Origin of the sequence: Gulosibacter sp. 10 (assembly GCF_900163695.1) — a bacterium.
Lineage (GTDB): Bacteria > Actinomycetota > Actinomycetes > Actinomycetales > Microbacteriaceae > Gulosibacter.
The window spans coordinates 56,072-109,553 of sequence record NZ_FUIC01000035.1; the positions used below are offsets into that span (position 1 = coordinate 56,072).

The 53,482-nt window shown below is 71.2% G+C and carries 57 protein-coding genes; 23 read left to right on the forward strand and 34 right to left on the reverse strand.

Going from position 1 to position 53,482, the window contains the following annotated elements:
* Window positions 1-153 precede the first annotated feature (153 nt).
* Window positions 154-1,647: a UDP-N-acetylmuramoyl-L-alanyl-D-glutamate--2,6-diaminopimelate ligase gene (locus FM112_RS12800; RefSeq protein ID WP_176386823.1), complete on the reverse strand. Its 1,494-nt coding sequence runs from the start codon at window positions 1,645-1,647 to the stop codon at window positions 154-156.
* A 105-nt stretch (window positions 1,648-1,752) separates the two neighbouring features.
* Window positions 1,753-3,900 (reverse strand): ATP-dependent Clp protease ATP-binding subunit, encoded by a 2,148-nt coding sequence (locus FM112_RS12805; protein ID WP_087008199.1) that lies wholly within the window; start codon window positions 3,898-3,900, stop codon window positions 1,753-1,755.
* A gap of 255 nt (window positions 3,901-4,155) precedes the next feature.
* On the opposite strand from FM112_RS12805, the gene FM112_RS12810 reads away from it, so the two are divergent.
* Window positions 4,156-4,779, forward strand: coding sequence for an SRPBCC domain-containing protein (locus tag FM112_RS12810; protein WP_087008203.1), 624 nt, complete (start codon window positions 4,156-4,158; stop codon window positions 4,777-4,779).
* Between the two features lie 91 nt (window positions 4,780-4,870).
* Here FM112_RS12810 and FM112_RS12815 read toward each other — a convergent pair whose 3' ends face one another.
* A complete protein-coding gene (locus FM112_RS12815) occupies window positions 4,871-6,298 on the reverse strand; it encodes a phosphotransferase (protein WP_140400684.1) in 1,428 nt (475 codons plus the stop codon).
* A gap of 124 nt (window positions 6,299-6,422) precedes the next feature.
* Between FM112_RS12815 and FM112_RS12820 the strand changes: the two genes are divergently transcribed.
* The 3 genes from FM112_RS12820 (at window position 6,423) to FM112_RS17595 (ending at window position 9,305) form a co-directional block, all read left to right on the forward strand.
* On the forward strand, window positions 6,423-6,941 hold the full coding sequence (locus FM112_RS12820; protein ID WP_176386824.1) for an 8-oxo-dGTP diphosphatase: 519 nt from the start codon (window positions 6,423-6,425) through the stop codon (window positions 6,939-6,941).
* Window positions 6,942-7,139: 198 nt separating this feature from the next.
* Complete coding sequence (locus FM112_RS12825) at window positions 7,140-8,735, forward strand: BCCT family transporter (protein WP_254910489.1); 1,596 nt, start codon at window positions 7,140-7,142, stop codon at window positions 8,733-8,735.
* Window positions 8,736-8,804: 69 nt separating this feature from the next.
* Complete coding sequence (locus FM112_RS17595) at window positions 8,805-9,305, forward strand: hypothetical protein (RefSeq protein ID WP_254910490.1); 501 nt, start codon at window positions 8,805-8,807, stop codon at window positions 9,303-9,305.
* Between the two features lie 125 nt (window positions 9,306-9,430).
* Here the strand turns inward: FM112_RS17595 and FM112_RS12830 are convergent, their stop codons facing one another.
* On the reverse strand, window positions 9,431-10,546 hold the full coding sequence (locus FM112_RS12830; RefSeq protein WP_087008210.1) for a class I SAM-dependent methyltransferase: 1,116 nt from the start codon (window positions 10,544-10,546) through the stop codon (window positions 9,431-9,433).
* Window positions 10,543-10,977 carry a pyridoxamine 5'-phosphate oxidase family protein gene (locus FM112_RS12835; protein WP_087008212.1) on the reverse strand — a complete coding sequence of 145 codons (435 nt, stop codon included), beginning with the start codon at window positions 10,975-10,977 and terminating at the stop codon, window positions 10,543-10,545. Before FM112_RS12835 ends, FM112_RS12830 begins: the two co-directional genes overlap by 4 nt.
* Before the next feature lie 90 nt (window positions 10,978-11,067).
* Here FM112_RS12835 and FM112_RS12840 point away from each other — a divergent pair, with 90 nt between their 5' ends.
* The 3 genes from FM112_RS12840 to FM112_RS12850 all read left to right on the forward strand — a co-directional run bounded on the left by FM112_RS12840 (window position 11,068) and on the right by FM112_RS12850 (window position 14,185).
* A complete protein-coding gene (locus FM112_RS12840; RefSeq protein WP_087008214.1) occupies window positions 11,068-11,565 on the forward strand; it encodes a DUF3224 domain-containing protein in 498 nt (165 codons plus the stop codon).
* 139 nt (window positions 11,566-11,704) lie between these two features.
* Window positions 11,705-12,934, forward strand: a complete 1,230-nt coding sequence (locus FM112_RS12845; protein ID WP_087008216.1) for an NAD-dependent epimerase/dehydratase family protein — start codon at window positions 11,705-11,707, stop codon at window positions 12,932-12,934.
* 9 nt (window positions 12,935-12,943) lie between these two features.
* Window positions 12,944-14,185 carry a glycosyltransferase family 1 protein gene (locus FM112_RS12850; protein ID WP_087008219.1) on the forward strand — a complete coding sequence of 414 codons (1,242 nt, stop codon included), beginning with the start codon at window positions 12,944-12,946 and terminating at the stop codon, window positions 14,183-14,185.
* A 127-nt stretch (window positions 14,186-14,312) separates the two neighbouring features.
* Here the strand turns inward: FM112_RS12850 and FM112_RS12855 are convergent, their stop codons facing one another.
* Window positions 14,313-14,696: a hypothetical protein gene (locus tag FM112_RS12855; RefSeq protein WP_140400685.1), complete on the reverse strand. Its 384-nt coding sequence runs from the start codon at window positions 14,694-14,696 to the stop codon at window positions 14,313-14,315.
* 276 nt (window positions 14,697-14,972) lie between these two features.
* Complete coding sequence (locus tag FM112_RS16930) at window positions 14,973-15,764, reverse strand: hypothetical protein (protein ID WP_140400686.1); 792 nt, start codon at window positions 15,762-15,764, stop codon at window positions 14,973-14,975.
* A 461-nt stretch (window positions 15,765-16,225) separates the two neighbouring features.
* Here FM112_RS16930 and FM112_RS12865 point away from each other — a divergent pair, with 461 nt between their 5' ends.
* Window positions 16,226-16,567 carry a hypothetical protein gene (locus FM112_RS12865; protein WP_087008226.1) on the forward strand — a complete coding sequence of 114 codons (342 nt, stop codon included), beginning with the start codon at window positions 16,226-16,228 and terminating at the stop codon, window positions 16,565-16,567.
* Between the two features lie 274 nt (window positions 16,568-16,841).
* Here FM112_RS12865 and FM112_RS12870 read toward each other — a convergent pair whose 3' ends face one another.
* From FM112_RS12870 to ykgO, 4 genes are all read right to left on the reverse strand, one after another.
* Window positions 16,842-17,129 (reverse strand): hypothetical protein, encoded by a 288-nt coding sequence (locus FM112_RS12870; protein ID WP_087008228.1) that lies wholly within the window; start codon window positions 17,127-17,129, stop codon window positions 16,842-16,844.
* Between the two features lie 37 nt (window positions 17,130-17,166).
* A complete protein-coding gene (locus FM112_RS12875; protein ID WP_254910491.1) occupies window positions 17,167-17,955 on the reverse strand; it encodes a lytic transglycosylase domain-containing protein in 789 nt (262 codons plus the stop codon).
* Between the two features lie 7 nt (window positions 17,956-17,962).
* Window positions 17,963-19,168 (reverse strand): phosphoglycerate dehydrogenase, encoded by a 1,206-nt coding sequence (gene serA / locus FM112_RS12880; protein WP_087008295.1) that lies wholly within the window; start codon window positions 19,166-19,168, stop codon window positions 17,963-17,965.
* Between the two features lie 139 nt (window positions 19,169-19,307).
* On the reverse strand, window positions 19,308-19,430 hold the full coding sequence (gene ykgO / locus FM112_RS12885; protein WP_087008231.1) for a type B 50S ribosomal protein L36: 123 nt from the start codon (window positions 19,428-19,430) through the stop codon (window positions 19,308-19,310).
* A gap of 69 nt (window positions 19,431-19,499) precedes the next feature.
* On the opposite strand from ykgO, the gene FM112_RS12890 reads away from it, so the two are divergent.
* Window positions 19,500-20,543: a GTP-binding protein gene (locus FM112_RS12890; protein WP_254910492.1), complete on the forward strand. Its 1,044-nt coding sequence runs from the start codon at window positions 19,500-19,502 to the stop codon at window positions 20,541-20,543.
* A 96-nt stretch (window positions 20,544-20,639) separates the two neighbouring features.
* Here FM112_RS12890 and FM112_RS12895 read toward each other — a convergent pair whose 3' ends face one another.
* The 11 genes from FM112_RS12895 to FM112_RS12945 all read right to left on the reverse strand — a co-directional run bounded on the left by FM112_RS12895 (window position 20,640) and on the right by FM112_RS12945 (window position 33,470).
* Window positions 20,640-21,905, reverse strand: coding sequence for a ferrochelatase (locus tag FM112_RS12895; RefSeq protein WP_087008233.1), 1,266 nt, complete (start codon window positions 21,903-21,905; stop codon window positions 20,640-20,642).
* On the reverse strand, window positions 21,905-22,630 hold the full coding sequence (gene hemQ, locus FM112_RS12900; RefSeq protein WP_254910493.1) for a hydrogen peroxide-dependent heme synthase: 726 nt from the start codon (window positions 22,628-22,630) through the stop codon (window positions 21,905-21,907). Before hemQ ends, FM112_RS12895 begins: the two co-directional genes overlap by 1 nt.
* 64 nt (window positions 22,631-22,694) lie before the next feature.
* Window positions 22,695-23,639 carry a lytic transglycosylase domain-containing protein gene (locus FM112_RS12905; protein WP_087008237.1) on the reverse strand — a complete coding sequence of 315 codons (945 nt, stop codon included), beginning with the start codon at window positions 23,637-23,639 and terminating at the stop codon, window positions 22,695-22,697.
* The gene (locus tag FM112_RS12910; protein WP_087008239.1) at window positions 23,636-26,185 is read right to left on the reverse strand and encodes a choice-of-anchor M domain-containing protein; all 2,550 of its coding nucleotides are present in this window, start codon (window positions 26,183-26,185) and stop codon (window positions 23,636-23,638) included. The genes FM112_RS12905 and FM112_RS12910 overlap by 4 nt, the downstream gene beginning before the upstream one ends.
* Window positions 26,182-27,102: an anchored repeat-type ABC transporter permease subunit gene (locus FM112_RS12915; RefSeq protein WP_217874559.1), complete on the reverse strand. Its 921-nt coding sequence runs from the start codon at window positions 27,100-27,102 to the stop codon at window positions 26,182-26,184. The genes FM112_RS12910 and FM112_RS12915 overlap by 4 nt, the downstream gene beginning before the upstream one ends.
* Complete coding sequence (locus FM112_RS12920; RefSeq protein ID WP_087008301.1) at window positions 27,099-27,833, reverse strand: anchored repeat-type ABC transporter ATP-binding subunit; 735 nt, start codon at window positions 27,831-27,833, stop codon at window positions 27,099-27,101. The genes FM112_RS12915 and FM112_RS12920 overlap by 4 nt, the downstream gene beginning before the upstream one ends.
* A gap of 68 nt (window positions 27,834-27,901) precedes the next feature.
* Entirely contained in the window at window positions 27,902-28,921 is a 1,020-nt protein-coding gene (locus tag FM112_RS12925) for a choice-of-anchor M domain-containing protein (protein WP_176386815.1), read from the reverse strand.
* Window positions 28,922-28,994: 73 nt separating this feature from the next.
* A complete protein-coding gene (locus tag FM112_RS12930) occupies window positions 28,995-30,566 on the reverse strand; it encodes an anchored repeat ABC transporter, substrate-binding protein (protein ID WP_254910495.1) in 1,572 nt (523 codons plus the stop codon).
* Between the two features lie 89 nt (window positions 30,567-30,655).
* Window positions 30,656-32,284: a choice-of-anchor M domain-containing protein gene (locus FM112_RS12935; protein WP_087008244.1), complete on the reverse strand. Its 1,629-nt coding sequence runs from the start codon at window positions 32,282-32,284 to the stop codon at window positions 30,656-30,658.
* A gap of 167 nt (window positions 32,285-32,451) precedes the next feature.
* Window positions 32,452-32,769, reverse strand: a complete 318-nt coding sequence (locus tag FM112_RS12940; RefSeq protein WP_176386825.1) for a branched-chain amino acid transporter permease — start codon at window positions 32,767-32,769, stop codon at window positions 32,452-32,454.
* Complete coding sequence (locus tag FM112_RS12945; protein ID WP_087008247.1) at window positions 32,766-33,470, reverse strand: AzlC family ABC transporter permease; 705 nt, start codon at window positions 33,468-33,470, stop codon at window positions 32,766-32,768. The genes FM112_RS12940 and FM112_RS12945 overlap by 4 nt, the downstream gene beginning before the upstream one ends.
* Window positions 33,471-33,705: 235 nt before the next feature.
* On the opposite strand from FM112_RS12945, the gene FM112_RS12950 reads away from it, so the two are divergent.
* Genes FM112_RS12950 through FM112_RS12965 form a run of 4 tightly spaced genes read left to right on the forward strand, consistent with a single transcriptional unit; the run spans window position 33,706 to window position 36,831 of the window.
* Window positions 33,706-34,629 carry a hypothetical protein gene (locus FM112_RS12950; protein ID WP_087008249.1) on the forward strand — a complete coding sequence of 308 codons (924 nt, stop codon included), beginning with the start codon at window positions 33,706-33,708 and terminating at the stop codon, window positions 34,627-34,629.
* The gene (locus FM112_RS12955) at window positions 34,626-34,997 is read left to right on the forward strand and encodes a GntR family transcriptional regulator (protein WP_087008303.1); all 372 of its coding nucleotides are present in this window, start codon (window positions 34,626-34,628) and stop codon (window positions 34,995-34,997) included. The genes FM112_RS12950 and FM112_RS12955 overlap by 4 nt, the downstream gene beginning before the upstream one ends.
* A 58-nt stretch (window positions 34,998-35,055) precedes the next feature.
* Complete coding sequence (locus FM112_RS12960; protein ID WP_254910496.1) at window positions 35,056-35,988, forward strand: MerR family transcriptional regulator; 933 nt, start codon at window positions 35,056-35,058, stop codon at window positions 35,986-35,988.
* Window positions 35,989-36,021: 33 nt separating this feature from the next.
* The gene (locus FM112_RS12965; protein ID WP_176386826.1) at window positions 36,022-36,831 is read left to right on the forward strand and encodes a TrmH family RNA methyltransferase; all 810 of its coding nucleotides are present in this window, start codon (window positions 36,022-36,024) and stop codon (window positions 36,829-36,831) included.
* Window positions 36,832-36,880: 49 nt separating this feature from the next.
* On the opposite strand, the gene FM112_RS12970 is transcribed toward FM112_RS12965, so the two are convergent.
* From FM112_RS12970 to FM112_RS12995, 6 genes are all read right to left on the reverse strand, one after another.
* Complete coding sequence (locus FM112_RS12970; protein ID WP_140400687.1) at window positions 36,881-37,474, reverse strand: hypothetical protein; 594 nt, start codon at window positions 37,472-37,474, stop codon at window positions 36,881-36,883.
* A 227-nt stretch (window positions 37,475-37,701) separates the two neighbouring features.
* A complete protein-coding gene (locus FM112_RS12975) occupies window positions 37,702-38,304 on the reverse strand; it encodes a hypothetical protein (RefSeq protein ID WP_087008254.1) in 603 nt (200 codons plus the stop codon).
* A 103-nt stretch (window positions 38,305-38,407) separates the two neighbouring features.
* Window positions 38,408-38,800: a VOC family protein gene (locus tag FM112_RS12980; protein WP_087008257.1), complete on the reverse strand. Its 393-nt coding sequence runs from the start codon at window positions 38,798-38,800 to the stop codon at window positions 38,408-38,410.
* A 9-nt stretch (window positions 38,801-38,809) separates the two neighbouring features.
* Window positions 38,810-40,141 carry a Na+/H+ antiporter NhaA gene (nhaA, locus tag FM112_RS12985; protein ID WP_176386827.1) on the reverse strand — a complete coding sequence of 444 codons (1,332 nt, stop codon included), beginning with the start codon at window positions 40,139-40,141 and terminating at the stop codon, window positions 38,810-38,812.
* A gap of 115 nt (window positions 40,142-40,256) precedes the next feature.
* Window positions 40,257-41,459: an MFS transporter gene (locus FM112_RS12990; RefSeq protein ID WP_254910497.1), complete on the reverse strand. Its 1,203-nt coding sequence runs from the start codon at window positions 41,457-41,459 to the stop codon at window positions 40,257-40,259.
* The gene (locus FM112_RS12995) at window positions 41,456-42,130 is read right to left on the reverse strand and encodes a GntR family transcriptional regulator (protein ID WP_087008261.1); all 675 of its coding nucleotides are present in this window, start codon (window positions 42,128-42,130) and stop codon (window positions 41,456-41,458) included. Before FM112_RS12995 ends, FM112_RS12990 begins: the two co-directional genes overlap by 4 nt.
* A 92-nt stretch (window positions 42,131-42,222) precedes the next feature.
* Between FM112_RS12995 and FM112_RS13000 the strand changes: the two genes are divergently transcribed.
* Entirely contained in the window at window positions 42,223-43,131 is a 909-nt protein-coding gene (locus FM112_RS13000) for a TIGR01777 family oxidoreductase (protein WP_087008263.1), read from the forward strand.
* Window positions 43,132-43,301: 170 nt separating this feature from the next.
* Here FM112_RS13000 and FM112_RS13005 read toward each other — a convergent pair whose 3' ends face one another.
* Window positions 43,302-44,099, reverse strand: coding sequence for a class I SAM-dependent methyltransferase (locus FM112_RS13005; RefSeq protein WP_087008265.1), 798 nt, complete (start codon window positions 44,097-44,099; stop codon window positions 43,302-43,304).
* A gap of 262 nt (window positions 44,100-44,361) precedes the next feature.
* Here FM112_RS13005 and FM112_RS13010 point away from each other — a divergent pair, with 262 nt between their 5' ends.
* The 3 genes from FM112_RS13010 to FM112_RS13020 all read left to right on the forward strand — a co-directional run bounded on the left by FM112_RS13010 (window position 44,362) and on the right by FM112_RS13020 (window position 45,654).
* The gene (locus FM112_RS13010; protein WP_087008266.1) at window positions 44,362-44,826 is read left to right on the forward strand and encodes a GNAT family N-acetyltransferase; all 465 of its coding nucleotides are present in this window, start codon (window positions 44,362-44,364) and stop codon (window positions 44,824-44,826) included.
* A gap of 142 nt (window positions 44,827-44,968) precedes the next feature.
* Window positions 44,969-45,301, forward strand: a complete 333-nt coding sequence (locus tag FM112_RS13015) for a PadR family transcriptional regulator (protein WP_087008268.1) — start codon at window positions 44,969-44,971, stop codon at window positions 45,299-45,301.
* Window positions 45,298-45,654: a DUF1048 domain-containing protein gene (locus FM112_RS13020; protein ID WP_087008270.1), complete on the forward strand. Its 357-nt coding sequence runs from the start codon at window positions 45,298-45,300 to the stop codon at window positions 45,652-45,654. The genes FM112_RS13015 and FM112_RS13020 overlap by 4 nt, the downstream gene beginning before the upstream one ends.
* 52 nt (window positions 45,655-45,706) lie before the next feature.
* On the opposite strand, the gene FM112_RS13025 is transcribed toward FM112_RS13020, so the two are convergent.
* A complete protein-coding gene (locus FM112_RS13025; RefSeq protein ID WP_087008272.1) occupies window positions 45,707-46,984 on the reverse strand; it encodes a GTP-binding protein in 1,278 nt (425 codons plus the stop codon).
* Window positions 46,981-47,874 carry a fructose bisphosphate aldolase gene (locus FM112_RS13030; RefSeq protein WP_087008275.1) on the reverse strand — a complete coding sequence of 298 codons (894 nt, stop codon included), beginning with the start codon at window positions 47,872-47,874 and terminating at the stop codon, window positions 46,981-46,983. Before FM112_RS13030 ends, FM112_RS13025 begins: the two co-directional genes overlap by 4 nt.
* Window positions 47,875-47,992: 118 nt before the next feature.
* Between FM112_RS13030 and FM112_RS13035 the strand changes: the two genes are divergently transcribed.
* The gene (locus tag FM112_RS13035) at window positions 47,993-48,505 is read left to right on the forward strand and encodes a DUF664 domain-containing protein (RefSeq protein WP_087008277.1); all 513 of its coding nucleotides are present in this window, start codon (window positions 47,993-47,995) and stop codon (window positions 48,503-48,505) included.
* 66 nt (window positions 48,506-48,571) lie between these two features.
* On the opposite strand, the gene FM112_RS13040 is transcribed toward FM112_RS13035, so the two are convergent.
* Window positions 48,572-48,826, reverse strand: coding sequence for a hypothetical protein (locus FM112_RS13040; protein ID WP_254910498.1), 255 nt, complete (start codon window positions 48,824-48,826; stop codon window positions 48,572-48,574).
* Window positions 48,808-49,077, reverse strand: a complete 270-nt coding sequence (locus FM112_RS13045; RefSeq protein ID WP_087008279.1) for a ribbon-helix-helix protein, CopG family — start codon at window positions 49,075-49,077, stop codon at window positions 48,808-48,810. Before FM112_RS13045 ends, FM112_RS13040 begins: the two co-directional genes overlap by 19 nt.
* Window positions 49,078-49,172: 95 nt before the next feature.
* On the opposite strand from FM112_RS13045, the gene FM112_RS13050 reads away from it, so the two are divergent.
* From FM112_RS13050 to FM112_RS13060, 3 genes are all read left to right on the forward strand, one after another.
* Window positions 49,173-49,763: a hypothetical protein gene (locus FM112_RS13050; RefSeq protein ID WP_087008281.1), complete on the forward strand. Its 591-nt coding sequence runs from the start codon at window positions 49,173-49,175 to the stop codon at window positions 49,761-49,763.
* A gap of 110 nt (window positions 49,764-49,873) precedes the next feature.
* A complete protein-coding gene (locus tag FM112_RS13055) occupies window positions 49,874-50,128 on the forward strand; it encodes a toxin (RefSeq protein ID WP_140400688.1) in 255 nt (84 codons plus the stop codon).
* Window positions 50,125-50,418 carry a ribbon-helix-helix domain-containing protein gene (locus FM112_RS13060; RefSeq protein ID WP_087008285.1) on the forward strand — a complete coding sequence of 98 codons (294 nt, stop codon included), beginning with the start codon at window positions 50,125-50,127 and terminating at the stop codon, window positions 50,416-50,418. The genes FM112_RS13055 and FM112_RS13060 overlap by 4 nt, the downstream gene beginning before the upstream one ends.
* A gap of 60 nt (window positions 50,419-50,478) precedes the next feature.
* Here the strand turns inward: FM112_RS13060 and FM112_RS13065 are convergent, their stop codons facing one another.
* The gene (locus tag FM112_RS13065) at window positions 50,479-51,507 is read right to left on the reverse strand and encodes an ornithine cyclodeaminase (RefSeq protein WP_087008287.1); all 1,029 of its coding nucleotides are present in this window, start codon (window positions 51,505-51,507) and stop codon (window positions 50,479-50,481) included.
* A gap of 203 nt (window positions 51,508-51,710) precedes the next feature.
* Between FM112_RS13065 and FM112_RS13070 the strand changes: the two genes are divergently transcribed.
* On the forward strand, window positions 51,711-52,142 hold the full coding sequence (locus tag FM112_RS13070; protein ID WP_087008289.1) for an Lrp/AsnC family transcriptional regulator: 432 nt from the start codon (window positions 51,711-51,713) through the stop codon (window positions 52,140-52,142).
* A 64-nt stretch (window positions 52,143-52,206) separates the two neighbouring features.
* Window positions 52,207-53,337, forward strand: a complete 1,131-nt coding sequence (locus tag FM112_RS13075) for an MFS transporter (RefSeq protein ID WP_087008291.1) — start codon at window positions 52,207-52,209, stop codon at window positions 53,335-53,337.
* The last annotated feature ends 145 nt before the right edge of the window (window positions 53,338-53,482 follow it).

Sequence of the window (53,482 nt, forward strand, 5' to 3'; positions counted from 1 at the left end):
CAGAGCCGCCCGCGCGCCCTCCAGCCGAATCTTGGCGGCGGGATGCGCTCCGGGCCGCCCGAAGGCAGCCGTCTCCCGCCAAGATTCGGTGGGAGACGGGGCGGGACGGGGCAGCAGGAGACAGGGGCGGGAGGGACGCAGTCCCGTCCGGCGTCAGCGGGGGTCGAGCTCGCGGGGGTCGCGGCCCTCGAAGGCGGCGCGCACCGCGGCGGCCTCGTCGAGCACGATCACGCCCCGGCCGTGCGGGAGGATGAGCTGCCGCTCGTGCCCCTTGCCCGCGATCACCACGACGTCCCCGAGCCGGGCGCGCTCGACCCCGGCGGCGATCGCCTCCCACCGGTTCTCGATCAGCCGCCAGTCGGCGCCGGCCTCGTCGAGCGCGGCGCCCGCATCCGCCACGACCTCGTCGAGCGTGCCCCGCTTGAGGTCGTCCTCGGTGAGGATCACGTGATCGGCCCTCGCGGCGATCTCGCCCATCTCCCGCCGCTGCTGCGGCACGCGGTCGCCGAGCACGCCGAACACGAGCGTGATCGGCGCATCCGAGAGGCCCCGCAGCGCGGCCAGGCAGCAGGCGAGCGCATCCGTCGTGTGCGCGTAGTCGATGAAGACGTCGAGGTCGTCGTGCGGCACGCGCTCGAGCCGTCCCGGCACCGGCTCCACGGCCGCGAGCCCGGCGACCACCGTCTCGGGCGCATACCCCTGGCAGAGTGCGGCGCCCGCGGCCACCAGGGCGTTGTTCACGTTGTAGTCGCCGAGCGCCCGCAGCGATACGGGCACGCGCTCGCCGAACGCGACCAGGTCGAAGCGCGTGCCGGCGAGCGATGTGACGACCCGCTCGGCGCGGATGTCCGCCCCCTCGCGCGTCCTCGCCACCGTGATCACCCTGCGCCCGGAGGCCTCCAGCTCGCGGGCGGCGCGGGCTCCCCACTCGTCGTCCACGTCGATGACCGACACGCACGCGCAGGCGCTCTCGAACAGCCGCCGCTTCGCGCGGTAGTACTGCTCCATGGTGCCGTGGAGCTCGAGGTGGTCCTTCGTGAGGTTCGTGAACATCGCCACGTCGAAGTGCATGCCGGCCACCCGCTCGAGCTCGAGCGAGTGCGAGGACACCTCCATCACCACATCTTGGACGCCGGACTCGACCGCCTCGCGCAGGATGCCGTGCAGGACGGGCCCCTCGGGCGTCGTGTTCGGCGTCTCGCGGATCTCGCCGTCGACGTCGAAGCCGATCGTCCCCATCACCCCGACCCGGCGCTCCGCCTCGCGCAGGATCGCCGCGAGGAAGTAGGCGGTGGAGGTCTTGCCGTTGGTGCCGGTCACGCCGTAGAGGCGCAGCCGCTCGTCCGGCGCGCCGTTGATCCGCCGCGAAAGCCGGGCGAGCGCGACCCGCACGTCCTCGACGGCGATATAGGCGACGCCCGGCTCCCGGGCCTCGGGGATGGATGCCGCGACGACCGCCCTCGCCCCGCGGGCCACCGCGGCGGGCGCGAACCGCATCCCGTCATGGTTGAAGCCCGGGACCGCCACGAAGACGGCCCCGGGCCCCGCGAGCCTCGAGTCGTGGGTGACCGAGTCCACCTCGACGGCGGGGTCGAACCGGTCGGTCCCCACCGGCGAGATCTCGGCAAGCAGCTCGCCAAGCAGCACTGATTCCTCCAGGACGCGCGATCGGCTCCGGCACACGCTCCTCGGGTGCTCTCGCCGCTAATCGGAAAAATGGTACCAATTGCCGAAAAGCGTCCGAATCCGCCCCTAGGCGGACTTGAGGGTCAGCGCATCGCCGTCCGAGGCGACGCTCACCTCGACGGTGTCGCCGTCGTGCACCTTGCCCGCGAGCAGGGCGCGCGCCAGGCGGTCGTCGATCTCGCGCTGCATGAGGCGGCGCAGCGGCCGCGCGCCATAGATGGGGTCGTACCCCTTCTCGGCGAGCCACGTGCGGGCGTCCTCGTCGACCTCGATGCGGATGCGCCGTTCGGCGAGCCGCCGCTCGAGCGTCGCGATGTTCAGGCCGACGATGCGCGCGAGCTGCTCGGGCGAGAGCGCGTCGAAGATGACGATCTCGTCGAGCCGGTTCACGAACTCGGGCTTGAACGTGCGCCGCACGACCCCCATGACCTCATCGTGCTGCTGCTCGGTGGTGAGCAGCGGGTCGACGAGGAACTGCGAGCCGAGGTTCGAGGTGAGGATGAGGATGGTGTTGCGGAAGTCCACCGTGCGCCCTTGGCCGTCGGTCAGGCGGCCGTCGTCGAGCACCTGCAGCAGCACGTCGAAGACCTCCGGATGCGCCTTCTCGACCTCGTCGAACAGCACGACCGAGTAGGGGCGCCGCCGCACGGCCTCCGTGAGCTGGCCGCCCTGCTCGTAGCCGACGTATCCCGGAGGGGCGCCGACGAGCCGCGAGACCGAGTGCTTCTCGCCGTACTCCGACATGTCGATGCGCACGATCGCGCGCTCGTCGTCGAAGAGCAGCTCCGCGAGCGCCTTCGCGAGCTCGGTCTTGCCCACCCCGGTGGGGCCGAGGAACATGAACGAGCCGGTGGGGCGCGCCGGGTCGGCGACTCCCGCGCGCGAGCGCCGGATGGCGTCCGACACCGCGCCCACGGCGCGATCCTGGCCGATCACCCGCTGATGGAGCTCCCCCTCGAGCTGCAGGAGCTTCTCGCGCTCCGACTGCATGAGGCGGCCCACGGGGATGCCGGTCCACGCGGACACCACGCCCGCGATGTCGTCCTCGGTCACGTGGTCGTTGACGAGGCGGTCCTCGTCACCCTCTGCCTGCTCGGCCTCCGCGAGCTGCTTCTGCAGCTCGGGGATCTCGCCGTAGAGCACGCGCGAGGCGAGCTCGAGGTTGCCGTCGCGCTGCGCCCGGTCGGCCCGGATGCGCGCCTCGTCGAGCTTGGACTTGAGGTCGCCGACGCGGTTGAGGCCGCTGCGCTCGGCGTCCCAGCGCTCCTGCAGCGCGTCGAGCTCGACCTGCTGCGCCGCCATGGTCTCGCGCAGCTGCGCGAGCCGCTCCTTGGCGGCGTCGTCGTGCTCCTTCTTCAGCGCGAGCTCCTCGAGCTTCATGCGGTCGATCTGCCGCTTGAGGTTGTCGAGCTCGACCGGCGAGGAGTCGATCTCCATGCGCAGGCGCGAGGCCGCCTCGTCGACGAGGTCGATCGCCTTGTCGGGCAGCTTGCGCGCCGCGATGTAGCGGTTGGAGAGGGATGCGGCGGCCACGAGCGCGGTGTCGCTGATCGACACCTTGTGGTGCGCCTCGTACCGCTCCTTGAGCCCGCGCAGGATCGCGATGGAGTCCTCCACGGAGGGCTCGTCCACGTAGACCTGCTGGAACCGGCGCTCGAGGGCGGAGTCGGATTCGATGAACTCGCGGTACTCGTCGAGCGTGGTGGCGCCGATGAGCCGCAGCTCGCCGCGCGCGAGCATGGGCTTGAGCATGTTGGACGCGGACACGCTCGACTCGCCGCCGCCCGCGCCCATCAGGGTGTGGAGCTCGTCGATGAACGTGATGATCCCGCCCTCGGAGTCCTTGATCTCCTCGAGCACCGCCTTCATGCGCTCCTCGAAGTCGCCGCGGTACTTCGCGCCGGCGAGGATCGCCGAGAGGTCGAGCGAGACGAGCTCCTTCTCCTTGAGGGAGTCGGGCACGTCGCCCGCGACGATGCGCTGGGCGAGCCCCTCGACGACGGCGGTCTTGCCGACGCCGGGCTCGCCGATGAGGACGGGGTTGTTCTTGGTGCGCCGCGTGAGCACCTGGCTGACGCGGCGGATCTCGGCGTCGCGCCCGATCACCGGGTCGAGCTTGCCCGTGCGGGCGATATCGGTGAGGTTGACGCCGAAGCGTTCGAGGGCCGACTGGGACTCCTCGTTCGGAGCCTGCGCTCCTTGCATATTGGCCATGCGAGTCTCCTTCCACTGACCGGCTGGGGTGTTGTCGATTCAGGTCTGATCCTCGGCTCGCAGAAACCTTGAGCCGAACTGACTCAAGGTTACACCTTTTCCCAGATCAAGGAAGGATTAGCCGTTCGATCCCAGCGAACGCCAAGCATGGCCGACTCGCCGCCGCCTCGTTGTCAAGCCGTTTACCTGTTGTTCACCTATAATTCACCTGACGGGCACTGACGCCCCACTCCCCGCGACCCAGGAGGGAACGACATGGGTGAAATCATCGGCACCGTCTCGCGCAAGGGCGAGACGTACTCGGTCATGCTGACGGCGGAATCCGCCTTCGACCGCAAGACCATCTGGCGCGCCATCACCGAGCAGCACTCGCTCGAGCGGTGGCTCGGCACGGTGTCCGGACCGATCATGACCGGCAAGGCGTTCGAGGTGACCTACCCGAACGATTCGAACTACAGCATCCGCGCGCGGCTGCGCGAGCGCCGCGTGCCCAGCTCGCTCGTCCTGAGCTGGAAGTTCAACGACCTGCCCACGAACTTCGTGCGCATCTCGCTCAACAAGCTGCCCGAGGGCGGCACCCAGGTGCAGCTCGAGGTCACGGGCCTGCTGCGGCACGACGCGGCCACCGCCGCCGCGACCTGGCACACGCAGATGGAGTTCCTGCGCAACCACCTCCACGGCCAGGAGGTGCTCGGCCACGCCCTGCGCTTCCGCCGCGACGAGCTCATCCCCGCCTATGAGCGCCAGCTCACCGGCATCGGCGCGCCCGCGCTCTCGCGCCAGGAGCTGCTCGAGCAGCTGCAGCGCGAGCAGGGCCGCGCGCCGCAGCGCGCCGACGAGGTGCGCCGCGTGCTGCACACGCACGCCTACCTCGCCTAGCGCTCCCGCATCGCCCGGAAAGGGGCGGATGGCCGGACGGCGCCGCATACGCGGCCGCCCCGGCCATCCGCCCCTTTCCCGTCCTCGGCGGCTACTCGCCGAGCAGCCGCCGCACCGCGGCCACCGGGATCGGCAGCCACTGCGGGCGGTGCCTGGATTCGTAGATCGTCTCGTAGAGGGCCTTGTCGAGCTCGTAGGCGGCGAGCACCGCGCGCCGATCGGCCTCCGGGATCGGCGTCTCGGCCTCGTCCAGCGCCTCGGCGTAGCCCTCCACGAAGGCCTCGCGGGCCGCATCCGCCCAGTCGCGGGCGACCTCGCGATCGGCCTGCAGCGAGAGCGCTCCGGCCACGTAGTCGAAGGAGCGGAGGATGCCCGCGATGTCCCGCGCCGGCACGTCCGGCGCGTTCCGGGCGTCGAGGGGCCGCAGCGGCTCGCCCTCGAAGTCGAGCAGCACCCAGCCGCGATCCGGCACTGCGAGCACCTGGCCGAGGTGGAAGTCGCCGTGGATGCGCTGCAGCGTGGGCCACCTCGCCTCGCCCGCCTTCGCGTAGACGGCCTCGACCCGGGCCGCGTACTCGCGCAGCTCGGGCACCTCCTCGGCCGCGAGCTCGTAGCGGCGCCACATCTGGCGGGTCGCGAACTCGATGTCCTCGCGGCCGGGCTCGACCGTGGGCATCACGCGGCGGAGCGTGCCGTGCACCTGCGCGGTCGCGGCGCCGATCGCCCTGGCCGGGGCGCGGAAGTCCTCCCCGCCCTCGGCGGCGCGGAGGGCCACCCGCCAGGCGTCCTCGACGCCCACGAAGAACTCCTGCGCGAACGCCAGGTGGCCGGCCGCGCCCTCCGCCGGCGGGGCATCCGCCGCGTCCCCGGCCGGCCAGACCCCCGAGACCTGCCCGAAGGTGGGCGGCACGTTGAGCGACCCCGCGGCCGCGAGCGCGGTCTGCAGCGTCACGTCCGGGTTGTCCCCGGGCTGCAGCGTGCGGAAGAGCTTGATGATGAGCGGCACGGCCGCGTCGCCGTCCTCCTCCTGCAGCTCGCAGATGATCGAGGTGTTGGACTGCTCGCCCGAGAGCACGCGCGAGGTGACGAAGCGCCCGGCGCGGGCGCCCGGCATGGGCTGGCCGTAGACGCGGACCGAGGGGGCGCCGTCCGGGCCGGGGGCGCCCGAGGCCTCGCCCTCGTTCGCGATGAGCTCGACCAGCGCGCGGGCGAACGCGGGATCGTGCGCGCCGTCGACGAGCGCCGCGCGGTCGCCGTGCTCGCGCACCGCGCCGATGAACCCGAGCGCGTCCACCGTCCCGTCGACGTCGCGGATCACGAGGGGCACCTGGTAGACCGGGGCCGGGTCGCGCGAGCCGTCGCGCATCAGCGCCACGGTGATGAGGCGCAGCCCCGGGTCCTCCGCCGCCGGTTCGAGTTCGTAGCTGCCGACGAACTCGAGGTCCGGGGTCTCCCCCGCTCCGACGTACCACCGCTGATGCGGCAGCCAGTTGCTCAGCAGCGAGAGCACTTCAGACATTGCGCGGGGCCTTTCCGTCTCGGACGTCGTCGCCGGAACCAGGGCGACGGCACCGTACAAGGCTAGAGGTGCAGCCGGGGTTTTCGCAGCGACTCGCGTGCCGGCGAGCGAGTACCCTATGGCCATGGCGCTTCCACAGGTGTGCGTGACCTATCTCCTGCGCGAATCCGCGCGCGGAGGCGAGGTGCTGCTCGGCCGCAAGAAGTACGGCCTCGGCGAGGGCAAGCTCGTCGGCCTCGGCGGCAAGCTCCAGCCGGGCGAGCATCCGCGCGTCGCCGCGATCCGCGAGATCGAGGAGGAGTCCGGCGTCTTCGTCGACCCGCAGGCGCTGCGGCATGCGGGCCTGCTCACCTACCACTTCCCCACGCGCGCCTCCTGGTCGCAGGAGTCGTGGGTGTACCTGTGCCGCGAGTGGATCGGCGAGCCCTCCGAGTCCGAGGAGCTCGCCCCCGAGTGGTTCCCGCTCGAGGAGGTGCCGCTCGAGCGGATGTGGTCGGATGCGCGCTTCTGGCTGCCCAGGGCGCTGAGCGGCACCTTCGTGCGCGCCAGCTACACCTTCGGCAGCGACCTCGATACGGCCGTCGCCTCCGACGATCCGGAGACCGACCTCCCGCGGACCCCGCCCTCGGGCTCCTTCGGCTGATCCGCGCATCCGACGCAGTTCCCGCCCCGAAAGATCACGGTTCGATAACAACGCAAATCCCTGATCAGCCTCCTCCTTCCTGCGAATCCCCGCACAAAGAGCCACCATCCCGGCTTGTATCTCGTCCCCGGCTTGCTAGCGTCCTAGCTTTGTTCGCGATTGAGAGCGGCATCCCGCTGTTCGGACAGGACGAGAACCATGGCCGACACCCGACGCAACGACGCTGAGCCTCCCACCAAGCGCCCTCAGCCCGAGCCGATGCCGAACCCCATCCCCGATCCACACCCCGGGCTCATCCCCGGCATCGGCGTCGAGCAGACGGCCACGAGGTTCCCCACCAACACCGCCGTGTTCGTCGGCGCGATCGCCGTGACGCTCGGCGTCATCGTCTGGGCGTTCATCACGCCGGACAGCCTGCAGACCGCCGGCACCGTGTCGCTCGCCTGGGTCACCGAGAACTTCGGCTGGCTGTTCGGCGGCCTCGCGATCGCCATCGCCGTCTTCATGCTCTACGTGGGCTACGGCCGCATGGGCGGCATCCGCCTCGGCGCCGACGACGAGAAGCCCGAGTTCTCCACCGCCTCGTGGATCTCGATGCTCTTCGCCGCGGGCCTCGGCATCGGGCTCCTGTTCTACGGGCCGCTCGAACCGCTCACGTACTTCAACACGCCCTCGCCGAGCCAGTCGGTCGAAGGCGGCACGCAGGCGGCGGTGCTGCCCGCGATGGCGCAGTCCACCCTGCACTGGGGCCCGCTCGCGTGGGTGTTCTACGCCCTCGTCGGCGGCGCGATCGCCTACAACTCCTACCGCCGCGGCCGCGCCCCGCTCATCTCGGCGCTCTTCGAGCCCGTCTTCCCCGGCTCCACCAACCGCGTGCTCGGGCGCATCATCGACTTCAGCGCGATCCTCGTGACCCTCTTCGGCACCGCCGTGTCGCTCGGCATCGGCGCGCTGCAGATCCAGAGCGGGTTCACGCTCGTCTCGGGCATCGACATCGAGGGCAACATGTTCCTCATCGGCGCGATCGCCCTGCTCACCTCGCTGTTCATCGCCTCGGCGGTCTCAGGCGTCAAGCGCGGCATCCGCATGCTCTCGAACACGAACATGATCCTCACCGGCGCCCTCGCGCTGTTCGTGCTCGTCGTCGGCCCGACGGTCTTCATCCTCAACCTCATGCCCACGACCCTGGTCGAGTTCGTGCAGCAGCTCGGCGCGATGCTCACGCTCAACGCCAACGACGGCGAGGACGCGGTCGAGTTCCTCGGCGCCTGGACCACCTACTACTGGGCCTGGTGGGTGTCGTGGACGCCCTTCGTCGGCATGTTCATCGCGAAGATCTCCCGCGGCCGCACCCTGCGCGAGTTCGTGACCACCGTGGTCGTCGTGCCCTCCGCGATCGTCATCGCCTGGTTCGTGGTCTACGGCGGCACCGCGATCTTCATGTCCCTCGACGGCATCGACCTCCAGCTCGGCGGCACGAGCGAGGAGGTGATGTTCCGGCTGCTCGAGAACCTGCCCCTGGGCGCCATCACCTCGGTGATCGCGATGATCGCCGTGGTCGTGTTCTTCATCACCGCCGCCGACTCCGCCTCGATCGTCATGGCCTCGATGTCGCAGTCGGGCCGCCCCGAGCCGTCCAAGTGGGTGACGATCACCTGGGGTCTGATGCTCGGCACCATCGCCGTGGCGCTGCTGCTCGCGGGCGGGCAGGATGCGCTCAGCGGCCTGCAGTCGCTCATGGTCGTCTCGGCGCTGCCGTTCGCCTTCGTAGTGATGGGCATCATGGTCTCGTGACTGAAGGACCTCCGGACGGATCCGTACATCATCCGCCACAAGTACGCCCGGGCGGCCATCGCCCAGGGCGTGCGCCGAGGCATCGACGAGTACGGCGACGACTTCGTGTTCGGCGCGAACGCGGTGCCCGCCGACGAGGGCGCCGGCGCCGACTTCGACAGCGAGGACCCGGCGCTCACCGAGTGGTACGTGGACGCGACCACGCAGCCGATCGCGAAGGTCACCGCCGAGGACGTGCACCGCACGCTCGAGCCCGGACGCATCCAGCCGCGGGGCGAGAACCTGCCCGAGCGCGCCGCGTCGGGCGAGGCCTCGCTCACGGTCGGCGAGAAGCTCGCGAAGGAGTCGCTCGAGATGGCCGATGAGCACCCCGCCGACAGCCCGAACATCACCGATGCGCTCGCGGCCGATGCCTCGGAGGCGGACACGAGGACCGACGCCGCGACCGGCGGCGCGGTCAGGGCCGATTCCGGTGCGGACGAGACGGGCGCGGAGGGGTCAGGCACGGATGTGTCGGGCACGGACGACTCCGGTTCCGACGACGGCTCCGGGGAAGGGCGCGGCCGCTGAGGGCGGCCCGGGGCCGCGTTCGCACGCTGCCGAGCGTGGCCCCGGGCCGGCCGGAGTGCCCTGGGGGCCTGGACGCGGCCCGGGAAGGCTACCGGTCGGAACGCCTGGACGCGGCGCCGGAAAGCCTACCGGGCGCGTCGGGTCGACGCGGTGACGGTGAACTTCGCGGTGCGGTCGAGCTGCCGGGTGGGGCCGACGATGCGCTCGAGGTGCTCGCGGTGCCGCAGGTGCGAGTTGAAGACGGTGTAGAGCGTGCCGCCGTCCCGCAGCATCCCCGCGGCGCCGCGGAAGAGCTCGTTGGCGAGCCCGGGGTCGACGTCCCGGCCGTCGTGGAACGGCGGATTGCACAGCACGACATCCGCGCTCTCGTCCGCGACGCCCTCGCCGGCGTTCCCGCGGACCACCTCGATCTCCAGGCCGTTCGCGCGCGCAGTCGCGGCGGCGGACGCGCACGCCCACCACGACCGGTCGGCGGCGATGACCGTCGCGTTCGGCAGGGCCCGCTTGGCCGCCGACGCGAGCAGGCCGGTGCCGCAGCCGAGATCGACGAAGGTGCGATCATCCGCGAGCGCGGCGGGAGACGCGCCGGCATCCGAGCCGCCGAGGGCCGCATCCGGGAACTCCGCGCCGAGCGCCCCGAGCAGGGCCCTCGTCCCGATGTCGATGCCGGCGCCGCCGAAGACGCCGCCGCGGGCGGCCACCGCGAGCCCGAAGTCCTCGACCCTGGCGATCTGCGGGAAGTTCGGCTCGCCCGCCGGCGATCGGCGCGAGAGATCCGGCGCCGGATCCGTCGCGACGAGCGCCCGGGACTTGCGCAGGCCTCGCGTGCCGCGCACCGAGGCGAAGGAGGCGCCGAGCGCGTCGTTCATCGAGCGCACGAGATGCCGCTCCCGGGCCCCGAGGATCACTCGCACCTCGGCATCCGCCGCGAGCGCCGCGGATTCGGCGAGGTCCTCGATCTCGAGCAGGGCCTTGGGCAGGCGGCCGAGCACCAGTCGCACGCCGTCGAACAGACCGTTGCCGGGATCCGCCTCGACGGCGCCCTCGGGCAGCGGCCCGCGGAGCCCGGCGTCGGCGAAGACGCGCACCTCCTCGGCGCCGAGCGCGAGCAGCGCCGGGGCGAGCCCCGCCTCGGGGTCGTCGATCACCGCGACGGTCTCGGGGATGCCGCCCGTCGCGAGCGCCTCCGCGAGGACGACGTCGATGACCGGGTCCTCGTGCAGGCGGACCCGCTCGGTCACGCGATCGTCTCGGGCTCTGCCTCGGGTTCGTCGTCCAGGTTGAAGAAGCGTCCGCTCAGGCTGTCGACCGAGAGTTCCACGAACACCTGCTTGACGGTGGGCACGAGCGGCTTCAGATCGAGCTGCTCCGCGTACTCCTGCTCCTCGCCCTTGTCGAGCACGCGGGCGCTGCACCGGGCAACGACGCTCCAGGCGGTGTCCTCGGTGACCTCGTCGATCTCGAAGATGATCTCCTTGGCCGCCACCGTTCCGACGAGCTTCGTGCCGGGAGCGGTGCGGAACACGATCCTGTGCCCGTCGCTCCAGTAGTTCACGGGGAAGACCTCCGTGATCTCGCCGATGCGCTCGACCAGTCGGCCGAGGCTCTGCCCGCTCAGCAGACCGCGTGCGCGGGCCTCATCCAATTCCACAACCGGGCCGTTCTCTGTCATGGTCCAATCGTCTCACGCGAGGCTGAGCACGGGAGGCGAGAACGGCCGCGCGAACACCGCCTTTTCAGGGCCGCGTGCCACCATACGGCCATGCGCGCAAGCAGTTCATTCCGGATCGACGTGTGGGATGCGAACGGCCGCACCCCCGATTTCGAGACCGGCACGCCGTTGGCCGGGTATTTCATCCGCCGCGTGTTCGAGGAGCTCGCGGATGCGCCCGAGGCCGAGGGCGTCATCCTCGGCACGAGCCAGGTGCTCATGGTGAGCGCCTTCGACGCCGAGAGCGGCTCCGGCACGTACGTCGCCATCGACTCCTTCGAGGGCGAGATCGGCGGGCGGCAGGGCTCCATCAGCTTCTGGCACACCTCCACCGCCGACCACGGCGCGTTCCTCGCCGCGGAGGCGCAGCTCAAAGTCGTCCCCGGCTCGGGCACGGGGCAGCTCGCCGGCGCACGGGGATGGGGCCGCATCCTCAACCGCGGCGAGGCGGAGGTGCTCGAGCTCACCCTCGAGTTCGCGGACGAGCAGGATGCGGAGGACGCCGAGGTCGACATCGCGATCGGCAAGCTCGAGCCGCCGCACGGCTGAGCGCTCGCGCCGGATCGAGTCTGAACTCCGGTTAACGCGAGCCAGTAGCATGGGACGAGTGCCCGGCGCGCCCTCGACGCGCCCGGCCGGCAAGCGACATCGGCCCCACGGCCAAGCCCAGGCAAGTTATGGAGTATTCGTGAAGATTGCAATTCTCGGCGGCGATGGTTTCTGCGGTTGGCCCACCGCGCTGCACCTGTCGAACGTCGGCCACGACGTGGTCATCGTCGACAACCTCTCGCGCCGCCGCATCGACGTGGAGCTGGGCGCCAAGTCGCTCACGCCGATCGCACCCATCGAGGAGCGCATCGCCGCGTGGGAAGAGGTGTCGGGCAAGCGCATCGGCTTCGCGAACATCGACGTGGCCCAGGAGTACGACCGGCTGCTGCGGTTCATCGCGGACGAGCAGCTCGACGCGATCGTGCACTTCGCCGAGCAGCGCGCCGCGCCGTACTCGATGAAGAACTCGGCCACCAAGCGCTACACGATCGACAACAACGTGAACGCGACCGGCAACGTGCTCACCGCCATCGTCGAGTCGGGCCGCGACGTGCACCTCGTGCACCTCGGCACCATGGGCGTCTACGGCTACGGCACCGCCGGCATGAAGATCCCCGAGGGCTACCTCGACATCGAGGTCGTGGCGGATGAGGACGGGGACGGCAACCCGACCGAGCCGCACCGCGTGCAGCAGCAGATCCTCTACCCCACCAACCCCGGCTCGGTGTACCACCTCACCAAGGTGCTCGACCAGAACCTCTTCGCCTACTACGCGAAGAACGACCGCCTGCGCATCACCGACCTGCACCAGGGCATCGTGTGGGGCACCAACACGCGCGAGACCTCGCTCGACGAGCGCCTCATCAACCGCTTCGACTACGACGGCGACTACGGCACCGTCCTCAACCGCTTCCTCATGCAGGCCGCGGTGGGCTACCCCCTCACCGTGCACGGCACGGGCGGCCAGACGCGCGCGTTCATCCACATCCAGGACACCGTGCGATGCATCCAGATCGCGCTCGAGAACCCGCCCGCGGCCGGCGAGCGCGTGAAGATCTTCAACCAGATGACCGAGACGCACCGCGTGCGCGACCTCGCGGAGCTGCTCGCGAAGATCGCGGACGCCGAGGTCGAGAACGTGCCGAACCCGCGCAACGAGGCGGCCGAGAACGAGCTGCACGTGCGCAACGACACCTTCCTCGACCTCGGCCTCAACCCGACCAGGCTCGAGGAGGGGCTGCTGCTCGAGGTCACGGAGATCGCGCGCAAGTACGCCGACCGCGCCGACCTGGGCAAGATCCCCGCGACGTCGCTGTGGACCGACAAGCAGCAGGCGGGCGTGCCCAGCTCGGCGGCACCGGTCGCCTAGTCCGACGCCATGCGGATCGCGCTGTTCACCGAGGTATTCCTTCCGAAGATCGACGGGGTCGTGACCCGCATCCTGCGCACCCTCGAGCAGCTCGACGCGCTCGGGCACGAGGTGCTCGTGTTCGCGCCCGGCGACCCGCCCACCAACTTCGCCGGTGCGCGGGTCGTCCGGGTCAACTCGGTGGCGATGCGGCCCTGGTACCCCGAGCTCAAGCTCGGGCTGCCGACGCCGAACATCGCGCGCGAGGTCGAGGAGTTCGCGCCGCACGTCGTGCACCTCGTCAACCCGGTGGTGCTCGCCGCCTACGGGGCGCTGTCGGCCGCGCGGCGGGACCTGCCGATGCTCGCCTCCTTCCACACGGACACGCCGCAGTACGCGGATGCGCTCGGGCTCGCGCCCATCCGCCGCGCCGGCACGAAGTACCTGCGCGACGTCCACAACCTCGCGGAGGTGAACCTCTGCACCTCCCCGCAGATGGTGGCACGCGCGGAGCAGATCGGCATCGAGCGCGTGGACCTGTGGCCGAAGGCCATCGACACCCAGACCTATCGGCCCGACCGCGCCTCCGAGGAGATGCGCGCGCGGCTCACCGACGGGCATCCGGAGGACAGGCTCATGATCTACGTGGGCCGCATCTCCAAGGAGAAGAACCTGCGGGCGCTGCTGCCGCAGATCCGCGCGCTGCAGTCGCGGGGGGTGCGGCTCGCGATGGTCGGCTCGGGGCCGGACCGCGAGCAGCTCGAGCAGGAGTTCGCGGGTACGAACACGGTGTTCACTGGCTACATGTCGGGGGATGCGCTGGCCTCGGCCTTCGCGTCCGCGGACGTGTTCGCGTTCCCCTCCACCACCGAGACGCTCGGCCTCGTGGCGCTCGAGTCGATGGCCTCGCAGGTGCCCGTGGTGGGCGCTCGCGCGGGCGGCATCCCCTTCGCCGTCACCGAGGGCCGCTCCGGATTCCTGTTCGACCCGGATTCCGAGTCGGAGTTCACGGAGGCGCTCTCGCGGCTGCTCTTCGACGACGAGCTGCGCGTGCGGATGGGCGAGGAGGCGCGCGCAGAGGCGCTCGAGAGCTCCTGGCGCTCGGCCACGAGCCGCCTGGTGGAGCACTACGAGCGCGCGATCGACGCCCACTGGGCCCGATCCCACTCGCTCGCCTCGTACTCGCTGCTGATGCGGCTGTTCGGCAAGCCCATCCCCCGGCCCAAGGACCTGCCGCCGCGGCTCACGGACGGGGTGCCGGGCAACCTCTGAGCGGGTCGCCTCGCACGGATGCGGGCTCCAGTCGCGGCCCCGGCCGGGCCGGCCGTGCACAGATGCGTCGAAGTCTGCTGTTCCGGCCCGGCCATAACGACGAACTGCGACGCATCTGTCGCGGATCTCAGACCAGGCGGAGCATGTAGAGCAGTCCGAGCGCGGGGTAGACGCTCGCGATGATCGCGAATGCGCGAGCTCGGCCGCGTCGCGAGGACCCCTTCGGCTCCCGCGCGAACAGCACCCAGGCGAGGGCCGCAGCGAGGATCGCGGGGAACCGGCCGAAATGCAGGATGAAGAACGGGATGAACCCCTCCTCCCCGGTGCCCGGGTCGCTCCAGAGCACCGCCCCGAGTGCCAGGCCCACGACGACGGGGGCGAGGGACGCGATCATGCACCACATGGCGCCGACGGGCCACCGGCCGTAGCGGGCGATGCGCTCCTCCTCGGCGCTCAGCGGTGGCGCGGCTGCGCCCCGCACGACCGCGTCCGGTGCTGCCCCATCCGGCACGCTCCCGCCTGTCGCGGCTGCGCCCGGTGCTGCCTCATCCGGCACGAACCCGTCCGACGTGGCCCCGCCCGACGCGGCCTCGCCTGGCACGGTCGCGTCCGGTGCTACCTCATCCGGCACGGTCGGGCCGCGTCCATCCGCGTCCCGCCCCGTCTGGCTCTGCGGATCACCGTGGGCCTCCGGCCGCCCCGCCGCTCCGTGCACCTGCGCCTCCCCTGCTCGTGCCCGCAGCCTAACCGACCCACCCGCATCCGCGCGTCCCGCGGTCGAGTGCGCTCAGAGGACGCCGAGGAGCAGCACGGAGAGCTGCATCGCCGGGACGATCGAGGCCAGCACCGCACCGGCCACGGCCCATCCCCGTCGCCGCGAGCCCTTCGGCTGCTCCCGCGCGAACAGCCACGCGCACACCGCGTTGGCCCCGGTGGGCAAGACGAGGTACGGCGCCGCGACGACGAACATGAAGACGAAGAGCCCGAGGTCCCACCGCATCATGGCGGCGAGCCCGATGACGAAGCCCCAGGCCAGCGCGACGCACACGAACGATCCCGCCAGCGTCCCCATCGACGCGGATTTCGACGCCGCGCCGCGAGCCTCGACGTCGGAAAGCGCCTGTGCCGAGCCGGAGCCGCCATCCGGCTCTCGACTCGACGCTGCGTCCGACGTACCACTCGGCGCGATCTCCGAAACCGCAGGCCTCGAGCCGTTGCCGGCCTCCAGCACCTGCCCCGGTTCGGCGTCGGATGGCATGGGACTCGTGTCGAGCCCGGCACCCGAGACCCCGGCCGATTCGAGATCGGAACGCGCGCGCCCAGCGCTCGGTCCATCACCCGATACCTGGCTCGGTTCGGCGTCGGATAGCGCAGGGCTCATGTCCGCCCCACCGCTCGGCACCCGGATCGGCTCGTCGGCATCGGATAGCGCAGGACTCGTATCCGCCCCGTCGTCCGGTGCTCGAATCGGCGCTGCACCGGACGCCCGGCTCGGCACGATCTCCGGAGGCACAGGGCCCGCGGCGCTGCCCTCCGGGTCCCGCGCCGGGCCGGCGGGGGGCTCGGCGTCGTCGTGCATGGGAACAGCGTATGCGGCGGTCGCCGGCCCCGCGTACGCCTGCGGACGCACCTCGCCGGGTCGCATAGTCTTCCGCTTCGTCCGCCAGTCCGCCTGCATGCCGACGGATGGCTGCGGCCGCATCCCTCGAGACCTGCTACGCCCTCGAGCGGGCGCTGAGCACCGGCCGAAGCGGCCCTGCCTCGTCGCCGAGCCGCCTGCCGCCGACGGGCGCTCTGCAGCCGTCCCTCTCACGGCCGTCCCCTCGTCCGCACCGACAGATGGAAGAAGACCGTGCAGATGGAAGAAGACCGTGGCCCGGCCTTGCTGCGCGAGGCCATTCCCGCGTGCGCGCCCGCAGATGCGTCGCAGTTCGTCGTTATGCCCGGTTCGAAACCGCATTCTGCGACGCATCTGCAGCGACGCATCCGCGGGAGGACCCCGCACCGCCGCGGCACAGCCCCGTGTGATCGGATGGGGACATGAAGGATGCACGGACTCCCCTCGCCCCCGCGGAGGAGACCGGACGGTGGCCGGTCGCCTCGATCTGCTGCGCCATCCTCTCGCTCGTGTCGATGCTGCTCGAGGTGCTGACCTGGGTCGTGCCCTACGGGGCGTTCGCCGAGATCCTCATCGGATACGTGTGGTTCTTCGGCCGCGCCGCCTCGGCGATCGCCGCGATCGTGGCGCTCATCCTCTATCTCGCGTCTCCCAGGGGCAGCATCCGCCGGACGAGCACCGGTCATGCCGCGATCGTCACGGCCGTCTACCCCGTGGCGCTGCTGCTCCTGCTGGCCGTGCTCGCGGTGCGCGGCATCATCTAGGCCCAGCTCGGAGGGCGGACTCGGCGCAGATGCGTCGCAGAATGCTGTTTCGCGAGCCCGATAACCGCATTCTGCGACGCATCTGTGAGAGACCGCGCTCTCCGCCGGGGAACCGCGGGCCGGTGTCGGGCTCGCAAGAACGGCCGGGGCCAGGCCCTCTGCAGGCGCAGTCGGGGCCGGCCCCCGGAGGGACCGCTTGAGCCGGACGCACGGGAACAGCCCGCGGACCGCCCCCGCAGGAGCCGCCCGCGGGAACGGCCGGGCCGGCCGGGCCCTACAGGAACGCGCCCATCACCAGCGCGCCGAGGTTGAGCACGGCGCCCACCACGGCGAGCACCCGCCAGGAGCCGAGCGCCCCGAGGATGCCGAACAGCAGCCCCACGACGGCCGGGTAGGGCAGGAAGCCGCGCACGAGCTCGAACTCGGAGAAGATCGCCCCGAGCCCGATCGCCACCCAGCACGCGACTCCGAGCACCGCCGCGATCGCCGCGATCGTGGTGAATCCGCCCCGCTGGTACCAGCGCGCGTTCGGATCGAGTTCGTTCCGGTCGCTCTCGGACATGACCGCTCCCTCCGCTCGAGTCTTCGGGAGGGGCAGGCTACTGCGCGGCCTCGAGATATGCCTGTGCGGCGTTCGCGACGCTCAGCTGGTAGTCGTCGGTGTTGTTGTACGCGCGGATCGCGGCGATCCACTCGCCGCTGCTGGCGAACGAGCCGCCCTCGTGGCAGAGGTAGGTGGCCGCGGTCAGCGCGGCGTCGTCGATGTTCTGCGGATCCGCGACGCCGTCGCCGTTGCCGTCCTGACCCCAGATCTGCCACGTCTGCGGGATGAACTGCATCGGTCCCACGGCCCGGTCCCACTCGTCGTCGCCGTCCACCGCGCCGCCGTCGCTGTCGGGGATCGCCATGGTGGATTCGCCGTCGAGCGGCACGCCGTAGATCGCCGGGCTCGCGACCCCGTCGGGGCCGATCGCGCCGTCGAAGATCGTGCCGTGGTGGGTCTCGACGTAGCCGATGCCGGCGAGCGTGTTCCAGCCCAGGCCGCACTGCTGCATATGCCCCACGTAGATCGCGGCCCCGGCGTAGGCCGCGAGCGCGCGGTCCGGGATTCCGGTGGCCTGCGCCGTGCTCGCGATCCAGGAGGCGTCCGCGAGCACCGCGATGTCCGTGCCCTGCGAGGATTCCAGCGCGGCGTCGTCGGCGACGGGCCCAGGCACGTCCACCTCGGGGCTCGTCACCCCAGGGTTCTGCGGGATCGGCTGGCCGATCACGGGATCGGTGTGCCGAGGCACGTTCACGACCATCACGATCGAGCCGATGGCGACGACGAGCAGCACGATGGCGACGCCCGTCACCACCCCCAGCGTCGTGCTCAGCTTGCCGTTCAAGGGCGGGCTAGCGCACCTCGCCCAGCGCGGTGAGCCGGCGGGTGGCGCCGATCTCGCGGATCTCGTCGAGGGCGGCCTGCGGGATGCCGTTGGAGCAGTCGGTCACCACGTAGCCCAGCTGGTCGCGGGTGGTGAGCTGCTGGCGGTCGATGTTGACGCCGTGCTTGCCGAGCACCGAGTTGACCGTCGCGAGCACGCCCGGCTCGTTGCGGTGCAGGTAGAGCAGGCGGGCGCCCTCGGCGAGCGACTCGAGCTGGACCTCGGGCAGGTTGACCGACATGTAGGTCGAGCCGGTGGAGACGAGGTCGCGGAACTTGCCCGCCACGAAGCGGCCGATGTCCTCCTGCGCCTCGGCGGTGGAGCCGCCGATGTGCGGGGTGAGGATCACGTTCGGGATGCCCTGCAGCACCGACTCGAACGGGTCGCCGGCCTTCTTGGGCTCGACCGGGTAGACGTCGAGGCCCGCGCCGGCGATGTGCCCGGAGAGCAGGTTGTCGCGCAGCGCCTCGAGGTCGACCACGTGGCCGCGCGAGAGGTTGAGGAAGAGCGAGCGCGGGCGCATCATCGCGAAGGTCTCGGCGTTGAAGAGGTTGGTGTTCTCGACACGGCCGTCGAGGTGGATCGACACGGTCTCGACCGTCGAGAGCAGCTCCTGCAGGGAGTCGCAGCGGACGGCGTTGCCGAGCGCGAGGCGGTCGACGACGTCGTAGAAGTAGACGCGCATGCCGAGCGACTCGGCGAGCACCGAGAGCTGCGAGCCGATGTTGCCGTAGCCGACGATGCCGAGGGTGCGGCCGCGGACCTCGTGCGAGCCCTTCGCCGTCTTGTCCCACAGCCCGTTGTGCATGTTGCGGTTGTGGTCGCCGAGGTGGCGGGCGAGGTTGATGATCTCGCCGATCGCGAGCTCGACCACCGAGCGGGTGTTCGAGTACGGGGCGTTGAAGACCGGGATCGACTGCTCGGCCGCGGCCTCGAGGTCGATCTGGTTGGTGCCGATGCTGAAGGCCCCGACGGCCCGCAGGTCGGGGCGCGCCTCGAGCACGCGTCGCGTCACCTGGGTCTTCGACCGGATGCCGAGCAGGTCGATGCCCTCGAGGGACTCGATCAGCTCGGACTCGTCGAGGGCGCCCTTGCGGGTCTCGACCTCGATGCCTTCGGCTTCGAGCAGGCGGACGGCTTCTGCGTGGATGTTTTCGAGGAGAAGGGCTTTCACCCGAGCCATCTTAGACCGGGGCCGGGGATTCCGGCACCCGATGCCGCATCGCCTCCCGCCGTTTCCGGGGCGGATGGCGGCGCCGTCTCCGGGAGGCGGATGCGCGGGCCATCCGTCCCGGAGCCGACGCGACGGCGGTTCAGCCCTGGCGGCCCTTGAAGCGCGGGTTGAGCTTGTTGATGACGTAGACGCGGCCGCGGCGGCGGACGACCTGCGAGCCGGGCTGGTTCTTCAGCGATTTGAGCGATGCGCGTACCTTCACACTTGCCTCCTAATTGGGAATGATTATCATTAGATACACTAGTCGATCGGCGAAGGGGAGTGGAAGAGCGTGACCGAAGCGGTTGAGTTGATAGCGGTGGTCGGCACGTGCGCCCCCGAACGGCATTCGCTGGCGATGACGCTGTCGAAGCAGCACGGCCGGTGGCTCATCCCCGCCGGGCGCCTGCGCCTCGCCGTCGATCCCCTCGACGAGCTCCAGTCGCTCGTGCGCTGGGCCACGCCGCCGGAGTGCGTGCTCGCCGAGCTGCCCGAGAACATCCCCGTCACGCGCGCGATCGGCGCGCTCACGGCGCCCGACCACCCCGCCCGCCTCCGCGAGGTGGTGTGCGTCGTCGACGCCGCGCACCTCCTCCCGGACCTGCTGCGCGACGACTACCTGCCCACCGACCGGGTCGCGACGCTCCAGGGCGACCGCGAGTACTTCGGCCGGGCGATGCTCACCGTGACGCAGATCGAGTTCGCGTCGACCGTGATCCTCGCGAACTGGGAGCCGCTGTCCACGCCCGATCTCTCGATGATGATGGCGCTCATCAGCCACCTCGCGCCCCGGGCGCGACTGCGGCTGCAGGGCGTGCTGAGCCCGCAGGGCGGCGAGGAGCAGCTCCCCTACTCGAAGGAGCAGGAGCGACCCGGATGGGTGGGGCTCCTCAACGACGACTTCGCCCCGCACATGACCGACCCGCGCGTCGGCGCGCTGCGGTACGAGCGCGAGCGGCCCTTCCACCCGACCCGGCTGCAGGCCGTGCTCGACGGCCGCATCGAGCCGGGCGAGTTCGGCACCGTGCTGCGCTCGGCCGGATTCTGCCGGTTCGCGACGCGCCCGCACCACGTGGGCGAATGGGATCACGTGGGCCAGCTCATCTCGTTCGAGCCGCTCGCCGCGGCCGTGCCGGATGCGGCCGACGGCGGCGAGCTGCTGGCGCTGGGGCAGGACCTCGCGTTCTTCGGCCTCGACCTGGACCGGGTCGCGCTCGAGGCCGCGCTCGACGGCGCGCTCCTCACCGACGAGGAGTTCGCGGCCGGGCCGGACGAATGGCAGCGCCTCGACGACCCGTTCCCCGCCTGGCAGACGACCGGCGCGGAGCACGATTAGACCACCGCGGCTCCCGGAATACCGGGGCCCGCGGGACAGACTGCTACTCGGGGGACTTCAGGGGGCGTCCCCCGAGTAGCGATTCCTTCGCGAGGATCAGGGCTGCAGCCCGGCGATCGCGGGGCGGAAGCCCAGCCGCACGTTCTCGCAATCGCCCGCCCGGGTCACGTCGTACCAGGGGCCGATGTCGGTGCGAGCGGGCCGCTCCGCCTTCGGCGTCCCGTGAACGCGCTCGAGGATGAGGTCGACGAGCCCGGAGACGAACGCCGGATGCGTGCCGGGCGTGGGGGTGCGCCGGAAGGCGAGCCCGGCCTGCGCGGCCGAGTCCTTCGCCTCGTTGTCGAGGTCCCACAGCACCTCCATGTGGTCGGAGATGAAGCCGACCGGCACGACGACCACGGCGCGGCGGCCCTGCTCGGGCAGGGTCTCGATGACGTCGTTGATGTCGGGCTCGAGCCAGGGCTGGCTCGGCGGGCCGGAGCGCGACTGGAACACGAGCCGCCAGTTGAGCTGCTCGAGGCCGTCGCCGCGCTCGCGCAGCTGGGCGAGCACGTCGTCCGCCACCACGCCGCTCACCGCGAGGTGCTGCGCGTAGTACGCGCCGCCCTCGCCGAAGTGGCGGGATTCCGGGCCCGAGCGGTTCGCATCCTCGGTGGGGATGGAGTGCGTCGTGAAGAGCACCTCGACGTCCCGCCCGAGGTCGAGCGTCGGATCCTCGCGCTGCAGCTCGTCGAGCGCCTCGCGCAGGCCCTCGACGAAGGGCTCCACGAAGCCCGGGTGGTCGAAGAACTGGCGCACCTTGTCGATCCGCACCTCGCCCTGCAGCCCGGTGAACTCGAGCGCATCCGCGAAGTCCTCGCGGTACTGGCGGTCCGAGGAGTAGGACGAGTAGGCGCTGGTCGCGAGCGCGAGGATCTTCGTGGCGCCGCGCTCGTGCGCCTCGGTGAGGGCCTCGTGCACGTAGGGCTCCCAGTTGCGGTTGCCCCAGTAGACGGGCAGGTCGATGCCCCGGCGCTCGAGCTCGGCCTCCAGCGCCGCCTTGAGCGCGAGGTTCTGCTCGTTGATCGGGCTCACGCCGCCGTAGTGGCGGTAGTGCACGGCGACCTCTTCGAGGCGCTCGTCGGGGATGCCGCGCCCGCCGGTCACGTTGCGGAGGAACGGGATGACGTCCTCCTGCCCGTTCGGGCCGCCGAAGGAGGCGAGGATGATCGCGTCGTAGTCGACGGGGGTCTCGATCCAGGGGTCGCCGCCCTGCGCCGGCTCGGTGGCCGCCGAGACGAGCGCGCCCGGCTCGAGCGGCGCGTCCTTCGCCGGGGGCGCCTTGCGGCTCGTGCGCTGTTCGATCGTTGCTTCGCCCGTCATCAAGCAGTCTCCTCGGTGAAGCGGAGCGCCACCGGCACCTGCGATGCGGGGATGCGGCGTCCCGTGTAGAAGGGGGTCTCCTCGCGCACGTGGCGGCGCGCCTCGGTGTAGCGGAGGTCGCGCATCATGTCGAGGATGTTCAGCAGCTCGTCGTCCTCGAAGGAGAGCATCCACTCGTAGTCGCTGATGCCGAACGCCGCGATGGTGTTCGCGAGCACCGACTTGAACGCGGCGCCGCGGATGCCGTGGTCGCGCAGCATGACGGAGCGCTCCTCGTCCGGGAGCAGGTACCAGTCGTAGGAGCGCACGAACGGGTAGATCGTGATCCACTTCTTGGCCTCGCGGCCGAGCATGTACGCCGGCATGTGGCGCTCGTTGAACTCGGCGGCGCGGTGCACGCCGGTCACCTGCCAGGTCAGCTCGAGGTTCGCGAAGAGCACCGTCGAGCGGATGCGCCGCACCGCGGACTGCAGCGCCTCGGGGTCCTCGCCGTGCAGCCACACCAGCACGTCGCCGTCCTGCCGGAAGCCGTTGAGGTCGTAGAAGCCGCGGAGGGAGATGCCCTTCGCCTCGATCTGCGGCAGGACCGCCTCGAGCTCGGCGATCGCCGCGCCGATCGCGCCGGGTGCCGTCGTGCCGGGCAGTCGTCGGAAGACGGAGTAGTTCGCGTATTGCGTGAGGGGGCCGGGCTGCGGCGCGTCTGCGCCTTCGAGAGGATTCGACATGGCTCCCATTCTAGGTCGCCCGGCCCGCAGATGCGCTGGGCGCACCGGCCCGCGAGCGCACCGCTCAGCCCGCGAGATCGGCGTAGTGGGTCGCCGCGGTGGAGACCTCGATCGCGTACTCCACCGGAGCGTTGTAGGCGCCGATCGCCGCGAGCCAGTTCTGCTCCACGGAGAGGTCCTGGCCGACCTCGCAGAGGTAGCGGGCGGCGGCGAGCGCGGCGTCGTCGATCTGCTGCGGGTCGCGCATCCCGTCGCCGTTCCCGTCTGCGCCGTAGAGCGCCCAGGTGGCGGGGATGAACTGCATCGGCCCCACCGCCCGATCGTGCACCGGGTCGCCGTCGAACTCGCCGCCGTCGCTGTCCGGGATGTGCGCGACGCCGTCGCCGTCGAGCGGGACGCCGACGATGCCGGGGCGGGCGTAGCCGTCCTGGTCGACGACTCCGCCGTCGATGGTGCCGTGGTGCGATTCGACCCAGCCGATGCCGGCGAGGGTGTTCCAGCCGAGCCCGCATCCCGGCTGCTCGCGCGCGAGCTGCAGCGCGGCGCCGGCGTAGGCGAGCAGCCCGCGCTCGGGGATGCCCGTCCTCGAGGCCGTCTCGCGGGCCCAGCCGGGATCCGGGAGCGCGGTGATCGCTTCAGCGTCGTGCTCGACGGCCTCGGCGGGCGGGGCCGCCTGCGAGGCCGCCGCGTAGGGCGCGGGCGCGGCGGCGCCGGGCCCCTGCTGCGGATCGGCGTGGTGCAGGGCGAAGACGCTGAGCCCGACGAGCGCGGCGCCGAGGACGAGCGCGATGGCGGCGACGAGGATGCCGCCGGCGCCCGGGGCGCGCCGGGCGGGGTCGGGGTCCCCGTCCAGCAGGCTCTCGATCTCCGGCTCCGCGCCGGCCGGCGGCGCGATCGGCCCGCCGCCCCGCGCCCGGCCGGAGCGGCGCGCGTCCGGGCGCGGCCGCACCGGCTCCCGCTCCTCCTCGAGGAGGCTCTCCGCGACGAGGGGCGGGTACTGCCGCCTCATGCGAGCGCCGCGGTGAGCGACTGCATCCGCCGCACGTACCACCACACGCCCACGCCGACGCCCGAGAGGGCGAGCGTGCCGCCGGTGCCGATCAGCGTGCCGAGGATCAGCGGATCGTTCAGCAGCGCCGTGAGCCAGTCCACGATGCCGCCCTCGCCCCCGGAGCCCGGTCCGGAACCCGCCTCCGGGCCGCCCGCGGCGAGGCTGTCGAGCGCGTCGGGGCTGTCCGAGGACTCCTCCGCCTCCTCCTGCTCGGCGGCCTCCGCGGCCTCCTGCTCGGCCTTGGCGACCTCGTCCTGCACCGCGGCGCCCTGCTCCGCAGCGCCCGCGGGCGGGCGCACGTCGCAGAACAGGCTCTCGTCGAGCGGGACGTCCCCCACCTGGAACACGTAGGTGCGGGTGCCCGTCGAGATGGATTCGCCGTTGTCGGGGTTCACCGCCGTGGCCGAGGCCTTGAGGACGTACATGCCCTTCTCGGAGAACACCCACTGCGCGTGGGTGTGCGCGGGCTTGGGCTCGTGCAGCGTGCCCGGCAGCTGCGTCGATCCGCCCGAGAGCAGCGGCTTGATGTCGCCCAGCGAGCCCATCGAGTAGAGGTGCACGGTTCCCGGCCCGTCGACGGATTCGATCTTGATCTTGACGTCCGTATGACCGCTCGGCACGGTGCGGTTGGTGTCCCAGCCCGGCCAGACGAGGTTCGGGTCCTGCGTCAGCGGCAGGACGTACCCCGACGGGCTGCCGGGGAAGCTGCTCGGGATCGAGTCGGTGAAGGCGGATTCCTTGACCTGCAGCAGCACCGTCTCGGGCTCGCGGATCACGTGGGCGCCGGTGACGTCCTCCTTGAGCTGCAGCACCGCGACGCCGCTCGCGCCCGCGGACACGTTGAACGCGTCGACGTGGCCGTGGTCGAGCACGACCTCGGGCCCGCAGGTCTGCTGGGGCGCGTCCGCGTCGTTCGCCCCGCCGGAGCCGCCGCCCGATCCCGAACCGCCTCCGGAGCCGCCGGTTCCGCCGCCTCCCGAGCCGCCGCCCGTACCGCCGCCGGGGTTCTGCCCGCCGCCGCCACCGCCGCCGTTGCCGGGCGGCGGCTGCACCGGATCGACGGCCTCGGGCTCGGTGCCGATGCCGAACGCGTCCCACCCGATGAGCCCGCCGTCCGCGTCCTTGACGACGAGGTACTGCGAGGCGTCCTCCTTCGCATCCGCGGGGATCGCGGCCGCCACCCAGCCGGCCCGGTCGACCTGCGTCCACCGCTGCCAGACCGCGTAGTCGCCGTGCAGCCAGGTCGAGACCCAGTCCCCCGCGCGATCCTCTCCGAGGTACGAGAACACGTACCCGTCGGCGTAGGCGGTGTAGTTGAGGATGTGCACGTCGGTCGCCGGCTCCCGCTCGGTGAGGAGGCGGTTCGTGGCCGCCGCCGTATCGGGCTCGGCAGGCCGCTCGCGCGGCGAGCCGCTGACCGTCACCGGGGCGCGGTCGTCCGCGGCCACCTCCGAGCGCTGCCACACGCCCGTGAAGCTCGGCACGAAGCGGGCGCCGATCTCGTGCTCTCCCGGGTAGAGCGTCTGCACCTGGATGCGGGCCGTGCCCCCGGAGACGGGGGCGCTGCCGAGCACCTGGCCGGTGGTCTCGTCGAGGAACTCCACCTGGCCGCGGGCGCCGGGCGGCTGCACGGAGGCGCTGAGGTCGAGCGCGGCGCCCTCGTTGACCGTCCCGGGGACGGCGCCCATGGCGACCTCCGTGGCCGTGTTCGGCGCAGGCGTGCCGCCGCCCGGCGAAATGCTCGGGCCCACGTAGAAGCTGTACGTGGAGGTGTCCGACTGCGTGGTGCCGTTCACCTCGGTCGTGCCCCGGAACGTGAGCTGGTAATGGCCGGGCTTCTCGAACACCCAGTTGGCGTGGGTGTGCTGCCGCATGCCCATCGACCAGGGCTGCAGCCGTTGCGAGGAGCTGAAGAGCCGCTGCTGATCGCCGAAGCTTCCGGTCAGGAAGATCTCGACCTTGCCGGGCCCGTCCGCGCCGATGAGCTCGAGCGAGACGCGTCCGTTGCTCGAGTTCTCGACGAGCCCGTTGTCCTCGGTGCTGAACCCGGGCCAGATGAGGTGCGGCACCTGCGTCTGCGGGGCCATGTACACCTGCGAGCCGAATCCGGAGAGGAAGTCCACGTCCGGCCGGGTCTGCTTGGACCCCTCGGAATCGAGGTAGTAGATCGTCTGGTCCTCGTCGATGCGGTAGCCGATCTGCCCCTCGATATCGGCCTTGGAGCCGAGCTCGAACTCGCCGTCGACGACGTAGGAGGACACCGTGTCGGTATGCACGTTGTCGATCACGCGCGGGACCACGGGCGTGGGGGCCGCCTTGGGCGCCGTGTCCGCGGGCACCTCGCCCGGGGCCGAGGCCGCCGGCGAGACCGTGGCGAGACCGCCGAGGAGGAGCGCGCCGATCGCGGCGGCGCCCACCACCCCGAGCAGGCGATGGCGGGACCTGGCCCGCCGCAGCCGCTCCCGGCGCTGCAGTCGTGCGGGGTGCGCGGCTCGGATGCTCATGCGGAGGCCTCCACTCGGATCGGGCTCGTCGGGGCGAGGCGCTCCTCGTCCTCCGGCTGCACGCGTCCTCGTCGCCAGCGGGCGATGAGCCCGTGCCGGGGCCCGAGGAGCCCGGCGAGGATGAAGATCGCGGTGGCGATGAGCACGATGGTGCCGCCGGTGGGCAGGTCGAGGCTCCACGATAGGTAGAGTCCGACGAGCGCCGAGCTGCCGCCGATGATCGGCGCGATGAGCATCATGCCCGGCAGCGAGTCGGTGAGCAGCCGGGCGGCGGCGGCCGGGGTCACGAGCAGCGCCAGCACGAGGATGTTGCCGATGGTCTGCACCGAGATGACGACGGCCACGGCCACCGAGACGTAGAGCAGCAGGTCGAGCGCCATCACGGGCAGTCCCGTGGCGCGCGCCATCTCCCGATCGAGGGTCGTCGCCACGAGCTCCTTGTGGAACACCGCCAGCACCGCGAGCAGCAGCAGTCCCGTGACGATCATGGTGACGAAGTCCTCGTCCCGGATGCCCACGATCGAGCCGAAGAGGAACTGCTGCAGCGAGCCGGCGTATCCCGGCGAGAAGCTGATCACGACGATGCCGAGCGCGAAGGCGGCGACGAAGAACACGCCGATGATGCCGTCCTCCTTGAGCCGGCGGTTCTGCGAGAGCAGCCCGATGAGCAGCGCCGTGAGCACGCCGGCGACGGCGCCGCCGAGCACGAGGTTGCCCTGGATGACGAAGGCCACCGCGAGTCCGGGGAACACGGCGTGCGCGACCGCGTCGCCGATGAACGCCATGCCTCGGAGCACGACGTAGCAGCCGATCACGCCGCACACGATCGAGGAGCACACGGCGATGATGAGCGCCTTCGAGAGGAAGGCGAGGTCGGGGTTGAACAGGTCGGTGATGAAGTCGACGGGGGTGATCACAGCGAGGCGCTTTCCAGTCGGGTCGGAGCCATCCCCAGCGAGGACAGCAGCGGGTTGTCGCGGCCGATGCTGAACGTGCGCATCCACAGCTCCGGGTCGCGGAGCCGGGAGGGCCGGTCATCGGCGATGACGGTGCGGTTGAGCAGGCACAGGCGCGAGCACAGGTGCATCGCGCCGGCGAGGTCGTGCGTGGTCATCACCACGGCCTGGCCCTCGCGCGCGAGGTCGGCGAACAGCTCGCCGAGCAGCTCCTGCGTGGGCATGTCGAGCCCGGTGAACGGCTCGTCGAGCAGCAGCAGCGCGGGGTCGAGCGCGAGCGCCCGGGCCACGAGCACGCGCTGCCGCTGCCCGCCCGAGAGCTCCCCCACCGGCCGGCGCGCGAGTCCGCTCATCTCGACGCGCTCGAGCGCGTCCGCCACGGCTTCGAAGTGCTTCGCACGGGGACGGCGGAACCAGCCGATCGACCGGGTGAGGCCGCTCAGCACCGCGTCCTCGACCGAGATCGGGAAGTCCCACACGAACTCGTGGCGCTGCGGCACGTATCCGGGCAGTCGCCTGCCGCGATCGATCGTGCCCGACTCCACCGGGATGAGCCCCAGCGCGGCCCGCATCAGCGTGGTCTTGCCCGCGCCGTTCGGGCCGATCAGCCCGACGAACTCGCGGGGCGCCACGGCGAAGTCCACGCCCTGCAGCACCCGGCGGCCGCCGAGCTGGACGCTGACGTCGCGGATCTCGAGCACCGGGTCGGCGAGCTCGACTTCGGTCTGCTCCGTCGTGATGGCCGGCAGCGTCGTGTAGTTCACTCCGCATCCTTTCCGTCGTGCTCCGACTCGGCGTCGGCGTCCTTCTCCGCGGCCTTCCGCTCGCGCGCCCGCCGCACCTTGCGGCGCATCCGGACGTTGGCGATCACGACGATCACCACGCCCAGCACGAGCGCGGCGCCGATGACGATCGCGACGATCCACACGACGCCGGGCACGGATCCCTCCGGCTGCGCGGCGTCGTTCTGCCCGCCGTCGGCCGCCTCCGCCGTATCGGCGTCGACGATCGCGGCCTCGTCGAGCTGCGCGTCGAACGCCTCCTCGGGGTTGGTCCCGTCGCCCACCGAGAAGCGCAGCGTGTCGTGCGCCACGACGTGCGTGCCATCCCGCAGGTCGGCCTCGAGCTGCATCTCGACGAGGTAGATGCCGGGTTCGGTGAAGACCCAGTTCGCGTGCGTATGCGTGTTCACCTCGATCCAGGACTGCTGCGGCAGTGCTTCCTGCGTGGAATAGAGCACCTCCGGGGCGCCGAAGTTGCCGCTCTGCAGGAACAGCGTCATCTCGCCGGGGCCTTCGAAGCCGACGAGGCTCATCGTGACGCCGAGGTCGACCTGCTCCATGACGCCGGGCTCCTGGGTGTTCCAGCCCGTCCAGACCACATCCGGATGCTGCGTCTGCGGCACGACGTGCACCTGCGCCCCGGGCTCGACGCCCATGAACGAGTACGCCTCGTCGTCCGGCACTTCGAGCAGCGCCGCATCGCTCACCTGCATCACCACGTCCTCCGGCATCCGCCAATAGCTGGGCGAACCGGAGTCGTCGTGGATCTGGAGGCGCCATTCCCCCGTGTTGAGGGTCGGTCCGAAGTCGAGGTGGCCGGCGTCGATCACGACCTGGCCCTCGCCCTGCTGCTGGTTCGGATCGATGATCTGGTTGAGGCCGTCCTCCTCCCCATCCTCATCGGTCGCGGCGGTGGCGGTCAGCGGCGCCGCCGCCAGGGCGGAGAGGGCGAGCAGCGAGGCCGCGGCCGTCCGTCCGATTCGTTTCAGAGCACGCACGTCGATGGTCCTTTCGCAGGGCCGCAGCGGAACGGCCCGGTCGGTGGGTGGAAGAGGCTGCGGGGCGCGCGGCTCATCCGCCGCCGCCGAGGCAGTCGCGGAGCGAGTTCGCGTTGAACCGCATGAATTCGATGTAGGTGTTCGCCTCGGGCGAGAAGGCGTCGCCGAGGATCGGGCAGACCTCGATCCCGGCATCGTCGGCGACCTCCTGCAGCGTGGACGCGCGCTGGGCGAGGTTCGGCTCGAGGAACACCGCGGGCACGTCGAGGTTGCGGATGGTCTCCGTCAGCCGCATCCGCTCGGTGAGACTCGGCTCGACGGCCGGGTTCGGGCTCACGAATCCGGCGATCTGCATGTCGTAGGCGGAGGCGAGATAGCCGAAGGAGTCGTGGGTCGTGATGAGCGTGCGCCGCGACTCGGGGATCTCCGCCAGCGTGGTGCGCACCTCCTCGTCGAGCGCGTCGAGTTCGGCGAGATAGGCCTCGGTGTTGCGCATGTAGTCCGCTGCGTGCTGCGGATCCTTCTCGATGAGGGTGTCGCGGATGATCTGCACGTAGGCCTGCGCGTTCGAGACGTCGTGCCACAGGTGCGGATCGATCTCGCCGTGCACGTGCTTGCCGAGCACCGCCTGCGCGAGCTGGTACACCTGCTGGCCGTTCGTGCGGAGGAAGTTGTAGGCGGGGTCGGGCGGCACCTCGTGCAGCGCGGCGTTCGGCACCGAGACCACCACCTCGTCGAGCGGGTGGTAGTCGCGGCCGCTGTGGTCATGACGCCCCTTGGGATCGCGGTCGTGCAGCAGCGTGAGCTCGTCGTTCGCGAGATCCACCGAGATGTCCGCGTGCCCGGAGTCGAGCACCGTCGCCCCGGGACGTGCGGGCACCGAGTAGGGGTCGACGCCCACCGCGAAGACGATCGTGCCGCTCGCGACCTCCTGCGCGGCGTCGGTCTGCTGCGGGCGCAGCCTGGCGGTGAGGTCGAGCTCGTAGATGCCGGGCTCGCTGAACGCCCAGCTCAGATGCGTGTGCGCGTCGGCGGGCAGGCCGACGGTGTCCTCCGAATCGCCGCGGAGGCCGTCCGTGGAGTCGAAGTAGTGGTCGATGTCGCCGAAGCTGCCCGTGAGGTACGCGTGCAGCGCTCCGGGCCCCTCGAGCGTATCCGCGCTCAGTTCCACCCGCGCGCCGCGCTCGAGGCCGATCTCGCCGCCGCCCTCCGCGCGGAGGCCGAGCCAGATCGTGTCGAGCGAGACGTCCTCCACGAGCGGGATGATGTTCGCCGCGTACTGCACGGCCTCCTCCGCGAGGGCCACGTTGGCGGCGGATGCGGGGAGGTTCGCGTCGATGGCGTTGATGAGCGCCTGCTCCTCGAGCATCAGATAGTTGGTGAACGCCACGTCCGCGTAGACGACGTCGCGGATGTCGCGGAGGCTCGGGTCGTACGAGTGCGGGTCGCCGCCCTCGGGCACGAGCGAGACCACGTCGACGCGGTCGCCGCCGACGTTCTCCACGAGGTCCGCGAGGATGCCCGTGGTGGTGACCACGTTGATGCGGTCGTCGTTCGGCGAGGCGGAAAGGCCTGCGGCGGAGCAGCCCGTGAGGACGAGGGCGCTCGAGACCGCCAGCCCTGCCGCGGCACGTATTCGGTTCACGATGGTCGGGGTCTTTCCAACTGGTCGGAGCTGCGGGCCGCCCATCGGGAAGGGCGGCCCGCAGCGTTCAGGATTCGCGGAGGCGCTTGCTACCGCTCGCGCGCGCTTCGCTGCCGGGCGATGAGGGTGACGCCGGCCGCCGCCGCGAGCAGCGCGACGGACGCGATGCCGAGCAGCAGCCGCTCGTCGGCACCGGTCTTGGCCAGGCCGTCCTCGTCGGAGCCCTCCGGCTTCGGCGCGGACGCGTCCGAACCGCCGTCGGCATCGGCGCCGCGGTCGTCCTCCGGCGCGGCGCCCTCGGCCGCACCCTCATCGGGGTTCGCGCCCTGGTCGCCGCCGGCGCTCTGATCGCCGTTCGCGTTCTGGCTGCCGTTCGCACCATCGCCCGAGTCGGCGTCGCCCGAGTCGGCGTCGCCGTTCGGGGTGCCGTCCTCATCGGCAGTCTCCGTGGGCTCGGGGCCGTCGGTGGGGTCGGGGCCGTCGGTCGGCTCAGGCCCGTCCGTCGGCTCGGGCTCATCGGTGGGCTGGTCCGTGGGCTCCGGATCCTCCGTGGGGATCGGCTCCTCGGTCGGCTCCGGACCGTCGGTCGGCTCCGGCTCATCGGTCGGCCCAGGCTCATCGGTCGGCTCAGGGCTCTCGCCCGGCTCCGTGGGCTCCGGGCCATCCGTCGGTTCGGGGCTCTCACCGGGCTCGGTCGGCTCGGGGCCGTCGGTCGGCTCCGGCTCGGTCGGCTCCGGCTCCTCGGTCGGTTCCGGCTCGTCCTCGGCGACCTGGATGGTCACGGGATCCGCGGCAACCGCGATGGGAGCGCCTGCCGCGTAATCGCGGCCGCCCGACACCGTCGCGCGGTAGGAGACGCCGTCCTCCGCCTGCACGGTGATGGTGTCGCCGGCGCCCTCGACGGGGCTCCACTCGCCGTCGGCGCCCTGCCGCTCCCAGGCGAAGTTCTTGAAGGTCGCGTCCGAGGGCTGCTGATTCGCGGTGAGCACGACCTCGTCGCCCTCCGCGACCGGCTCCTCCGCGCCCGACACCGTCAGCGCCGTGGGGCGAGGCTCCACCTCGAACGTGTAGGTGGCCTCGTTCGAGGTCGATGTCTTCGTGCCGTCCGCCGACTCGACCTCCGCCTGCGCCGTGAGCGTGTAGGTGCCAGGCTCGCTGAACGCCCAGTTGGCGTGCGTGTGCGCGGCGAAGCTCTGGTGGATCGTGCCCGGTAGCTGATAGCGGCCGCCGTCGAGCAGGGGGGCGACGCCGCCGAAGGTCCCCTGGGTCCAGAGCGATACCTCGCCGGGCCCATCCACCTCGGTGATGTTGATGTCGGCCTTGAGCTGAGTGCCGTATTCACCGGTCAGCTCGAGGCTGTCCCAGCCGGGCCAGAGCAGGTTGTGGTCCTGGGTGAGCGGCAGGTAGTAGAACTCATCGGGCGAGACCCCTTCGGGCACGGCTGCCTCGGGCAGGTTCTGCAGCACCGCCTCGCTCTTGACCGCCAGCACGACCTCCTCAGGCGTCTGGTGCACGTGCGAACCGGTCACGTCCTCCTTGAGGTTGAGCTTGACCGATCCGTCGTCGTTGAGCGCGAGGTTGAAGGCGTCGACGTGCCCGTGATCCAGACGGAGCTTTTCGTCGGCCAGCGCGGGAGAGGCGACCGTCCCCACGAACGCGGCCGCGGCGAATACCGCCGCAGCCGATCCTGTGGTGACGGTGCGGAGAAGAGTCTTCATCTGCACGGGACCTTTCAACGGGCATTCGAATCGCCCGGCTATTGATAATGAGTATCGTTAACATAGCCGTTGAGGATTCACTCAGCAAGCGCTCATCCGCCTCACGGCTCGAGGGCGCATAGGAGCGCGACGAATCCAGCCCGCCTCGCCCCCAGCGGCCCGCCCGGCTACACGAGGAGCAGCACGGCGCTGTAGACGCCGACCCCGCCGACGAGGCTGAGGAAGACGTTGGCGCGCCACAGATGCAGCGCCACCGTGACCAGGATGCCGACTGCGGGCGCGATCCACTGCAGATCGACCCAGACCACATCCCGCACCGTGTACAGCACGAGCACCGCCATCACCCCGACCGGCAGCAGCGCGCCGAGATCGCGCACGAACTCGTTGTCGCGCAGCCAGCGCCGCGCCACGAGCGGCGCCGCGCGCAGGGCGAACGTGATCGCCCAGATCACCGCGAGCAGCGCGACGGAGTGCCAGGGGTTCATGCCGCCCTCCTCCGACGCACCGCGACCATGCCCACCGCGAGCGCGAAGTAGACCAGCAGCGCGACGAGCAGCATGGCCTCCTTCGCGAAGATCATCGCGAGCACGCCGATCGCGATCGCCGCGCCGAAGAGCAGCCATTCCCGGCTCGCCTTCGCGGCGTTGATCGCGAGGATCGCGAACAGCGCCGTCATCGCGAAGCTCATGAACGAGAGGTCGAAGGGCAGGACGCTCGCGAAGAGTGCGCCGACCGTGCTGCCGACCACCCAGTACGCCTGGCTCGACGCCGAGATGGCGAGGATGCGCGGGCCGGTCAGCAGGTCCCGCTCCAATCCAGAGCAGACCGCGTACACCTCATCGGTGAGCGCGTGGATGCAGTAGAACCGCGCGAACGGATTGCGCACGCGCTCGAGCGGCACGCTCAGGCCGTAGAACACGTGCCGCGAGTTGACGAAGAGCGTGGTCGTCGCGCTCTGCCCGAGCGGCGCGGCGCCCACGAGCATCCCCGCCGCGAGGAACTCCATCGAACCGGCGTAGATCACCAGGGCGGTGATCGCGACCATCCACCACGGCAGCCCCACGGAGACCGCGAACATGCCGTAGGACACCCCGAGCGGCACGTAGCCGAGCGCCACCGGCAGCGCATCCCTGAGCCCCTGCCGGAAATCGGCCCTCGCACCGGGAGCGGGGGCGGAGGCGGTCATGGGGGATATTGTGCCCGCTCCCCCGGCCGCCTGCCATTCGGCGCGTCTCCGCAGGTCTCGCTGTGCACTCGGTTCTGCACTAGGAGGGCTGTTTCGGGCCCATCCCCCTCATATCGGGCGTATGACCCGCTCACCGCCCTCCTAGTGCAGATCCTCCGAGGAACCTGAAGGGCGTTGACTCGGAACAGTTTGTATCAGTACATTCTTTGTATTGATACGTTCAAGGAGGTCAGCCATGAACATCGCCATCTGGATCGCCATCGCCATGGTCGCGTTCGTCATGCCCGCCACCGCGCTGACGAAGGGCGGCGCCCATCGGCCCGACGCCGAATCGCTGCGGCGATACGCGCAGTCGGCCGGCCTGCCCGTCACGGACGCGGTGAGCGGCCCCGTCGTCGAGCGCATCCGCCGCCGCCAGCGGGGCATGCGGATCGGCGGACTCATCGCGATCGTCGCCGGCACGGTCGGCGCGATCATCTTCGGCGAGCAGGACTCGTGGGGCGGCGCGCTGATCATGGTGCTGGCCGGCGTGGGCACGAGCCTCGGCGGCGCGTGGGCGATCGTCGCGCACCGCCCGTCACCGGACGAGCGGCGCCCGCTGATCGCGCGCACCCGCTCGGCCGAGCTCGCCGACTACCTCACCTTCGGGGAGCGCTTCGGCTACTGGGCCGTGCCCGGCGCGCTCGTCGTCGCCGCCGCGGGAGGCGCGATCCTGCTGCTGCAGCTGCCCGAGCCGGCCCGCGAGTCGCAGATCCCGCTCGGCCTGCTCGCGACCGGGCTCGCGCTGCTGCTGTGGGGCGTGTCGCTCTACTCGGTGCGGCGGGTGCTGGGAGCACCGGCCCGCAGCGGCTCCGACCTGGAGCTCGCGTGGGACGACGCGGAGCGCGCCGACGGCCTGCGGCAGCTCATGAGCCTCGCCGTGGTGACCTCGGGGATCGCGATCTTCCTCTGGGGCGTGCTGCTCCTCGAGTCGCTGACCACGGACGGCTTCTACCGGCAGCACACCGAGCTGAGCACCGCGCTGGGGCTGATCGCGCTCGCGTTCTTCATGGGGCTGATCGCGCTGATCGCTGCGGGGCCCATCGGCGCCTGGCTGAGCGGCCGGCGCCGGGGCCACGAGCAGCGCCGCCTGTGGCCGAACGGGGTGAGCGCGGCGTGACCACCTTGCGGATCGACCCGGGCGACGCGCGCCCGCCGTTCGAGCAGCTGCGGAGACAGCTCGTCGCGCAGATCGCCGCGGGCGAGCTGCCGCCCGGCACCAAGCTCCCGCCGGTCCGGCGGCTCGCGGCGGATCTCGCCCTGGCCCCCAACACCGTGGCGCGCGCCTACCGCGAGCTCGAGTCGGAGGGCTACCTGGTCACCCAGGGACGCAACGGGACGCTCGTCGCCCCCTCGGCGGCCACGGATGCGGAACTCGCCCGGCGCGCGGCGACGCTCGCGGAGTCCTACGTCGGCGAGATGCGGCGCCTCGGGCTCGCTCCGGACGCGATCATCGGCGCCGTGCGCCGCGCGCTCGACACCCGGTGACCGCTCGCGGGAGCACTCCGGTTAGGCTCGGAGAAGCCGATCCCGAGGACGGAGCAGGATGAACGGCCCGACCCACGAGCACGACGAACCGGACTCCCGGCGCGATCCACTCCTCGGGATGCACCTGCCCGTCTCGATGACGCCGCACTTCCGCGTCGGGCGCTCCGACGGACACGAGCCTTCGCCGGAGGAGGAGCTCACGGTGGGCGCGGCCGCATCGCTGGTCGGCGTGAGCATCCGCGCCCTCCACCACTGGGACGACCTCGGCATCGCGAGCCCGAGCGGCCGCACGCCGGCGGGCTATCGGCTCTACTCCGCCGAGGACGTAGAGCGCATCCACCGCATCCTCGTCTATCGCGAGCTCGGGTTCGGCCTCGCGAAGATCGGCGCCCTGCTCGACGACCCGGACGTGGACGAGGCGGAGCAGCTGCGTTCCCAGCAGCGGCTGCTCGACGAGCGCATCGAGGGCCTGCGCCGGATGTCGGATGCCGTTGCCGGCCTTCTCCGCGCCCGCGAGCGGGGGCGTCGGCTCACCGCTCGCGAGCAGGCGGAGATCTTCGGCCGCGGCTGGCGCGCGGACTGGGCCGAGGAGGCGCACGAGCGGTGGGGCGGATCGGAGCAATGGGCGGAGTTCGAGCGGAACGCGGCGCACCTCGACTCCGAGGACCGCGACGGGGCCCGACGGCTCGGCGAGGCGCTGTACCGCGATCTCGCCGAGGCCAAGCGCGCCGGCGTCCGGCCCGGGAGCGAGGCCGCCCACGTGCTCGCGGAGCGGCATCGGGCGCTGATCGGTCGGTTCTTCGAGTGCACGCATCCGCAGCACGTGGTCCTCGGCCGGCTGTTCGTGCAGGACGAGCGGTTCACCGCGCAGTTCGACGAGCTCGAGCCGGGTCTGAGCCGCTGGCTGCACGACGCCATCGCGGCCAACGCCCGCCGTCGAGGCGTGAACCCCGACGAGGCGACCTGGGCGGGCGGCTCGACGGGAGGTTGACCCTCACGTCGCGTCATGCCCGACGCTGGGTGCATGACAGGACGGACCACGATCCAGGGCGCCGAGCGCGTCGACTCCGCCTCGCATCCCGCGGCGAGGCGGGTCAGGGACGTCCTGCGCAGCACCGGCCGCCCCCGGACCATCGTGATCGACGACGAGGAGAACATCGACCGCGCACTGCGCTGCGGCGTGCCGATCGACAGCCTGTACTTCGCGGAGGGGTCGCCTCCGCGGTCCTCGCTGCTCGCCGAGCGCGAGGGCGTGCAGGCCTTCGCCCTCGCGGGGTCGATCACCCGCGATCTGTTCGGGGACGGGAAGCGGGCTCGGGTCTTCGCCCTCGCCCGCGCTCCGAGGCCTGCACGGCTGTCCCGGCTCCGCGGAGGCTCGGGCGACCTCGTCGTCCTCGACGGCGTGCGGCTGATGGGCAATATCGGGGCGATCATCCGCACCGCGCATGCGCTCGGCGCGGATGGAGCGGTGCTGCTCGACAGCGGTCTCCGCAGCGTCTTCGACCGCCGCCTGATCCGCGCCAGCCGAGGGCTCGTGTTCTCCCTGCCCGTCGTGCTCTGCACACCGGAGGAGTTCAGCGGATTCGTCCGCGAGGAGGGGCTCCCGCTCGCCGTGCTCGACTCCCGCCAGGGCCGGCCGCCGGATGCGCTGCGGCCCGTGCCGGGACGAATCGGACTCGTCCTGGGATCGGAGCGGAGCGGGCATTCCGCGCAGCTCGACGAGCTGGCCGAGCTGCGGTGCTCGATCCCCATGCGTCCCGGCGTGGATTCGTTGAACGTGTCGGTCGCGGCCGCGATCGCGCTCTTCGCCAGGCTCGCCCGCCCGGGTTCCTGATCGGCGCGTCCGCGCCCGGCCTCGGAGGTGGAGACCTCGTGGCCGGACGCTAGCCGCGCTGCCGCTCGTACTCGGCGGCGAGATCGGGACGGAAGCGTCGCAGCCAGTCGCCTACACGGCCCTGGTACCAGTCGTCGACGACCGCGTCGGGCGCGATGCCCACAAGCGGGGCGCCCGAGGCGTCCGTACCCCAGGATCCGAGGTTCTGCGCCAGCACCTTCTGCGCCAGCGGGTTGTCCGCATCCGCTTCAAGCGCGCCCCGGCCGAGGATGCCGAGCGACCCGCTGAGATTCTGCGCCGCCCGGTTCACGCCGGCGGCGAACGCCTGCCCCACCCCGGCGCTGGATCCGCCGATGCCGCCCTCGATGCCGCGCATCGGCTTCACGTTGCCGATCCCGGTCATCTGCTCCCAGCGGAGCTCCCGTGTGATGCCGCCGTCCTTCAGGCACATCCCCTGCGGGCTCACCGACAGCCAGGACTGCTCGAGCCCCATGCGCTGCAGCTTGAGCCACAGCAGCACGAGGCCGATCATGACCACCGCCGCGATGCCCGCCGCGAGCCAGAGCCGGGCCTGCCCGGCTTCCATCCCGAACGCCGGCAGCAGCAGGCCGTTGAGGATGAACCAGAGCAGCAGAAACGCCACGACCGGCAAGAGTATCACCGCGGATCTGAGGTTGCGGGACGCGCGCGATCGCGTGTCCTCGACGGTGAACCGCTCTTCCTCGGTGAAATCGTTCGCCACTGCTTCCGGAGTCATCATGCACCTCGTCATGCATCTCGATCGTCGTTCGTGGTGCGCGATGGTAGCGGAGTCGCCTCCGCAGCCCCGCGGAGAACGCCCGCCCTGCTCTGAACGGCCTCGCCGCGCCGTCAGCCGCAGCGCTCGGCCTCGGCGCGCATGGGATCGATATCGCCTTCGAGCGCCGGGACGACGGTCTCCGCCCACCATGCCGAGGTGTCGCCGCCGTGCTCCCCCCGCCACTCGAGCTCGGGGTAGGCCGTGATCCGGTCCATCGCGGCGCCGAACGCCTGCTGGTCGCGCTCGTGGAACGCGCGCACGGCCTCCGCCTCCCACACGCACAGCCATCCGGCGGCGATGCCGGCCTCGGCCGTCGCGGAATCGGGAGCCGCCTCGGGATCCTCGTATCCGGCGAGCCCGAACTCGAGGTCGGCGCCCTCCGGGAGGTCGGCCAGGTACGGCTCCGCCAGGAGGGAGTAGAACTCGTCCGGCGGCGCCTGCTCGGCGCGATCGTAGGCCCCCGCGGGCTGCTCGGGCGGTCGGTAGGCGGGGTCCGGCTCCCAGGTGGGCACGGGGCCGGCCGCGTCCGACGGCACGCTCTCCGCGCCCGTCCCGCCCGGGGTCGCCCCGCCCTCCGCCGAACCCGTCCGCAGCGCGAACCCCGCGACGACCAGTCCGATGACCACCACGATGCCGATCGCGAGCAGCAGCCCGATCTTCGTCGCCCTCGTCACGGTCCTTTCCTTCCCGATGCGCACCCCGCCGCATCACACGCCTCATCGCCGGCCTCCTCGTCGTCCCGCCGTGGAGCCGACACGGCCCGCCCCGCTGCGCGAGTCACTCCTCGCACAGGCAGAACGGATGCCCCACCGGATCGAGGAACACGACGAACTTCCCGTCCTCGCTCGGCTGGTGCCCGTGCCGCACGGCGCCCGCCGCGAGCGCCGCCGGCGTGGCCTCCTCGATCGAGTCCACGTAGAAGTCCAGGTGCGCCTGCTGCGGGATCGGGCCCTCGGGCCAGTCCGGGACGCGGTAGCCCTCGATCTGCTGGCAGCCGAGCATCACGTTCTGCTCGGCGCCCTCCGGCGGCAGCACATCCGCCCACTCCGGGTACTCGGACGACATGCGCACCCGCCAGCCGAGCAGCCCCGCATAGAACTCCGCGAGGGCACCCGCATCGGGGCAGTCGAGGGCGAGCACGGTCTTCTTCGTCCGGATCGGAGCACTCATGCCCCGAGGCTAGCGCCCCTCGCCCTGATAGACATCAGGAATCCCGTCGCCGTCCTCGTCCGCGCTGTCGCGCTGGTGGATGTGCTTGTAGTGCCGGTTGCGCAGGCCGAGCAGCACCGAGGCGAGCAGCGCGGCGATGACCGACGCCGCGAGGATCGCGACCTTCGCGTAGTCGTGCTCGGCGGAGCCCGACTCGAAGCTCAGCTCGGCGACGAGCAGCGAGACCGTGAATCCGATGCCCGCCAGCAGGCCGACGCCGACGAGGTCGATCCATCGCAGCGCGGGATCGAGCCGGGCCCGGAGCACCTTGGTCGTGAGCCAGGTGGTGAGCACGATGCCGATCGGCTTGCCGAGCACGAGCGCGGCCATGATCGCGAGCGTCAGCGGATGCGTCGCCGCCTCCTGCACGCCCTCCCAGCCGCCGACCGAGACCCCCGCGGCGAAGAACGCGAACACCGGCACGGCGAATCCGGCCGAGAGCGGGCGGAAGCGGTGCTCGAACTCCTCGGCGAGACCGGGCTTGACCCGGACCTTCGGCGGCGCGTTGCGCCGGTGCGAGACGGGGATCGTGAAGCCCAGCAGGACGCCGGCGATGGTGGCGTGCACGCCCGAGGCGTGCATGAGCGCCCAGCCGACGATGCCGATCGGCAGCAGGATGCACCAGGCCGCGAAGGGGCGCAGGCCGAAGAAGTCTCGGTACCGCTGCGCGATGAGCCCGTAGAGCGCGATGACCGCGAGCGCGAGCACCAGCGGCAGGATCTCGATGTGATCGGTGTAGAAGATCGCGATGATGCTGATCGCGATGAGGTCGTCCACGACCGCCAGGGTGAGCAGGAAGATCCGCAGCGCGCCGGGCAGTCGCGAGCCGATGATCGCGAGCACCGCCACGGCGAAGGCGATGTCGGTGGCGGTGGGGATCGCCCAGCCCTGGGCCAGGCCGTCCTGGCCCCGGACCAGCAGGGTGTAGAAGATCGCGGGCACGGCGACCCCGCCTGCGGCGGCCGCGATCGGCACGATCGCCGTGCTGAACTTCCGCAGGTCTCCGACGACGAATTCGCGCTTCAGCTCGAGGCCGACGAGGAAGAAGAAGATGGCGAGCAGGCCGTCGGCCGCCCAGGCGCCGAGGCTCAGGCGCAGGTGCCACGGCTCGTAGCCGATCTCGAAGTCGCGGAGCGTGAAGTAGGACTCCTGCAGCGGGGAGTTCGCCCAGAGGATCGCGATGACGGCGGCGCCGACGAGCAGCATGCCGCCGACCGTCTCCTTGCGGAGCAGAGTGCCGATGCGGACCGCCTCGGCGAAGGTGCCGTAGCGGGGGAAGGTGTTCGGCGTGCGGGAAGAGATAACGGCCTCCAGGGTCGTCGATGCGGATACCTATCGCCGACCAGACTTCCCGGCACACCTGTCGTCACCCGCCAATCGTGCGAGCGACGAATGCCATCCTACGTGCCGCGACGGATCACCGCGCCCGGCGCGCGTTCCGCTGCACGATGGCGAGGCAGAGGAGGCAGACCCCCGCGAGGATCGCGAGCGATGCGAAGTAGGGCAGCACGGGCAGCAGCGCCGCGATGGGCGTGGGCAGCAGGAAGCCGATGTAGGTGAGCGCGTAGTACACGCCGGTGAGGCCCGCGAGGCCGCTTCCGGTCTCGACGGCGATGCGCTGCACGCGGCCGAGGCCGGTGGTCATGCACAGCCCGTAGGCGCCGCCGAGCACGATGCCGGTCAGCACCGAGAGCACCGGGTCGCGCATCCCGGTGGCCGCCGCGGCGAGCAGCAGCCCGCCGGCCATGGCGATCAGCCCCGTCTGCAGGCCGCGCCCGCCGGTGGCCCGGTCGATGCGCATCGCGAAGCTCTGCACCACCGCGCCCGTGCCGAGCGTCACGACCGTCAGGATGGTCGCGAAGATCGTCGTCATGTCGCCGAACACGGGCTCCGCGCTGGCCGGGACGACGGCGTAGGCGACGCTGGCGGCGGTGAACACCCACGGCGCGGCGGGGGCGATGATGCCGACGAAGTCGCGGTGCCTCGCGGCGGGGACGCGGAGGTCGTGCCACCAGGCCGAGCCCGTGCGCGCCTTCGCGCGCGACTCCGGCGCCGCGAGCACGAGGGGCAGCGCCGCGAGGCTCAGCGCGCCGTGGACGATGTAGGGCAGCACCGCGGGCATCGGCGCGAACTGCGCGAGCACGCCCGTGACGCCGGCGCCGAGCGCGAAGCCGAGCGTGATCGTCAGCGAGGGGCGCCGGGCGCCCGCGACCGCACCCGCATCCTCGAAGGGCGGCGAGGAGAGCTCCTTGACCCACGCCGTGCCGACAGACATCGCCACGCCCACGCCGATGCCGGCGAGCACGCGCCCGATGCACAGCAGCGGATACGAGTGCAGCCCCATGCCCAGCAGCAGGCTGCCGAGCAGCGAGAGCGCGACGCCCGCGAGGAACACCGGCTTGCGTCCGTGCCGGTCCGAGAGCGCCGAGGCCACCATGAGCCCGGGCGCGAGCCCGAACACGTACATGCCCAGCAGCAGGTTCGCCTGCCACTGCTCGTAGTGCCCGAGCGTCGTGTAGAGGTGCAGCAGCGGGGTGAAGTGGTTGCCGCCCCAGGCGAGCAGGAACATCTCGGGCGCGACAAGCAGCCAGCCCGGCACGCGGGCGCCGAGGCGGCTCACGGGGCGCCGCGATCCGGGTCGTGCGCCGCCGCGAGGTGCGCGTCGAGCGCCGCGGCGAAGCCCGCCGCATCCCCGTCGGCGAGGAGCCGGGCCAGGGCCTCGTGGTCGTCGAGCAGGCCGGCCAGCACCTCCGCGCGGTCGGATGCGGCCGCGTGCGTGAGCCGCGCGAAGCGGGGTGCGAGCGTGCCGCACAGCTCGTCGACCACGGCATTGCCGAGGCTCTGGATGATGCGGGCGTGGAAGGCGTAGTCGGCGCTCGCGAAGGCGAGCAGGTCGTCGTCCCCCACGGCGGCGCGCTGGCGCTCGAGCTCGGCCTCCAGCCCCTCGGCGAGGATGCGCTGACCGCCCGCGTCCCGGGCGATGGCCTCGGCGGATGCGCGCTCGAGCATCGCGCGCAGGGCCATGAGGTCGCGGCGCTCGGCGGGGGTGACGGCGGTGACGACCGCGCCCTTCTTCGGCGCGATGCGCACGAGGCCCCAGGCCTCGAGCTGGAGCATCGCCTCGCGCGCCGGCGTGCGGCTCGCGCCCTCGCGCTTGGCGATCTCCGCCTCGGTCAGCAGGGCTCCGGGCGGATGCGCGCCCTCGACGATGCGCCGGGCCTCGGCGGCGGCGATGCGCACGGCGATGGGGGATGCATCCGTTCGTTCCCAGGGGAGCTCGTAGGCGGACATGGGAGCAGCATACGCTCATCCATGCATTGATGCATGCATCACTGTCGCGCCGTTCTGCGGGCCCGCGCAGTCTCGGCGCATAGGGTCGCCCCATGACCGACGACACCGACCGCATCATCATCTCCGGCTCTTCCGGCCTCATCGGCGGCGCGCTCGTCGAGTCGCTCCGCTCGGACGGCATCCGGGTCGCCCGCCTCGTGCGCCGCGCGCCCCGCTCCGCCGACGAGATCGAGTGGCACCCCGGCGAGCAGCCGCTCGACCCGGCCGTGATCGCCGGCGCGCGGGCGGTCGTGAACTTCAACGGGGCGAGCATCGGCAAGCTGCCGTGGACGCGGCGCTATCGCGATGTGCTGCGCAGCTCGCGCCTGCTGCCCACGCGCGCCCTCGCGAGCGCGATCCGGCGGCTCGGCGCGGAGGCGCCCGCCCTCGTCTCGGCCTCCGCCGTCGGGTTCTACGGCGACCGCCCGGGCGAGCTGCTCACCGAGTCGAGCGACCGGGGCGACTCCTTCCTCGCGCTGCTGAGCGCGGCGTGGGAGCGCGAGGCGCTGCTCGCGGGCCCGGATGCGCGGGTCGCGCTGCTGCGCACCGCCCCGCTCCTCCACCCCGAGGGCGTGCTCAAGCCGATGGTCGCGCTCACCCGATTCGGGCTCAGCGGGCCGCTCGGCACCGGTCGGCAGATCTGGCCGTGGATCTCGCTCGACGACGAGGTGCGGGCCATCCGGCACATCATCGACCACGGCCTCGAGGGGCCGGTGAACCTCAGCGGCCCCGAGCCCGCGAGCGCGAACGAGATCGGCCGCACGCTCGCGGATCGCCTGCACCGCCCGTTCCTGCTGCCGGCGCCGGCCTGGGCGCTCCGGCTGGGATTGAGCGCGGATGCGGCCGATTCGCTGCTGCTCTCGGATGCGCGGGTGCAGCCGAAGGCGCTCCTCGATTCCGGATTCGAGTTCTCGCATCCGACCGCGCAGGCCGCGATCGACGCCTCCCTGCAGGACGGCTGAGCGGGAAGTCAGTCGCCCCGGAACGAGTACATGGGCCACGGGATGCGGTGGGCGGTGCCCTCCGCTCGGCGGCCTTCGCGCCCAGTCGCTGACGCCGGCAGGTGCGATCATGCCCGAGTGCCGACGCCGCGAGCGCGGTCACGCCCGCACGCCGACACCGCCGGGCGCGATCACGCCCGGGTGCCGACGCCGATGAGCGTGGTCGCGTCCAACGCCTCGACGCCGTCCTCCCGGAACGAGCGCAGGTATTCGACGCGCACCCGGTCGATCTGCGCGTCGTCGAGGCCGTTCAACGCCGCGACGAACCCGGACCCGGTGACCACGAGCCATGCGATCTCCTCGGAGACCGGCAGCGTCAGCGGGGCCTCCGTCACCCGGACCTGCTCGAGGCCCAGCTCCCGCAGCCAGTCGGCGAACGCGTCGGGCTCGTCCACCCGGTCGACGAGGTGCCCGGACCGCTCCCCCGCGGCGATTCCCGTGACCCGCTCGAGCGCGCCCTGCAGGCGCCGCCCGGCGTCGACCATCGCACCGCGGCGCCAGATGGTGAAGCACACCCGCCCTCCCCGGCGGGCGCGGGCGATCAGGTGGCGGGCCCCCGCCGCCATGTCGGGGAGGAAGAAGACGCCGAGCACGCACTGCACGAGGTCGTAGTCGCCGGCCTCCCAGGTGGTGATGTCGGCGCGGTGCGCGCGCAGCGAGGGAAGGTGCGCGCCGTTTCCCCGCAGGCGCTCGAGCAGGGGCTCCGAGACGTCGACGGCATCCACGGCGCCGTCCCGGCCGACGCGCTCCGCCGCCGGGATCGCCGAGGCGCCCGTGCCGCAGCAAGCGTCGAGCACCCGCTCGCCGGTCCGCGGCTCGGTGCGCCGCACCGTCTCCCGCCCGATGGGCTGCCAGAGATGCCGCCCCAGGCGGTCGAAGTCCCGCGCCGCCTGGTCGAAGCCCCGGTCCTCGTCCTCCCGCTGCGCCATGGCCCCGCCTTTTCTCCCTCGCCATCTCAAAATTGATAACCATTATCAACTACAACCCTGATGATCGACCCCGCATCCCCCCTCACGAACTTGGCGCCCTTCTGTGGCCTTCCCCCTCCCTGCATGACGATCTCCCGCCAAGTTCTGCACTGGGCGAGGGCGAGCCGGGTCTGCTGCGCCCCGACGCCGTCGGTTCGCAACGCTGGCCTCTCGCACCGCCGTCGGCGAAGATGGGGATGCAACCGCATCGATAGGAGCACCGATGGCCAGTTCCGCCCCCATCTCCGTCCGCCCCCTCGACCCCTCGGATGCCGACCGCTGGCGCGAGCTCTTCAAGGCCTACCGGGAGTTCTACCGGCTGCAGGAATCGGCGGAGGTCGAATCCCGCGTATGGGGATGGCTCGTCGATCCGGACCACGAGTCGGAGGGGCTCGTCGCCGAGGACGACGGCCGCATCGTCGCGATCGCCCACTACCGCCGCTTCGCCCGCCCCTCCACCGGCACGGTCGGCATCTGGCTCGACGACCTCTTCACCGACCCGCAGATCCGGGGCAAGGGCGCGGGCCGCGCCCTGATCGAGCGGCTGCAGCGGATCGCCGCGCTCGAGGGCCGCTCGGTCGTGCGCTGGATCACCGCCGAGGACAACCGGCAGGCGCAGGCCCTGTACGACACGCTCGCAACGCGCACCGACTGGGTCACCTACGACGCGAAACCGGCCGAGGCCTGACCGCGGCGGCGAAACCTCCCGTCCACCTCCGCCCCAGCTCCGCCCGACACAGCCCGCACAGCAACGCAGGACTTGCACCGTCGCCTACTCAGCGTTACAGTGTACCCGTACCAAGCAATATTGAGTAGTAAAGGCGGGCGGATTGGCGCGACAGATGACCGAGATGCGCAAGGGCGTGCTGGAAGGCGCCGTGCTCGCGATCATCGCCGAGCATCCCACCTACGGCTACGAGATCCGCTCCCGGCTGCACGGGCTCGGCTTCGAGGACATCGCCGAGGGCACCGTCTACGCGCTGCTGGTGCGAGTCGAGCAGCGCGGGCTCGTCGACGTCGACAAGGTCCCCTCCGAGAAGGGCCCGCCCCGCAAGGTGTACGCCCTCAACGGCGCCGGCGAGGAGCAGCTCGCCGCGTTCTGGTCCGACTGGGACCTGCTCGCCGACCGCCTCGACCGACTCCGAGAAGGAACCGCACGATGAACAGCATCCTCGAAACCGTCACCGGCAGCCTCGGCGAGAAGCGCCGCTGGCGCGAAGCGCAGGCGCGCATCAAGGCCCTGCCCGCCGACTACCGAGCGGCCGCGCAGGCCGTGGAGCGATACCTCATGCACTTCGGCGTCGTCTCGAAGGGCGACGTGCTCGTGCAGATGACCGACGACCTGGCCTCGCTCTTCGAGCAGGCCGCGGCGGACGCCACGCCCATCCGCTCGGTCGTGGGCGAGGACCCCGTCGGGTTCGCCGAGGACTTCCTCGCCAACTACGCCGACGGCCAGTGGATCGCCAAGGAGCGCCGTCGCCTCGTGACGGCCATCGACGCCCTGGCCGAGCGCTGATCCCGCGGCCCGGCATGCCGAGATCGCGGCCAGACCACCGCACCGACCCCGGCTACCCCGCGCCCAATCCGTCGATGGCCACCGTGCGCTGCGGCCAGGGGTCCTCGAACTCCTCGCCGTACCGCCAGGCGAGCACCTCGTCGTCGGTGCACAGGCAGGACTCCAGGAGCGCGAGGAAGGCCCGCGCATCAGCCTCCTCGCCGAGCAGCGTGATGCTGGTGCGCCGATCGCCGAACACCGGGTCGATCGCCGCCACCTCCCGCTCGAGCGCGTCGATCTCGTGCGGCAGGAGCCGCCCCTCGTCGTGCTCGAGCACCCCGGCCTTCCAATAGCCGAAGAAGCCGAGGTCGACCCCGCCGCCTGCCTGGTTCCAGAGCAGCACCTTGTCGTCCCGGCTCGGGATCCACGCCATCCCCTTGCTGCGATAGAGCGTCTGCGGCAAGGCGGTGGTGTACGCCTCCCAGAGCCGGATGGGATGGAACGGCCGCGGGGTGTCGAGCACGAGCGAGACGAGGTTCCCGGTCTCGGGATGCGCCGCATCCCGCTCCTCGATCTCCCGCCCGAGTCCGGCGACCCTCGAGCGATCGTAGGGACGCTTGCGAAGCACGTCATCGAGCCGGAGATTGCCGTAGTGGAGCCCCACGACCCCCGCGCCGGGGTTGAGCCGGTGCAGCTCGCGCGCGGTGCGCCGCACCTGCTCCGGGGTCAGCTTGTCGATCTTCGTGAGGTACACGTCGGAGGCGAACATCACCTGCTCGCCGATGAGCATCTCGATCCCCAGCGCCCCGCTCTCGAACTGGCGGCCGATTCGAGCCGCCAGCCCCGAGCCGCAGTCGAAGTCGTCGCGCAGCATGGCGGCGTCCACGAGCGAGAGGAAGCCGTGGAGCTCGAGCCGCCGATGCCGCGCGATGGCCTTGATCAAGGGCCAGGGCCGGGTGCTCCCCGAGGTCTCGATGAACAGGTGGTCGGGCTCGATGCGCTGCACCATCTCATCGGCGGCCTCGATGAGGGCCGGCAGCAGCGCGGCGCTGTGCACGCTGCCGCCGCTGATGCTGGCGAAGCTGCCCCGCTCGCGGCTCACCACCTCCGTCTCCTCGACGACGATGCCGTCCACGTCGAGCGAGCTCATGTCGTTGACGATGACGCCGGGCCGCAGCCGGGGCGAGCGGCGCCACGCCTGCACGAGCAGGCTCTGCAGCAGCGTGGTCTTGCCCGAGCCGAGAAAGCCGTTGAGCACCGTCACCGGCACCGGCCGCTGCTCGGCGAGGTGGCGGGCGCGCTTCCGAGGGTCGCCGCTGCGCGCGGGGTTCGGTCTCCGCCCTTCGCTCATCGCGGCCCGACCGAGGCGCGGTGGATCGACTCGATCGATTCGTCGAGAACGCGATCGAACTCGTCCTGGCCCTGCCCCTCGTGGAGTCCGTCGAGCAGCGCCCTGCTGAAGCTCGCGATGAGCCCCGGATTGCGGGAGAGCCGCTCGTTCGCCTGCTCGCGCGAGTACCCGCCCGAGAGCGCGACGACCCGGGCGACGTTCGGATGCGCGATCAGGTCGCCGTAGAACCCGTCCCGCTCGGGGATGCTCAGCTTGAGCGCGATTCTCCTCTCGCCGAGCCCGGCGAGAGAGGCGAGGATCTCCTCCCGCAGCAGCGCCTCGATCTCGGCGCGGTCCGGGGCGGTGATGTCCACCTCCGGCTCGAGGATCGGCATCAGCCCCGCGGCGAGCACGCGTTCTCCCAGCTCGAACTGCTGCTCGACGATCCTCCGGATGCCCGCGCGGTCGGCGCGATGGATGACGGAGCGCTCCTTCGTGCCGAAGACGCCGCGCTCCGCCGCCCGCGCCAGCGTGTCCTCGAGGCCGGGGATCTCGCGCATCGGCCGCACGCCGTCGCGCTCCTCCTCCACGCCGCGATCGATCTTCAGGAACGGCAGGATGCCCTTCCCAGCCCAGAGGTAGTCGACGACGTCCCGCCCGTCCACGTTCCGGTCGAGCGTGCCCTCGAACAGGATGGCGCCGAGGATGCGGTCGCCGGTGAACGCCCGGCTCGTCATGACACGGGTTCGCGCCTCGTGGATGAGATCGAACATCGCCCCCTCGTCGGCGTACCGGGTCTCGTCGACGCCGTACTGCCGGAGCGCCTTCGGCGTGCTGCCGCCGCTCTGGTCCAGCGCCGCGATGAATCCCCATCCCGTCTCGAACCGCTCGAGTCGCCGAGCATCGACCATGGTGGCCCCCTTTTTCGTCGTCCGTGGTTTCGATCAGACTAATTGATAATTATTCTCAACAGCAGGGAGGGTGCGCCCGCACCGACGACGGTCAGCCGCGAAGCCTACCGTGGCGTCCATGAACGCCATCGAGATCCTCATCGACCTGGCCCGGCGGCCGCAGGAGTCGGCCGAGATGCTCCGCGACTCGCTCACGCCCGAGCTGCTCGACGCGCATCCGCACCACGACAACTCGATCGCCTGGCTGCTGTGGCACGCCGCGCGCGAGCTCGACGAGCAGCTCTCCGCACTCTCGGGCGAGGAGGCGGTGTGGACCGCGCAGGGCTTCGACCGCCGCTTCGGCCTCGACCTCGACGAGCACGCGATGGGATACGGCGACACCGCCGAGCAGGCCCGCGCCGTGCGGGTCGACGACCCGGAGCTGCTGCTCGACCATCTCGGGGCCGTCGTCGACGCGCAGGTCGCCTACCTCGAGACGCTCGACGAGACCGCGCTCGGCGAGGTGATCGACGAGCAGTGGGATCCGCCGGTGACGCGCGCCTCCCGGCTCGTGAGCATCTCCGTCGACGCCGCCGAGCACGTGGGCCAGGCCGCCTACATCACCGGCATGGGCGCGGCCGCGTTCGAATAGGGCCCGCAGCCGCGAGCGAGACAACTCGCGACCCGCAGATCTCAAAGGCGGATCAGCGCAATACTCCTATTCGAGAAGGCGGACGTATTGCGGACGCGCTTTCATCACGTGGATCAGCTCTTCCGTACCGTCATCCCACAACAGCACCACGGTCTCCAGGAGCCGGCTCTTCGTATCGAATCCGAGCCGCATGACCCGTTGCGGGTTCTCATCATCGAGCAGAATGGTGATGACAGACCGAGTCGCGGCTTCAATGCCATCCTCTGCCGCGATGCGATGCTTGAGCGCCGAGCCTCGAACGATCACGCCGCGCGCGACCACTCGGCCAACGCTGCCCTGATCGCCTCGGAGCGGTTCAGGTGTTCGCGTTCTGCACGCTCCATCACCGCGGCGAGCTCTTCCGCCGTGAGCCGCACGGGGATCACTTGCGATGGCTCGGCACCACGCCCTGGCCGACCTCCAGCAACCCGCTTGCGGAGTTCCTCGACATCGTAGCCGGCCTCGGCTTCGGCGACCCAGGCATCGACTTCGGCTTCGCCGACCTCGCGCCCTTGGATGATCCGCTTACTCATACCCCTATCGTATTACGAATCCTTCGGACTTTGTTCGGCGGACGCGAAGCCCTTGCCGTCCGCTGAACGCCGCGAGCGGCCCTATGCTTATCGCCATGAGCAGAAGGGGCGCCGCGGGCGCGAGGCTCGCGGTCGTCGCGGCGCTCGCGCTCGCAGGATGCTCGGATGCCGAGATCGCACCCGGGCCGGGGCCGTCCGCGCCGTCGCCCGAGCCGCGGACCACGCTGCACCCGGACGCAGGGGCGGCGGATGCCGAGGGCCGGCAGGACGTGGCGTTGGGCGAGGCGGCGACGATCCTCGACGACGAGGGCGAACCGGTCGGCACGGTGACGCTGCTCGAGGTCGACCGCGAGTTCGAATGCGATGGCGAGTTCGCCGAGCCGCCGGCGAACGACGGATTCATCGGCCTCCGCTTCGAGGTGACGACACCCGCAAGCGAGGAGTACGCCTCCGATCTGGCGTTCGGCGAGACCTACCTTTCCGGCTACGACACCGCGGGCGAGTTCCTCGCCGACGAGTACGGCACGGGATATCTGTGCGCCGAGGACGCGATCGGCCCCTTCTACCCCGCCGGCGAGACGGAGACGGGCTGGATCGTGCTCGACGCATCCGACGAGCTCGCCGCCGTGGCGACCGAGTCGGACCGGCGCCACGACCTCTACTGGCAGTGGCGCCTCGACGACTGATCGTCGCCGGCCGGGCAGTCAATGGCATCGAACGGAACGAACCACGGTTTCGTACACAAAACACGGGTATTCTGTACACGAAACCAGGACGGACGGTGAGGATGATTCATGTGCAGGTCCACGAGTCGGCGCTCAAACGTGGCTTGCACGTCGACGAAGTGATTCGCATGTGGCGCGAGGGGACCGACGAGACCGTGATCGACGACGACGAACCGCCGCGATACATGCGCCTGGCGTTCGACGGGACCGGCCGGCCATGGGAGCCGGGGGCGTTATCGTTCGGTCACGGCAGCCGATACCTCGTGATCCATGCGATGCCGGCCCGTAAATCAGTAGTCGCCAGGATGCAGAGGAGGTTGAGATGAGCAAGCCCGCCAAGCCCGTGAACGGCTCCTACGGAGAAATCGACGGGGTGGAGATCACCGAGGAAGTGGTGGCCCGCCTCGTCGAGAACGCCGAAGCGGGATTCCCCGGTGCAACGTTCCGTTCTCCGGGACGGCCATCGCGTACGAACGAGCCATCGCACGCGGTTACCGTGCGGCTCAGCGAATCCGAACTCGCCGCGGTCATGGCGCGCGCCGAGCGCGAGCACCGCACCCGTTCGGAGGCGATCCGTGCAGCCCTTGCGGAATGGGCCGGCGACGACGCTGCGTGAGCAGCGCAGTGGCGCCTCGACGACTGATCGTCGCCGAGGCGCCCTCGCGAGGCGCCGCCGCTAGTGGACGGGGCTGTTGACGCCGACCAGCGAGAAGAGGTCCTTCGGGTCCTCGGGATCGGCCACGAGGTCGATCTCGCTCTGCAGGTCGGTGCCGGCCGTGGCGTCGCGGACGAAGCGCAGGGCCGAGAAGTCCGCGATGGCGAAGCCCACGGAGTCGAAGAGGGTGATCTCCTCGTCGCTCTTCCGGCCGGTCTCGTCGCCGGTGAGCACCTTCCAGAACTCGGTCACGGGGTAGTCCTCCGGCTTGTTCTGGATCTCGCCCTCGATGCGGGTCTGCGGCGGGAACTCGACGAAGATCGAGGATCGGTCGAGGATGCGCTCGTCGAGCTCGGTCTTGCCCGGGCAGTCGCCGCCGACGGCGTTGAGGTGCACGCCGGGGCGCACGTGCCGGTCGAGCAGCACCGTGTTCTGCGCCTTGTCGGCCGTGCAGGTGGTGATGATGTCGGCGCCCTCGACGGCCTCGTCCACGGATACGGCCGCGGTGATGCGGAACCCGAGGGGCTCGAGGTTGCGGCGCAGCTTCTCCACCGCCGCCGGGTCCACGTCGTACACCGAGAGGTCCTCGATGCCGAGCACCTCGCGGATCGCGAGGGACTGGAACTCCGACTGGCTGCCGGCGCCGATGAGCGTCATGCGGCTCGAGTCCGGGCGGGCGAGATGCTTCGCCACCATGGCCGAGGTGGCCGCGGTGCGCAGCGCCGTGAGCAGCGTCATCTCCGAGAAGAAGGTCGGGTAGCCGTTGTCCACGCTCGCGAGCATGCCGTAGGCGGTCACGGTCTGGTAGCCGCGCGCCGGGTTGAAGGGGTGGCCGTTCACGTACTTGAACGAGTAGGTCTCGGAATCGGCCGTGGGCATCAGCTCGATCACTCCGAAGGGCGTGTGGCTCGCCACTCGCGGCGTCTTGTCGAAGCTCTCCCAGCGGCGGAAGTCGGACTCCAGGTAGCCGATCATGTCTCGGATGATGGGCCCTACGCCCTCGCGCTGGATCCAGCGGGCCATGTTGGGGACGTCTACCAACTGCGGCATTGATTCTCCTCACTAGTCCGGTCCGGCATCGCGCCGGAATCGATCGTTCGAACAGCGCACTGCACCGGGAGCTGTCTGACGCAAAGAACCTACTGATTTAGATGTGCGTCCGGAATTGCAGAACCGCGCACATTCTGTGAAGCTTTCGAACACTTTGCGCCGTATGCGAGAGCAGAATGTCGCGGTGACGGTATCCTCGACGCATGACTCCGCTGTCCGAACTGGATCGAAGGCTGATCGCCGAGCTGCGCAAGGACGGGCGCGCGCCCGTCTCGACCCTCGCGCAGAAGCTCGGCGTCTCGCGCGCCACCGTGAGCAAGGCGATCGAGCGCCTCACCGCGGCCGGCGTCATCGTCGGCTTCACCGTGCGGATTCGCGACCCCGCCCAGAACGAGCAGGTCTGCGCCATCTCGTTCATCGAGGTCGAGGGGTACACCACCGACCACGTGATCTCCTCCCTGCGCGGCTTCCCCGAGATCACCAAGCTGCACACCACGAACGGCGGCTGGGATCTCGTGGCGGAGATCGTCTGCGACGACCTCGCCGCGTTCGACGACCTGCTGCGCCGGGTGCGGTCCATCCGGGGCGTGGTGAACTCCGAGACCTCGCTGCTGCTCAGCTCGGTGGTCCGCTGAGCGCGCGGGCGCGCCGAGCGCGCAGACTCGGGCGCCTCATCGAAGCCCCGGAAGGAGGCCGGTCATGACCCGCAGGGCGGTGGCATCGCTGACGGCGGCGGTGGCGCTCGGCGTCGCCGTGTTCTTCACGCTCTACTCGCTCGTGCCGGTCACGAGGAGCGACGAGCCCGGCCTGAGCAGCCTGTTCGTGGGGACGATGATGACCTTCGTGATGGGCGTCCAGGTCTTCGCCCCGGCCCTCGTCCGCCGGGGCTCGCTCCGCCTCGTCCTGGCGGTCTCGCTCGCCGTGCTCGGCATCGGCGCCCTCATCACCGGCATCGCGCAGGGCACGGCGCTGCTGCTCCTCGGCGCCGTGTCGGGCGGGGCGGCGTTCGGCGTCCTCATCGTCGCCGGCGCGCAGGGCGTCGCGCTGCTGGTGCCGGGAGAGCGTCTCGGCAGGGCGCTGGGCGTGTACGGGCTCGTCACCATGGCCGCCTCCGCCATCGGCTCCCCGGCGGGAGTGCAGCTCGCCCTCGCGTTCTCCCCCTCCGTGTTCGGCGTCTGCGCCCTCGTCGCGGGGCTGCTCGGCGCCGTCCTCTCGTTCGGCATCCCTGCAGGGGTCGGCCGCACCGGCGCGGGTGCGGCAGACGCGGCTGTCCCGACGGCGCGCCGGCGCGGGCCGCTCGCGGCGCTCTTGGGCATCCCCTGGCTCGCGGTCGGCCTGCTGCTGGCCGCGGTGGTGCTGCTCTCCCACGGCCTCACGAGCCTGCCGGTGACCGCCGCGGCACAGGGCGCGGCGCTCGTGGTGTTCGCGGTGCAGGCCGGCAACGCGCTCGGCCGCTGGCTCGGCGGCGAGCTGGAGGCGCGCACCTCCGCGCGCGGAGCCGTCCTCGCGGGCGCACTGCTGCTCGCCTCCGGCGGCGCGCTCGGCGCCCTCGTACCGGGCCCCGCGTCCGCGATCGTCTCCGGGGTGCTCCTAGGCCTGGGCGTCGGCGTCGTGCAGACCGTCACCCTGCACACGACGATGCTGCGGATGGATTCGGGGCGCGCCTCCGTGGTGTGGAACCTCGGCGTGGACGGCGGCCTCTGGATCGGCGGCATCCTCTGGGGCCTGGCGATCGCGTCGGGGCTCGTCGGCCCGGGCGCGCTCCTGTGCTCCGCGCTCATCCTGGTGCTCGGCGGCGTGCTCGCGCTCCGGCTCCGCGGAGCGCCGTAGGCGCGCCGTCGCAGCTGTCTCTTATACACATCTCCGAGCCCACGAGACGCGTAGTAATCTCGTATGCCGTCTTCTGCTTGAAAAAAAAAAGGGGGGGGGGGGGGGGGGGGGGGGGGGGGGGGGGGGGGGGGGGGGGGGGGGGGGG

Bases quoted from the DNA above. Each gene is read 5' to 3' on its own strand.
- FM112_RS13005 (WP_087008265.1), bottom strand. From the start codon at position 44,099: ATGGCGCAGCGGGAGGACGAGGACCGGGGCTTCGACCAGGCGGCGCGG.
- FM112_RS12995 (WP_087008261.1), bottom strand. From the start codon at position 42,130: ATGTCCGCCTACGAGCTCCCCTGGGAACGAACGGATGCATCCCCCATC.
- FM112_RS12825 (WP_254910489.1), top strand. From the start codon at position 7,140: ATGGCCGACACCCGACGCAACGACGCTGAGCCTCCCACCAAGCGCCCT.
- FM112_RS12980 (WP_087008257.1), bottom strand. From the start codon at position 38,800: ATGAGTGCTCCGATCCGGACGAAGAAGACCGTGCTCGCCCTCGACTGC.
- FM112_RS12940 (WP_176386825.1), bottom strand. From the start codon at position 32,769: ATGAACCCCTGGCACTCCGTCGCGCTGCTCGCGGTGATCTGGGCGATC.
- FM112_RS12870 (WP_087008228.1), bottom strand. From the start codon at position 17,129: ATGTCCGAGAGCGACCGGAACGAACTCGATCCGAACGCGCGCTGGTAC.
- FM112_RS16930 (WP_140400686.1), bottom strand. From the start codon at position 15,764: ATGCACGACGACGCCGAGCCCCCCGCCGGCCCGGCGCGGGACCCGGAG.
- FM112_RS13050 (WP_087008281.1), top strand. From the start codon at position 49,173: ATGAGCAGAAGGGGCGCCGCGGGCGCGAGGCTCGCGGTCGTCGCGGCG.
- FM112_RS12865 (WP_087008226.1), top strand. From the start codon at position 16,226: ATGAAGGATGCACGGACTCCCCTCGCCCCCGCGGAGGAGACCGGACGG.
- FM112_RS13030 (WP_087008275.1), bottom strand. From the start codon at position 47,874: ATGGTCGATGCTCGGCGACTCGAGCGGTTCGAGACGGGATGGGGATTC.
- FM112_RS13000 (WP_087008263.1), top strand. From the start codon at position 42,223: ATGACCGACGACACCGACCGCATCATCATCTCCGGCTCTTCCGGCCTC.
- FM112_RS12820 (WP_176386824.1), top strand. From the start codon at position 6,423: ATGGCGCTTCCACAGGTGTGCGTGACCTATCTCCTGCGCGAATCCGCG.
- FM112_RS13025 (WP_087008272.1), bottom strand. From the start codon at position 46,984: ATGAGCGAAGGGCGGAGACCGAACCCCGCGCGCAGCGGCGACCCTCGG.
- FM112_RS12895 (WP_087008233.1), bottom strand. From the start codon at position 21,905: ATGACGGGCGAAGCAACGATCGAACAGCGCACGAGCCGCAAGGCGCCC.
- FM112_RS12850 (WP_087008219.1), top strand. From the start codon at position 12,944: ATGCGGATCGCGCTGTTCACCGAGGTATTCCTTCCGAAGATCGACGGG.
- FM112_RS13070 (WP_087008289.1), top strand. From the start codon at position 51,711: ATGACTCCGCTGTCCGAACTGGATCGAAGGCTGATCGCCGAGCTGCGC.
- FM112_RS13035 (WP_087008277.1), top strand. From the start codon at position 47,993: ATGAACGCCATCGAGATCCTCATCGACCTGGCCCGGCGGCCGCAGGAG.
- FM112_RS12840 (WP_087008214.1), top strand. From the start codon at position 11,068: ATGCGCGCAAGCAGTTCATTCCGGATCGACGTGTGGGATGCGAACGGC.
- FM112_RS12945 (WP_087008247.1), bottom strand. From the start codon at position 33,470: ATGACCGCCTCCGCCCCCGCTCCCGGTGCGAGGGCCGATTTCCGGCAG.
- FM112_RS13060 (WP_087008285.1), top strand. From the start codon at position 50,125: ATGAGCAAGCCCGCCAAGCCCGTGAACGGCTCCTACGGAGAAATCGAC.
- FM112_RS12935 (WP_087008244.1), bottom strand. From the start codon at position 32,284: ATGAAGACTCTTCTCCGCACCGTCACCACAGGATCGGCTGCGGCGGTA.
- FM112_RS13020 (WP_087008270.1), top strand. From the start codon at position 45,298: ATGAACAGCATCCTCGAAACCGTCACCGGCAGCCTCGGCGAGAAGCGC.
- FM112_RS13065 (WP_087008287.1), bottom strand. From the start codon at position 51,507: ATGCCGCAGTTGGTAGACGTCCCCAACATGGCCCGCTGGATCCAGCGC.
- FM112_RS13045 (WP_087008279.1), bottom strand. From the start codon at position 49,077: ATGAGTAAGCGGATCATCCAAGGGCGCGAGGTCGGCGAAGCCGAAGTC.
- FM112_RS12905 (WP_087008237.1), bottom strand. From the start codon at position 23,639: ATGAGGCGGCAGTACCCGCCCCTCGTCGCGGAGAGCCTCCTCGAGGAG.
- FM112_RS12805 (WP_087008199.1), bottom strand. From the start codon at position 3,900: ATGGCCAATATGCAAGGAGCGCAGGCTCCGAACGAGGAGTCCCAGTCG.
- FM112_RS12835 (WP_087008212.1), bottom strand. From the start codon at position 10,977: ATGACAGAGAACGGCCCGGTTGTGGAATTGGATGAGGCCCGCGCACGC.
- FM112_RS12960 (WP_254910496.1), top strand. From the start codon at position 35,056: ATGAACGGCCCGACCCACGAGCACGACGAACCGGACTCCCGGCGCGAT.
- FM112_RS13010 (WP_087008266.1), top strand. From the start codon at position 44,362: ATGGCCAGTTCCGCCCCCATCTCCGTCCGCCCCCTCGACCCCTCGGAT.
- FM112_RS12910 (WP_087008239.1), bottom strand. From the start codon at position 26,185: ATGAGCATCCGAGCCGCGCACCCCGCACGACTGCAGCGCCGGGAGCGG.
- FM112_RS12810 (WP_087008203.1), top strand. From the start codon at position 4,156: ATGGGTGAAATCATCGGCACCGTCTCGCGCAAGGGCGAGACGTACTCG.
- FM112_RS12950 (WP_087008249.1), top strand. From the start codon at position 33,706: ATGAACATCGCCATCTGGATCGCCATCGCCATGGTCGCGTTCGTCATG.
- FM112_RS12815 (WP_140400684.1), bottom strand. From the start codon at position 6,298: ATGTCTGAAGTGCTCTCGCTGCTGAGCAACTGGCTGCCGCATCAGCGG.
- hemQ (WP_254910493.1), bottom strand. From the start codon at position 22,630: ATGTCGAATCCTCTCGAAGGCGCAGACGCGCCGCAGCCCGGCCCCCTC.
- FM112_RS12965 (WP_176386826.1), top strand. From the start codon at position 36,022: ATGACAGGACGGACCACGATCCAGGGCGCCGAGCGCGTCGACTCCGCC.
- FM112_RS13075 (WP_087008291.1), top strand. From the start codon at position 52,207: ATGACCCGCAGGGCGGTGGCATCGCTGACGGCGGCGGTGGCGCTCGGC.